We start from the raw sequence: 57,671 nt of genomic DNA on the forward strand, positions 1-57,671 counted from the left end.
GAGTCGATGCCGCTGATCGACCCTTCCGCAAGCGAAGAACGTCGGAATCCGCTCCTCAGGCAAGCGGTTTCTGCCACAGCCCATTCAAGCGGGGGGCAGGCCAGGAAGATCTTGCGCATGGAAACCAAATCCTTCGGGGACGTGCTGAAAAGCGATGTTAGGCGCGCCATCCGCGGCTGCGCTGCACGGCCCCAGTGAAACGCTCGCGCCATTCGCCGCCGCGGGCATCGATGGGTGAGAAGATCCGGCTGTGCTCGCCCACTGCCTTCGCAGGCTCCTGGTCCGCGCCAGAGGCGAGCATGGCGCAGCCGAGTGCGGTCAGTTCATGGAAGGCCGGTCGAGTGACGGGGCGCTGCAGCGCGTCGGCGAGGAACTGGGCGAAGTAGTCGCTCTGGGCGACCCCGCCATCGATGGAGATCCGGTCCTGAATGGCGACCCGGCTGCCGATGGCCTCGACCACCTCGGCCGTGCGCAGCGCGATCCCTTCCAGCACGGCCTGACAGAGATCGCGCGGCGTCGTTGCCGCCGTCATGCCGATCCAGGTCGCAGCGGCACTGCGGTCCCAATGCGGGCAGGCGAGGCCGGACAGGGCCGGAACGAACGCTATGCCGCGCGAGATCGCCGGCGCGGCATCGAATGCCTGCAATTCGTCGAAGGCTGTGAACAGGCCGAGATTGCGGATCCAGTCGATCGCCGAGCCGGCATCGTAGACTCCGCCATCGACGGCATAAGTCGCCCGACCGCCAAGGCGCCAGGCCACGGTCGGCAGCATGCCGCGATCAGGCGCGCGAACGATCTCGTCGCCCGTCACGGTCAGGACGAAGGCGCCCGTCCCGAAGGTGATTTTGGTGTCGCCAGGCTTGCGGCAGCCATGGCCGAACAGGCCTGCCTGCTGATCGACGATCGAGGCGTAGATCCGGGCGGAGCCGATGGCGCCAAAATCGCCGACCGTTTCGCGAATCTCCGGCAGTGTCTCGATGGGAACCCCGAACAGCTCGCACAAGACAGGATCCCATGCACCGGTTTCCAGGTTCATCAGGGAGGTCCGAGACGCCGTGGTCGCATCGGTGGCGAAAGTTCCCGTGAGCCTGTCGAGGAAGAAGGCGTCGGTCGTCCCCAGGCGCAGTCGCCCAGTGCGCCGCGCCGCCTTGACCGCCTGCGAATGCTCGAGCAGCCAGCCGAGCTTCGAAGCGGAGAAATAAGGGTCGAGCGGCAATCCGGCGCGGGCCAGGGTTTCGGCCTCGGCGCCGTCGGCGCGCAATTGCGCGATCCGGTCGACCGTGCGGCCATCCTGCCAGACGATTACCGGCGAGAGCGGCTCTCCGGTCCGCGCATCCCAGGCGAGGCAGCTCTCGCCCTGGTTGGCCAGGCCGATGCGGGGAACCGCTCCGGCCTCATTCAGGCAATGGCGGATGTTTGCGAGCAGCTCCAGCGGGTCGTGCTCGACCCAGCTCGGGTGAGGATAATGCTGGGCGTGCCGGCCGGCCTTGATCAGGCGCAGGCTGCCATCATCGTCGAGGACGAGCGCGCGTGTGCTGGTGGTGCCCTGGTCGATCCCGACGGCGCGTGAGGTCATGGCCGCATCTCCACCCTGATCTCGGTTGCGTCGTCGGGGAGCCCTAGCTCCTTCAGGTCAAGCAGGATGCGCCACTCGGGCAAGGCCGAGAGCGATTTGCGCAGAAGCGTCCGGCCATTAGCCGAGACCTCCAGATGACCCGTGCTCGCCTCCTGAACGCGTAACTCTATACTCCTGGCGCCGGCCAAGAGCCCCGGCAGGGCGATCTGCTGGGGAACCGCCAGCTTGATGTCTCGCCCTGGGATGACAGGGATCAGGCGCTCGGCCTTGGCGAGATTGCCCTGGAGGTCGTCTGCGATATAGCCCGCGATGCGCCGACCCTCGCGGAAGGACCAGCCGGCCGTCTCGACGGCGCGCAGCAGGTTACCCGCGGCAAAGTAAAGACTGTCGGAGCAGCGCCCGAATTGATCGATCCGCGGGCCGCTGGAATGCGTGTCGAGGGTCAGATGGCTGAGCCTGACGAGCGAGGCCTCGGGAACGAAGCCGCCGGTGAACAGCACGCCGTCGCAAGCGAGCGTGGTCCGTTCGCCATCCTGCTTCTGCAGGGTCACGCTGTCGACGCGGCCATTGCCTTCGATCGCCGCGATCTCGGTACGGTAATGCACGGGAATGCCGACGAGATGCGGCAGCAGCGCCAATGGCCAGCGTGCGGTCGGGCGAGAGCGGGCCTCGACCATCGCGACAGGGCGCATGCCATGGGTGAGGCAGGTGGCGATGGCCGAGAGGCTCACCAGCTCCGTGCCGACGATCACGGGGCGGCGAAACGGGATCATGCCCTGCAGATGGACATAGGCCTGCAAGGCGCCCGTATTGATCACGCCGACCGGGCGCGTGCCGGTCACGAGCCTGGCCGAGCGTGGCGTCTCGCGGATGCCGGTCGCCAGCAGGACGCGCTTGGCCCTCACTGCGATACGGCCATCAGGCGTCGCCAGTTCGAGGAGCCCTTCCGGATGCAGGGCGACCACCGCATGATTGAGCCTGATCTCGACGCCGGCCTGCAGCGCATGGCGGACGAGGCGTCGCGCATAGGCCGGGCCGGTGAGGATGCGGCCGAACTCCCGCAAGCCGAAGGGCGGGTGGCCGCAATGCCGCGGCACGCCGCCGGCCTCGGCGTCACGATCGAAGACGACGACCTGCCCGATGCCGCGGCGCTTCAATTCGATAGCGGCCGACAGGCCCGCCGGCCCGCCGCCGATCACGGCGACATCGACGCTCAGGACGTTTGCCGGCTCAGTCATGGCTCGCCTCAGTCATGGCCAGCTCGATCATGGCAATGTCCCACGGCCAGGGGCACGGGAAAACGCCCCTCGGTGAGGCTCGCCAGCCGCGCGCTGCAATTGAAGCCCTGGCAGCAGCCCATTCCGGCGCGGGTGCGGCGCTTCAGGCCACCGATGTCGCCGGCGGGCAGGGGCCCGTCGAGCGCCGCCTCGATCTCGCGCCGCGTGACCATCTCGCAATGGCAGATGATCTCGCCATAGCCCGGCCGTGTCCAATCGCGGTCCTCATGTTCCGCGAGCATGGGCACTGCCGGCCAGGCTGGATCGGCGATCGGGCTGTGCGTATGGCCGCTCGCCCAGAGCCGGCCGACATGGCGGGCAAGCCCCAGCGCTGCCGTCAGCCCGGTCGAGCGTATGCCTCCGATCGTGATCAGGTGCCGCTCAGTGTCGTGCCTGACGCGATATTCCTTGCGTTCCGTGGCTGGCCTCAACCCGGCATAGATCGCCGTCACCGGCATTCCGGCGAGTGCGGGGAGGATCGCCTCGGCCTTCTGCTTCAAGCTTTCGAGCGTCGCCATGTCGACCTCGGCCCGGTCGCGCTCGTCCTGCTCTTCCGCCGTCGGGCCGACCAGGAGGTTGCCGAAGATCGTCGGCGTGAGCACGATCCCCTTGGTGCGCTCGCTCGGGATGGGGAGGATGATGGTGCCGAGCAGGCGCGCCGCCGCCTTGTCGAAGACCACGAACTGCCCCTTTCGCGGCTTGATCGTGAAATGCGTCTGACCGGTCAGGCGCTCATCGACGATGTCACCGTAGAGCCCGGCGCAGTTGACCACCGTGGTCGCCGCCAGCTCGCCCGTCGAAGTGGACAGTCGCCAGCCCCGCCCGTCGAACTGGCCCGAGAGCAATTCGGTGCTGCGGCGGATCTCGGCGCCGTTCGCCAGGGCTTGGAGCAGATAGGCCAGCGGCGCGGACCAGGGATCGATCAGATGCTCGCGCGGCACGAGCAGGCTGCCGAGCGCATCTGCCGACAGATGCGGCTCGCGCGCCTGCAATGCGTTGCGATCCAGCCTGCGGACATCGCTGATGCCGTTATCGCGCGCGGTTTGCTCGATCTGGTCGAGGCGGCCGATCTCGTCATCGGTCCAGGCAACGACGACCGCTCCCGTCTCCAGGATGGGGAGACGCAAACGCGTGCGAATATCGATGTATTCCTGGTAGCCCTCCTGCATGCAGGCGAGCTCCAGGCTATCGGGCGGGGCGTCGAAGCCGGTGTGCAGGATAGCGCTGTTGCCCTTGCTGGCGCCGGACAGGATATCCGTCGCCTTTTCCAGCAGCACGACCTTCGCGCCCGCCAAGGTGAGATGGCGCGCCACGGCGCATCCGACGACGCCACCGCCGATAATCGCCACATCGAAAGGGCTGGGCTGAAGCATGGTCGCGGTCACGTCGGCCCCGGAGAAAGATAGATGGCCATGCTAAGTTGCCGCGCGGTATCGGTCAATCATATCCACATAAAATGACCGAACGGTCGAATATAGTTGTAAAATCATCGGAACGAGCGGCAAACTCTCGCTGAGGTCGGCTGATCAGGTTGATGCCGGAGTGCGTTACGCGTCACTGCACAGCGGCCTTGAGGGCATTCTGGTTCACTCTGGGTGTGGCCCGTGTGGGTTGTACGGATGACTAATCAGTCATTAATTGAGTCGTAATTTGACAGATCAGTCACTCTCGAAAACGCTCACATCTAGCTCACGCCGTTTTAGCTCACGCCGTCTGTAGGGCTCGCGGGCCCGCTGTTCCGGGCCATTGCCTTCACGTTGGAGGCGGCCATCAGGGCGTTGCGGATGTTGTTCAGGTGCCGGACCATGGCGGCGCTCGCCTTCCGCGGATTCCTTGCCCGGACGGCCTCGTAGATGTCCTCATGATCCTTGAGCCACATCGGGCGGTAATCCTCCATCCGCATGTAGGTGTGGATTTCCTGCCAGATCCGGGACTCGATCTGTCCGCGCCACAGGGAATCGCAGATCGAGACCAGGGCGCCGTTCCCGGTTGCTTCGGCCAGCAGGATATGGAAGCGGTGGTCGGAGGTGTCGGCCTCTTTCCCCTGGGCATGCTCCCAGCGCATCATCGCCAGGGATTCCGCTAGCTGCGCGAGGATCGTCTCCGAGGCGCGCTGGGCGGCGATCGTGACGATATGCGGTTCGATGAGCTGGCGAGCCTCCAGATTCTCGAACGGCCCGAACCCCTGCAGGGCCTGCACCTCCGGCGCCTCGTGCCGGCTGATGACATAGGCGCCGCTATTGCTGCGTACCTTCAGCATGCCGGCCATCGCCAGGGACAAAATGGCCTCGCGGATCGTCGGCCGGGAGACGCCGAACATCTTCGCCAGGTCGCGTTCGGCGGGCAGGCGCTGCCCGATCTTGTAGCTGGCTTGGACCATGGCGGCGATTTGCCGGGCCACGATCTCGAAGCTCCGCGGCGGGGAATGTGGGGGTTCAAGGAGCATGCCGGACTGAATCATCCGATTTTTTAGGTTTGACAAGCTGTCGCGGCAGAGACAGTTTGGTCATACCAATCTGGACTGACCAAAAAACCGCGACCGCGCCCTTCCCCGTGCTGGAATCGTGGTCCGGTTCAAGCGAAGCGAGGGGTGATCTCGTATGTCGAACCCGAAGCCGAATTCGGCGGAAGCGCGGGACGTGCTGTTTCATCTGCACTCGCAGACCAACCCCGGGCTCCATGCAGAAATTGGGCCGCTGATCATGGAGCGCGGCGAGGGCGTCTATGTCTTCGACAGTCACGGCAAGCGCTATCTCGAGGCCATGGCCGGGCTCTGGTGCACGTCGCTTGGTTTCTCGGAGGCGCGACTGAAAGCGGCCGCGGCCGCCGCCTATGACAAGTTCGGCTTCTACCACAGCTTCAACCACAAGACGCCGGACCTCGCGATCGACCTGGCCGAACAGCTGGTTGCGCTGTCTCCGATACCTGATGCGCAGGCCTATTTCGCGACATCGGGCTCCGAAGCGACCGAGACGATGGTCAAGCTGGCCTGGGTCTATCATGCCGCACGCGGCAGGCCGGCGAAGCGCAAGATCATCGCGCGCGACCGGGGTTTCCACGGTTCGACCATCGTCGCGGCTTCCATGTGCGGTTTGCCGCGGATGCATCGCGAATACGGGCTGCCGCTGCCCGGCTTCCTGCATACGCATTGTCCCGATGCCTATCGCGTCTCCCTGCCCGGGGAGACGGAGGAGGCCTTCACCGACCGCCTGGCTGCCGATCTGGAGGCGATGATCCTGGCTGAGGGTCCCGACACCGTCGCCGCCTTCATCGCCGAGCCGATCAATGCCGGCGGTGGCATCATCGTGCCGCCCAGGGGCTATTTCGCGAAGATCGAGGCGGTGCTGCGCCGCCATGACATCCTGATCCTGGCCGACGAGGTGGTCTGCGGCTTCGGGCGCACCGGCAATTGGTTCGGTTGTCAGACCGTGGGTATGCAGCCCGATATGATGGCGCTCGCCAAGGGGCTGTCCTCCTCATACTTCCCGATCTCCGCCGTATTGCTCGGGCGGCCGATCCGGGACGCGCTGGCGGAGATGAACAAGGCGGGTGAGCTGTTTGGCCATGGCTTCACCAATTCCGGCCATCCGGTCGGTGCCGCCGTGGCGCTGGAGACGCTGCGCATCTACCACGAGATGGATGTCGTCTCGCATGTCCGGGAGATGGGCGCGCGGCTGAAGGCCGGGCTGGAGGCGATCGCCGCCCGCTCCGATATCGTGGGGCAGGTGCGCGGCGAAGGCTTGATGATCGGTGTCGAGCTCGTGGCCGATCCGTTGACCCGAGCCGCCTTCGAGCCGGCGCTCAAGGTCGGCGCGATGTTCGATGCGCAGGCGCTGCAGAACGGGCTGATCATTCGCGCGATGGGCGACACGATCGGCTTCTGCCCGCCGCTGATCATCAATGCCGCCGAGATCGACGAGACCCTGGACCTCTTCGCGCGCACGCTGCGTACGGTGGAAGCGCAAGTCCAAACCCACCCCAGCCAAATCCGCCCTGGCCAAGCCGCGGAGTAGCCGCCCGTCCCCGATACTGTGAGGAGAGCTTCATGCGCCGTCGAGACCTGCTTCGTTCTACGCTTGGCGCTGGTTTCAGCGCTGCTCTCGGATACTCCCTCGCAACGCCCTCGATCGCGCGGGCGCAAGCCGCGCGGACGCTGCGGTTCGTGCCGCAAGCCGATGCGGCGATCCTGGACCCGATGATCACCACCGGGCTGGTCAACCGCAATCACGGCTTCCTGGTGTTCGACACGTTATATGGCGTGAACGAGCAGCTTCAGCCCCAGCCGCAGATGGTCGCGGGCCATGTCGTGGAGGACGACGGCAAGACCTGGGTGATGACCCTGCGCGAAGGCCTGAAGTTCCACGACAACGAACCGGTGCGCGCACGCGACGTGGTCGCCAGCCTGCGCCGCTGGGCGTCCCGCGACGCCTTTGGCAATTCGCTGTTCAATGTGGTGGACGAGATTTCGGCGCCGGACGACCGCACCGTGCGCTGGCGCCTGAAGAAGCCGTTCCCCATGCTGCCGGAAGCGCTGGGCAAGGTCGGTGCGATCGTGGCCTTCATCATGCCGGAGCGGTTGGCCCTGACGGACAGCGCGATGCCGGTGAAGGAACTGGTCGGGAGCGGTCCCTTCCGTTTTCAGGCGGACCAGCATGTACCGGGTGCGCGGCTGGTCTATTCGCGTTTCGAGAATTATGTGCCTCGGCCGGATGGCGCATCCAGCCTGCTGGCCGGGCCGAAGCTGGCGCATTTCGACCGGGTCGAATGGCAGGTCATTCCGGACGCCGCGACTGCTGCAGCCGCCCTGCAGCAGGGCGAGGTGGATTGGTGGGACCAGCCGATCGTCGATCTGCTCCCGACGCTGCGGAACAACAAGGCGCTCAAGGTCGAGTTGCTGGATCCGTTCGGCAATGTCGGAGTGTTGCGCTTCAATCATACCTTGCCGCCCTTCAACAACCCGGCGATCCGGCGCGCGGTGCTGTCTGCCCTCAGCCAGCGCGATTTCATGGCCGCCATCGCCGGGGACGACCAGAGTCTGTGGCGCGACAAGGTCGGCTTCTTCGCGCCGAGCTCGAACATGGCGAGCGAGGAGGGCATGCAGGCGCTCAACGGCCCGCGTGATCTCGCGGCCGCCCGCAAGGCGATCCAGGAGGCCGGCTACAAGGGCGAGAAAGTGCTGCTGATGGCGCCGGGCGACTTCCCCGTCATCGGCGCGATGAGCGAGGTCGCCGCCGATCTGTTCCGCAAGCTGGGCTTCGATGTCGACTATGTGGTGATGGACTGGGGTTCGATGCTGCGCCGCATGGGGAACCGCGAGACACCGGAGAAAGGCGGCTACAACGCCTTCTGCACCTATTCGGCGGGCGTCACGCATCTGAACCCCTCGGCCCATAATTTTCTGCGCGGCAGCGGTGACAAGGCGACCTTCGGCTGGGCGTCCAGCCCGAAGCTCGAGGAGCAGCGGGATGCCTGGTTCGGCGCGCCGGATGCGGCGGCACAGCAGAAGATCGGCGTGGAGATGCAGCGTCAGGCCTTCATCGACGTGCCTTATGTGCCGCTCGGCGTGTTCTATCAGCCCACGGCCTACAAGAAGGAGCTGACCGGAATCTTGAAAGGCCTGCCCCTGTTCTGGAATGTCAGCCGCTCCTGACGCGCGGCCCAATCTGTCTTCGAGGATACTGGATGCTTCCCATCACTGGTTATGTCGACCGCTGGAGCGTGCGCCCGAACGAGGAGCTGAGCTTCATGATCAGCGTGCGCGGCGGCGGGCGCTACTCCGCCCGGGTGGCGCGCGTGCTGTGCGGCGATCCCAATCCCAAGGGGCCTGGATATTGTGAAGTGCCAGTGCTCTGGTCTCTGGAGGGGGAGCATCAGGGGCAGGAGCAGCCGATCGCCAAGGGCTCCTGGATCGATGTTGCGAAGCTCGATCTCGACGCAGGCAAGCGCTTCATCGCCTTCGCCGCGACGGTGTGGCCGACCCGGCTGGAGGCTGGCGCGCAATCGGTCCTGAATTGGGCAGGTGAGGGCGCAGCGCTGACCTTGGGTATCGGCCAAGGCGGTGCGTTTTGCCGCCTGAGCACATCGGCGGGGCTGATCGCGCTAGAGACCGAGATGCCCCTGACCGAGCGCGCCTGGCATGACATTGCCTGCGTGTTCGATGCGCAGACCGGAGAGCTCACGCTCGGGCAGGCGCCCCGCAAGATCCGGCTGGACAGGGACGAGCGGCGGCAGCGCAGCGCGGCTGCCGTGGCCGGACCATTCGGCGGCGCGGGCTGTGCCGCTATCGCGGCCGAACGCGTTGGGGCGGGTGTCGGCGCGCATTTCAACGGCAAGATCGAGCGGCCGCGCATCCTTGACGGTGCGGCCGGGCTGCAAGCCGTGCTGGAAGCGCAAGCCTCCAGTCGCACCACACCACCGGACCAGATCATCGCCGAATGGGATTTCTCCCTCGGCATCCCGACCGATATTGCGACCGATATCGGTCGGGATAGGCGGCATGGCCGTTGCGTGAATCTGCCGACGCGCGCCATGACCGGTTCGCGCTGGACCGGCGCATTGCATCGCTGGACCGAAGCGCCGGCGGAGTGGGCCGCGATCCATTTCCACGACGACGATATCGGCGATGCCGGCTGGACGCCTTCGCTGCGCTTCGTCGTGCCCGAGACCTGGGTCAGCGGCGTCTATGCCTTGCATCTGGAGAAGGATGGGGTTCGCGACAACATCGTGTTCTATGTTCGCGCCGCGGTGCCTGGCTCGCAGGCCAAGGTCGCCTTCCTGGCGCCGACCTTCAGCTACACTGTCTACAGCCAGTATCAGAAGGCAGGCCGGCAGGCCTTGATCACCGAGCGCTCGCTCGCCTGGGGTGCGCTGGCTCAGGCGCCCGACGGCCATCCGGAATACGGTGTCTCGCCCTATAATTTCCACTCCGACGGCAGCGGCGTCGTGATGTCGACGATGCGCCGGCCGCTGATCGATAAGCGCGTCAACCAGATTCACCTCATGGATCCCAGCCCCGACAGCTCGGGCCTGTATTGGGTATCGGCCGACAGCTACATCACGGATCTTCTGTCTCGGCAGGAGATTCCGTTCGAGGTGATCACTGATCATGACGTGCATGCGGAAGGCGTCGATCTGCTGTCGAAATATCAGGTCGTCCTGACCGGGCAGCATCCGGAATATCACACGACCCAGACGCTCGATGCCCTGGCTGCCTATCTGGAAGGCGGCGGGCGCTTCGTCTATCTCGGCGGCAACGGCTTCTACTGGAAGGTCGTGCCGCATGCCGACGGCCCTTGGTCCTTCGAATTGCGCCGCGCCGAAGGAGGCATCCGCCTGTGGGAGACGCTGCCGGGCGAAAGCTATCATGCTTTCGACGGATCTTATGGCGGGCTCTGGCGCCGGCTGGGGCGAGCGCCGCAGGCCCTGGTCGGTGTCGGCTTCAGCACGCAGGGAGAATACAAGGGCTTTCCCTATACCTTCCTCGACGGGATCCTCGATCCGCGTGTCGCCTTCATGCGCGACGGCATGGAGCAGACGGCGGTGCCCGGGCAGGTCTTCGGTGAACGCGGCCTGATGGGCGGGGGCGCCGCCGGGCACGAACTCGACCGGGCCGACGAGATGCTGGGTACGCCCGCGCATGCGATCATTATCGGCCGGGCCGTGGTCGAGGACCCGACCTACCAGCCGGTGAACGAAGAACGGCGGGACCACACCTGGCCTGCCGCGCGCGAGGACATCATACGCTCGGATCTGACGTTCTTCGAAACGCGAAACGGCGGCGCGGTGTTCTCTGTCGGCTCGATGAATTTCATCGGGGCATTGCCGATCGACGGCTACGTCAACCCCGTGGCGAAGCTCGTCACCAATGTGGTGCGGCGCTTCGCTGATCCGGCGCCATTTCCTGCGCCCAAAGCGGCGGTGGATTGATTGGGTGAGCCCGCGGTAGAGCGTTTTCGAGCGAAGTGGGCACCGGTTCGCGTGAAGAAAACGCGTTAAAACGAAGTGCTGGAGCTGTTGAACGGTCCAATTGGATCGGAAACCGCTCTAGCGAGCCGTCCAAAAGAGCGGCGATCGGCACTGCCCCTGGGACATCTGCGCCTTGTCGCGCTCGTCTTTGACCTGAGGTTGCGGTCGATCGGAGGCGGTCGCTGCGCGCTCCTCATCGTCGATCCCAGCAGGGCGCACCTCCGGCATCAGGCACACAACCGAACCCAGCGTTTTCTCCGTATCGGAGAACGTGTGTGCCAACTCCTATGCTCGTTGAGTTGGCCGGGTTATTGCGGTCTACACAATAGTGCCCTTCGATGATGATCCCGCAGCCGAAAAGGGCGGCGTTCGTCCGGCGAAAACGAGAGGTTATCCTTGGCCCAGAACCCAGCCGACAGCATCCGACGCACTGTGCCGCAGAGGACGCTTGGGCAACAGGTTTATGGGCAATTGCAGGAAACCATCCTGAATGGGCACCTGCTGCCCGGCACGAAGCTCACCTTGCGTGGTCTGGCGACATCCCTGAACACCAGCATCCAGCCGGTTCGGGAAGCTGTCGTCCGACTCGCGGCGGACGGCGCGCTTCACGCGACCCCTAACCGCTCCATTCTGGTGCCGGTTTTGACCCGCGCCGAGCTCGACGATCTGCACTCCGCCCGGGTCCTGGTGGAAGGGGAGGCGGCAGCGCGCTTTGCCGAGCGCGCCTCCGAGGAGGACGTCGTGATCCTGTCGCGGATCAACGAGGATCTTCGCCTCGCCTATGACAGCTCGGATGTCGTGAAGATCGTGACATCCATCCAGTCCTGGGGCTTGCGGATCGCGCAGGGGTCATCGTCGGGCGTGCTGCAATCGGCGATCTTCACATTGCGGCTGCGCCTGGGGCCGCATCTCGCCGAGGCCATGTCCGTGCCGGCAGCGCTCGATCCCGACTTTCTGCATTTCACGGTCCATATCAACCATGAGATGGTCCTGGCCTTTCGGGACCGCGATCCAGTCAGGGCTCGCGACCTGCGGCGCGCGGACATCCTCACCTTCCAGCGCGACCTGTATCAGAGGCTCGGGCTCACCCATCGCGCGCTGGTCGCCGGCTAGTCCACGCACCGGAATGGCGCTGCAGACTTGCTTTGCGCTGCCGCTATCTGGCGGGCATGTCCTTCAGCACCTGATCCAGGGCCCGCGTCAGCCGCTCGAACAATTCGCCGATTTCTTCGATGGTGATGATCAGCGGCGGCGAGAGCACGAGGCAATTCGCCAGTGGCCGGACGATGATGCCGGCTTCGAGGCCGGCCTGATAGACCTGCGCCGGCAATCCGCCGATCCGCAGCGAGGCCGGGGCAGCCTCGCCGTCGCCGGGCAGCTTCAATTGCACCGCGCCCAGGAGTCCGAAACAGCGCGTCTCGGCGACGAGCGGATGATCCTTCAGCGCGGCAAGGCCGCGCGCCCAGGCCGGCATGATGGCGCGCACATGGGCGACAAGATTGCGCCGCTCATAGATCTCGATGGTCTTCAGGGCCACGGCGGCAGCGACCGGGTGGGCATGATAGGTGCCGCCATGGGCGAACCAGCCCTTCTCGGTGCTGCCACGCTCCAGCCGGTCATAGAAATCGCCCGACATCAGGATCGCCGAGATCGGCTGATAGGCGCTCGACAGCGCTTTTGACGAGGTCATGCAGTCGGGTTTGATGTCCAGCGTCTGGGTGCCCCAGAACTGCCCGGTCCGGCCGAACCCGGTCACCACCTCGTCGGCGACCAGCAAGATGCCGTAGGCGTCGAGCACCGCCTTCATCTTGGTGAAGTAGCCGGCGGGCGGAACATACATGCCGGCGGATACGGACACCGGCTCCGCGAAGAAGGCGGCGACCGTTTCCGGGCCGGCCTGCTCGATGACCGATCTGAGCTCGGCGGCAAGGCGATCGCCATAGGCCGCCTCGCTCTCGCCCGGCTCGGCGCCGCCTGGCCAATTGGGATGGCTGACATAAAGGCATTCATCCGTCGGCACCGCGAAGGAGCGATGCAGATCGGAGCCGCCGCCGAGCGCCGTCAACTGGATCGTGCTGCCGTGATAGCTCGACCAGCGGCTGATGATCTTGCGCCGCCTCGGCTCGCCGGAGAAGCCGTTCGCATACCAGATGAACTTGATCAGATGATCATTCGCCTCGGAACCGGTGGTGGCGAAGGTGACATGGGTTTGCGGCATCGGCGACAGGGCCGCGAGTTTCTCTGCCAGATCCATGACGGCAGGAACCGTGCGGTCGATCGCCGAGGGATAGATCGGCAAGGCGCGCATTTGCGCGATGGCGGCTTCGATCAGCTCCTCGTTGCTATAACCCAGCGCGACGCAGTAGAACGACGAAACCGCCTCGATGTAATCGCGTCCGCGCTCGTCGAAGACCCTGATGCCGCGCCCGCCCGTCAGGACCAGCGGCCGCTCCGAGCGCAGCCGCTTGAGGTCGCTGAAACCGAGCATCAAGGTGTCATTGCGGTAGTTCAGCTTGGTCGAGGCCATATCGCTCTCCTGCCGGCTTGCGCATAGTCTGCGATGGGTGAATTGATGCAGCTTGGACTCTCGCGGATAGTGTGATCACATCACGCTACCGCCCGGTTGTCGAGAGATTGGAGCGAAAAGCTCATGCGCTGCAGACTTGATCATATTGCTCAATTTTGCAGCTTAAAATGCCGAAAATGGCTGCGCCCGATAACGGCCCGATCTTGACGCTGGCGGCGATATCTCGCCTGATGTGATCACATATTCCGCCTTCGAGATGCCGATCGCGATACGGAGAGTGACGATGGAGACTGCGACCGCAGGGAACGTCGATTGGTCGAAGGGCGCTGCCTATCTCGACGGGGCCTATATGCCCGTCTCCGAGGCCAAGCTCTCGATCACCGATTGGGGCTATCGTCGCTCGGACGTGACCTATGACGTCGTCAGCGTCTGGGATGGGGCGTTCTTTCGGCTCGACGATCATCTCGCCCGCTTCCGCGCCTCGATTGGAGCCATGCGCTTCACCCCGAAGGAGAGCGACGAGGACATCCGCAAGATCCTGCACGAACTCGTGCGGCTGTCGGGCCTGCGCGAGGCCTATGTGGCTGTGGACTGCATGCGCGGGCGGCCGAGCCCCGAGCAGCGCTATCATCCGGTCAATGCGCGCAGCTATCTTGCGGCCTTCGCCATCCCCTATGTCTGGCAGATGAAGCCCGATGTCATCGCGCGCGGCGCGCATATGATCATCGCCTCGACACCGCGCATTCCCGATGTCTGCCTCGACGCCCGCATCAAGAATTTCCACTGGGCGGACATGACGGCGGCGATGTTCGAGGCCGAGGAGAAGGGCGCCGACAACCCGATCCTGCTCGATCTCGACGGCAACGTTACGGAAGGTCCGGGCTACAACATCTTCTGCATCACCGACGGCAAGGTCGCGACCGCCGACCGCAACGTGCTGCACGGGATCAGCCGGCTGAGCGCGATCGATCTTTGCGCCGAGCTGGGGCTGCCTTGCGAGGCGAGGGCGGTGCCGGTCGAGGAGTTTCGCCAAGCCGACGAGATTTTCGCCACGAGCACCGCGGGCGGCATCATTCCCGTGACCAGGCTCGACGGGCGCATTCTTGGCAATGATCGTCCGGGGCCGATCTCGGAGCGGCTGCGCGAGGCCTATTGGGCGAAACGGCATGAAGGCTGGCATGCCGAACCGGTCGATTACAGCGCCACCAGCTAGAGCGCTTTTTTGAGCGAAGTGGATACCGGTTCGCGCCAGGAAAGCGCGTTAAAACAAGGACCTAGAGCAATTGAGCGGTCCAACTGGATCGGACATTGCTCTCGTTTTGGGGTGAGAGCCCCGCGTCGCCTTCGATTTTGTCTCAGCAGGGAGTGATCGGGTCATGACGAGCTTGCGGAAACTGGCTTATGCGGCGGCGCTCGCCGTTTGCGGATTAGGTGCGGCGGGCCTCCCCGCCGAAGCCCAGGTCAAGAGTGCGACGCTGGACGCGGTCAAGAAACGCGGCGAGCTGAATTGCGGCGTGGATACCGGCATCCCGGGCTTCGCCTTCCAGGACTCGACCGGCAAATGGAAGGGGCTCGACGTCGCCTATTGCCGCGCCATCGCTGCAGCGGTGCTGGGCGATGCGGAGAAGGTCAAATATGTCGGGGTGACCACCAAGGTCCGCTTCACCGTGCTGCAATCGGGCGAGATCGATGTCCTGATCCGCGACAGCACGTTGACCTTCACGCGCGACACGCAACTCAACCTCTCGCCCATCGCGGTGAATTTCTACGCCGGCCAGGCTTTCATGGTGAAGAAGAGCCTCAAGGTCGCCTCCTCCAAGGAGTTGAACGGCGCGACCATCTGCATGCTCACAGGGGCCACGCTCGAGCTCAACATTGCCGATTATGGCGCCGCCAACGGCATCAAGATCAATTCCCTGCTGTTCGACAAGCCGGAGGAGGCCTTCGCCGCGGCGGAGGCGGGGCGCTGCGACGGCTATTCCGACGATTCCGGCAGCGTCGCCGCGGCGCGCTCGACCATGAAGACGCCCGACGACTGGATGATCCTGCCCGAGATCATCTCCAAGGAGCCGCTCGGCATCTTCGCCCGCGAAGGCGACGAGAAATGGGGCGATATCCTGAAATGGACGCATATGATCCTGCTGACGGCCGAGGAGATGGGCGTCACCAAGGCCAATGCCGATCAGATCAAGGCCAGCAAGCCGGTCGATCCCTTCATGCAGCGCCTGCTCGGCCTCGACGAGGACTTCAGCAAGCAGCTGGGCCTCGATGGCGCCTGGTCCTACCGCATCATCAAGGCGGTTGGGAACTATGGCGAGATCTATGACGAGTATTTCGGCCCCAAAGCGCTCGGCCTGCCGCGTGGAACCAATAATCTCTGGACCAAGGGCGGGCTTCAATATGCCCTGCCGCTGCGCTGATGGCCTTGGCTGACACCGCGGTCCTGATCGCGCGACAGCCAGCCCCGAGACAGCAAAGGCGCGGTTCTTTCCGCGCTTTTGCCTGGCAAGGCCTCTTCCTGTGCGCGCTCGCCCTCTTCGCATGGTTCATCATCGCCAACGCGTCGGATAATCTGGCGGCGCGGAACATGAATTTCGGCTTCGCTTTTCTCTCCCAGCGGACCGGTTTCGATATCCCCTTCCACGTCGTGCCCTGGTCGACGGCCGATAGCTATGGCCGGGCCTTGTGGGTCTGCTTGCTCAACACCCTGCTCGCCGCGGCGATCGGCATCGTCCTGGGCTCGCTGCTGGGTTTCCTGCTCGGCGTCATGCGCCTCTCGGCAAACTGGCTGGCGCGCAGCCTGTCGCTGGCGATCATCGAGATCGTGCGCAACACCCCGCAATTGCTGCAGATCATCTTCTGGTATGTGGTGATGATCCAGGCGTTGCCGCCGCCACGCAACGGCCTGGCTTTGCCGGGCGGCATGATCCTCAGCGTCCGCGGCCTGAACATGCCCAGCATCGAGATGGGCACTGCCGGCCTGTGGCCGTTCTTGCTGCTGGTGGCTTCGCTGTGCCTCGTCCCTGTGTTCAGGGGACTGCGTCGCCGGCGCCGGGTTTTCGGCTGGGCCGCGCCGCTCCTGCCCGCCATCGCACTTGTGGTCGTCCTGCTGTCGGTCGACCATCTCGATTACCCGACGCTGCGCGGCTTCAACTATGTCGGGGGCGTCGTGGTGCCGCCCGAATTGATTGCGCTGGTCGCCGGGCTGTCGCTCTACATGTCGGCCTTCGTCGCCGAGATCGTGCGCGCCTCGCTCCAGGGCATCGCCAAGGGCCAGCGGGAAGCTGCATCCTCGCTTGGCCTGTCAGGGGCGCAGGCGCTGTTCCTGGTCATCCTGCCGCAGGCATTGCGGGTGATGATCCCGCAACTGACGAACCAGTATCTCAACCTGACCAAGAGCACCTCGCTCGGCGCGGCGATCGCCTATCCGGAACTCGTCCAGATCTATGCCGGCACGGTGCTCAACCAGACCGGGCGGGCGCTGGAAACGATGTTCCTGGTGATGATCATCTTCCTCGGCATCAACCTCGCCATCTCCGGTTTCATGGCCTGGTACAACGCCCGTGTCGCGATCGTGGAGCGCTGATCGCAATGGCGCCGACGCATGTCTGGGTCAAACGGAACCTGTTTCCATCGCTGTCCAGCGGCTTACTGACGCTGGTCCTGGCTGGTGTGATCATTGTCTTGGTCAAGGCGATCTTCAACTGGGCGGTGACGGATGCGACGATCTCCGGCACCACGCGGGCCGCCTGCGATGCCGGCGGCGCCTGCTGGACCTTCATCAAGGTCAGGTTCGATCTGTTCTTCTATGGCCGCTATCCCTCGCCCGAGCGTTGGCGGGTCGATCTCGCCTTGGCTCTGGTCGTCGGCACCACGGCGGCGACGCTTATCGCGCCGCCGCGCTGGCAGGGCTGGCTCGCGCTGATCCTGCTCGGCTTCGTGCCCGCGGTGGCCGGCATCCTTCTGGTCGGCGGGCTGTTCGGACTTGCCTACATCGCCACCAATCTCTGGGGTGGCTTGATGCTGAACGTCCTGCTCACCGCGGTGGCTGGCGGTGGCGGCTTCATTCTCGGCGTCTTCCTGGCGCTCGGCCGCCGCTCGAAATATCCGGTCATCCGCCTGTTCTCGATGCTGTTCATCGAGTTGTGGCGCGGCGTGCCGTTGCTGACCGTGCTCTTTATGGCGATGCTGCTGGTGCCGCTGTTCATGCCCAATGGCGCGACGATCGACAATCTGCTGCGCGCGATGCTGGCGCTGACGCTGTTCACGGCCGCCTATATGGCGGAAATCGTGCGCGGTGGCCTGCAGGCGATCCCGCGCGGCCAGGCCGAGGCCGCGACCGCGCTTGGCCTGCGGCCATGGGCGATCCAGTGCTTCATCGTCCTGCCGCAGGCGCTCAGGCTGGTCATTCCCGGCCTCGTCAACACGGTGATCGACCTGTTCAAGGACACCACGCTCGTCAGCATCGTCGGCCTGTTCGACCTTCTCGCCGTGATCACTCAGGCCCAGAAGGACCAGGTCTGGCTCGGCATGGCGCGGGAGGGTTATGCCTTCGCAGTGGTGGTGTTCTTCCTGTGCTGCTTCGGGATGTCGCTATTCAGTCGCCGCCTCGAGCACCGCCTGAACCGCCATCTGCGCTATTGAATGTCCCGCTGCCGCGGCACGATCTCCATCCTCCCAGCGATCCCTCTCAGGGGCGAGCCAGCACTTCGGCGACCAGCGAGCCGAATTTTTTCGTGCCGACCTTGCCGTCGAGGTCCGGCGTGCGGGAGGCCGGATCCGTCAGGACTGTGTCGATCGCGGCGTCGATGGCGCGGAAGGCTGCCTCGAACTGCGGCAGGCCGCGCGTCTCGCCGAGCCATTGCAGCAGCATGCCGCAGGACAGCATCATCGAGACCGGATTGGCCTTGTCCTGGTTCTGGATGTCGGGCGCCGAGCCGTGCTGGGCCTGGGCGCAGCAATGGCTGTCGCTCGCCATCATCGAGCCGGCGAGGCCGAGACTGCCCGACAATTCGCTCGCCAGATCCGAGATGATGTCGCCGTAGAAATTCGTCGCGCAGATCACGTCGAAGCGCTCGGGATTGCGCACCAGATGCGCCGTCGAAGCGTCGATCAGCAAGTCGTCCAGGGCGACTTCGGGGAAGTCCGCCGCCACCTTCCTGACCTCGCGCAGGAAAAGCCCATCGGTCTGGTGGAAGCTGTTGACCTTGTGGACGGCGGTGACCTTCTTCCGGCGCGTCATCGCCAGTTCGAAGGCGCGGCGCGCGATGCGGTTCGAGCAATGGGCGGTGATCTTGCGCAGCGAGATCGCCATGTCGGGCGAGGGCATCAGCTCGGCCCAGCCCAGATGCATGTTGCGGTCGGGATAGAAGCCCTCCGTCGCCTCGCGCATGATGACGAGGTCCATCGTCTTGCCCGGCTTCATATTGGATGGAATGAATGACCGGGTGCGCGCCGGGCGGACATTGGCGTAGAGATCGAGGCCGATCCGGAAACCGGCGGAGACGTTGCGTCCACCCTTTTCCGGCGCAGGGTAGTCGGCATGCGATTGGGTTCCGAGGATCACGCCATCATAATCGTGCCGAGCCTTCTCCAGGATGCTGTCACGCAGCGTGGTGCCGTGCTTCTCCAGGCTGGTGAAGCCGACCTCGTCATAGTCGAAGGCGAGGTCGAGGCCGAACCGCGTGCTGGCGGCTTCCAGCACCTGCATGGAGGCGGAGATGATTTCGGGACCGATGCCATCGCAGGGCAGGACGAGCAGCTTCATGAGGGTTCTCCGGCACGCCGTGTGCTATCGCGACGACACAGGGCGGGTTTGTAGATTTGGTTATTGCATCTAGTAAATCCAAATTAGCGTCAAGGGTGACCGCCCTGAAATCATTGCTGCCGGTCGGGTGCGCTCGCGCGGCAAGTCATTTCGCCACTCGTCGTTTTGCCGTTCCATGAGATCAAGTCATGTCCAACAGTCCCCTCGCGCTCCGCATCGCTGGCGACATCGTTGCCCGCATCAATTCGGGCGACCTCTCCGCGGGGTCGCATCTGGCGACCGAGGCGCTTGCCAGGCAGTATCAGGTCTCCCGCTCGCCGGTCCGCGAGGCGCTGAGCGTGCTGGCCGGCGACGGGGTCATCGAGAACCGGCCAAATCGCGGCTTCTATGTTCGCTCCGATATCGATCTGGCGGACATGGCCAAGCCGGGGCTCACGGCCAGGGCGGCCGATGCCGATCCCTATTTCACCTTCGCCGAGGACTGGCTGAACGATCGGATCGAAGGCGAGCTCACCGAGCAGGCCGTGAGGGACAGGTACAGGCTCACGCGCTCCCAGGCTCAGGATCTCTTCGTGCGCGCGGTCCAGGAGGGCTGGGCCGAGCCCAAGCCGGGATATGGCTGGCGATTGCGGCCGGTCGCCAAGACATCAGAGGCCTTCGAGCAGATCTATCGCTTTCGGGCGGTGATCGAGCCGGCGGCGATCATGGAGCCGACTTTCCGCTTCGACAGGGCTGCCGCCGCCCCTCTGCGGAGAGTCCAGGAGAAGCTGGCGCGGGGGCAGCTCGGCGGGCTGACCCCCGAGGCGATGCGGAGCGCCGGTGCGGGCTTTCATGAGGAGCTGATCAGGATGGCGGGGAATCCGATGTTCCTGTTCGCGCTGGAGCGCGCCAACCAGTTCCGGCGCCTCATTGAGTACCGGTTGAAGGTCGACCCCCAGCGGATCGTCGCGCAGAGCATCGAGCATGTTCAGATCCTGGATCTGCTTGAGCGTGGCGACAATCTGGAGGCGGCGCATGTGATGCGCCGTCATCTGAACGGCGCCCTGGCCGTCAAATCGCCGGTCGTTCAAGCCGAGTTCGCGTCTGCGCCAAGGGATTAGGGGCGGGCGGTCAAGCGGATATACGCATGTTTGGTTTTATAGATTGATAAAACCAATATCCTGAGTTAGCATCCTCTCAAGAAAAAGATCTTGGGAGGACGCTATGATCACACGCAGACATGTCGTCGCGGGCGCTGGTGCGCTCACCGCTGCAGCCATGGCCGGCAATCGTCCTGCCCTCGCGCAAGGCATTCCGGCGGGCTATTCGGCCGACTACAAGGATCTGGTCGACAAGGCGGTGAAGGAGGGTGCGGTCTCCATCTACACATCGACGGATGATGTGCAGGGCCGGCCACTGATCGAAGCCTTCCGGGCCGCGTTCCCCGGCATCCGGGTCGACTATAACGACCTTGGAACGAACGGCGCCTATAACCGCGTCATCTCGGAAGCCGCCGCCAAGCAGGTCGGCTCGGACATCGTCTGGACCTCGGCGATGGACCTGCAGATGGTGCTGGTCTCGAAGGGGCAGGCGGAAACCTACAAATCGCCCGAGGCCGCCCAGCTGCCGGCCTGGGCCAATTTCAACGACCAGCTCTACGCGACCTCGGTCGAGCCGGTCGCGATCATGTACAACAAAAGCATGCTAGGCGCGCTCAAGCCGCCCCAGACGCGCGCCGAGCTCATCGCCTTCCTGCAAACCAACAAGGAAGCGCTGAAGGGCAAGGTCGCCTCGTTCGATCCGGAGAAGAGCGGCTCCGGCTTCCTGTTCTTCAACAACGACGCCCGCACCACCTCCGACACCTGGGAGCTCGTGAAGGCGTTCGGCGGAACGGACCCCAAGGTCTATGGCAGCTCGGGCGCGATGCGCGAGAAGATCGCCTCGGGCGAGCACTGGATCGCCTTCAACCTGATCGGCTCCTACGCGATCGAATGGGCCAAGAAGAACAACAATCTCGGCGTCGTCCTGCCGCCTGACCATGCGGCGGCGTTCTCGCGGGTCGCCAATATCTCGAAGGGCGCACCTCATCCCGCCGCGGCGCGCGTCTTCCTCGACTTCCTGTTGTCCCAGCGCGGACAGACGGCGATGGCCGGCAGCGGCGCGCCGTCGATCCGCACCGATGTCAGCGAAGGCCTCAACATCGCCAAGCTCAATGAGATGGCAGGCGGCAAGCTGAAGCCAATCCCCGTTTCGGCCGCGCTGCTGGAAGCATCCGATCCAAAAACACGCGCCGAGTTCTTCCAGAAATGGAAGCAGGCGCTGCGCGGTTGACGCGTCCGACTGAGAGCATCGTCATGTCGCTTGCCAACGACGCACCGCGTTTCAGGGCGGGAGTCATTCTTGCCCTGTTCGTGATGGTGGCAGCGCCCGCGCTGCTCGTGATCTATCAGAGCGTCCTCGACGCACCCTTCTTCGACGACAATGTTCGCTTCAGCCTCGATGCCTTCCGTTTCGTCCTGACCGATCCCGAGTTCTATCGGGCGCTGTGGACGACGACGCTCTATGCCTTCGGCATGGTGGTGGTCGCGGTTCCGCTTGGCGGGCTGCTCGCCTTCCTGATCACGCGGACGGACCTGAAGGGGCGGACATGGCTCGAGCCGCTCGTGCTCGTGCCGATGTTCCTGTCCTCGATCGTCCTGGCCTTCGGCTACACCGTCTCGGTCGGGCCTTCGGGCTTCGTCACCATCGCCTTCAAGAGCCTCTTCGGCGCGGCGCCCTGGAGCATCTACACGCTGCCGGGCATCATCCTGATCGGCGGCCTGAGCCATGTGCCGACGGTCTATCTCTATGTGGCCTCGGCGATGCGCCGCTTGCCGTCCGATCTGGAGGAGGCGGCACGCACCGCTGGGGCCGGAATCTGGCGGGTCTCGCTCGACGTCACCTTGCCGATGGTCCTGCCGGCATTGGTCTTCAGCGCCGCGCTCAACCTGCTCCTTGGTTTCGAGACCTTCGGCATTCCGCTGGTGCTGGGCGATCCCAACGGCATCCTCGTGCTGACCACGTATATCTACAAGGTCAACACCATCTTCGGCGCGCCGACCTATCAGGTCATGGCGGCGGTCACGGTCTTCCTGATCCTGATCACGCTGCCGCTCGTCTTCATCCAGCGCCGCTTGCTGCGCCATGCCCGGCGCTTCGCGGCCGTCGGTGGCAAGGGGGCGAGAACCAACCTGCTCCGGCTGGGCGCCACCGGCCAGGCGGTCGCGCTGGGGCTGATCGGGCTATGGCTCCTGGTCTCGGTTTTCTTTCCGGTTGGCGGCATCGTGTTGCGTGCCTTCGTCGAGAACTGGGGTGAGGGCGTCAGGCTGACGGAGCAATTGACGCTCGCCAATTTCAAGGCGGTCTTCGAGATTCCGAGCCTGTCGCGCGGCATCCTCAACACGGTCCTGCTCGCCGGGGTCGGCGGCGCCATCGCGGTCGCCTTCTACCTGCTGGTCGGGCTCGCGGGGCACCGCAACCGCGGCAGAAGCGGAACCCTGCTGGATTATTCCGTGCTGATCCCGCGCGCGCTGCCCGGCCTGATCGTCGGCCTGACCTTCTTCTGGCTTTTCCTGTTCGTGCCCTTCCTGATCCCGCTCAGGGCGACGCTGATCAGCCTCCTGATCGCCTACATCATCGTCGGTCTGTCCTATGGCCTGCGGATCATCCAGTCGACGCTGCTGCAGGTCGCGCCGGAACTCGAGGAATCAGCGCGCATCACCGGCGCATCGGTCTACCGGAGCTGGCGCGACGTGGTCATCCCGCTGGTCAAGCCCGGCCTCGCCGGGGCCTGGGCGATGATCATGATCGTGTTCCTGCGGGAATACGCCACCGGCGTCTATCTGATGTCGTCAGGCACCGAGGTCATCGGCTCGCTGATGGTGTCGCTGCTGACCTCGGGCGCCATGGACCAGATCGCCGCCCTTTCCTTCATCTCCATCGCATTGACGGCTGTGGGCCTGACACTCGCCCTGCGGCTGGGAGCGAAACTCCATGACTGAAACGATCACATGACTGAGACGATCACATGACTGAGCTCGTCGTCGAAAACGTCGAAAAATGGCTGGGTGGCCTCAAGATCCTGTCCGGCGCCTGCTTCACCGCCGAGAAGGGCCGGATCGTCGCCTTGCTCGGTGCCTCCGGTAGCGGCAAGACCACCCTGCTGCGCTGCATCGCCGGGCTCGAACAGCCCGAAATCGGCAGGATCGTCATCGGCGGCAAGACCGTGCTCGATGGCAAGGCCGGCATCGCGCTGCCGCCCGAGGCCCGCGAGATCGGCCTCGTCTTCCAGTCCTACGCGCTGTGGCCGCACCGGACGGTGTTCGAGAACGTCGCCTATGGTTTGCGGCTCCGCAAGCGGCCGGCGGCCGAGATCAAGACGCGGGTCGAGACCATCCTCGACAAGCTCGGCCTGGCCCATCTGGCGGCGCGCTATCCCGACCAGCTTTCGGGCGGCCAGCAGCAGCGCGTCGCGATCTGCCGCGCGCTCGTCTACGAGCCCAAAGTCCTGCTGCTGGACGAGCCGCTCTCGAATCTCGACGCCAAGCTGCGCGAGGAGGCGCGCTTCTGGATCCGCAAGCTGATCCTCGAACTGGGGATCTGCGCGATCATGGTCACGCATGACCAAGGCGAGGCGCTGGCGATCGCCGACCATGTCCTGCTGCTCAAGGGCGGCAGCATCGTCCAGGACGGTACGCCAATCCAGATCTACGGCCAGCCGACAAGCTTCTACGCGGCCGATTTCATGGGGACCAACAACGTGCTGTCGGGCGCCTATGAAGCGCAAGCGGATGGCGGTGCGGTCATTCGCTGCGAGGGCTGGAGCCTGCCCGGAATCTGGCGCGACGCCGAGCCGCCGCACGATGCCTCCGACATCCGCGCCGTGGTCCGGGTCGAAACCATCATGGTCTCATCCGAGCCGACCGCGACGAGCCAGCCTCTGGATGTAGAGGGCTGCATCTATCTCGGCGACAAATGGGAGTACCGGCTGAGGCGCGGCAGCGTTCGGCTGCGCGCGCAGGGCGGGTCGGAGCTGTCGTCGCTTGTGGCGCATTGCACCGTGCAGCCGGCTTCGACCTGGCTGTTCAACCCATGACCGGAGCGCATTGAGATGAGCACCGGTCCCCGCATCGCCTTGATCCATGCGACGCCAGTCGCGATCGAGCCCATCCTCCAAGCCTTCAAGGAGCTCTGGCCGGAGGCCGAGCCGGTCAGCGTCCTCGACGATTCCCTCTCCGTCGACCGGGCCAAGGCGAGCGACATCACGCCCGCCATCAACCAGCGCATCATCGCCCTGGCCGAGTACGGCTATTCGCTCGGCGCCAAGGCGATCCTGTTCACCTGCTCGGCCTTCGGTCCCGCGATCGAGGCGGCGGGGCGCGCGGTTCCGGTTCCGGTCCTCAAGCCGAACGAGGCGATGTTCGAGGAGGCGCTCGGGCATGGCGAAAGGCTCGGCATGGTCGCCACTTTCGGCCCCTCCATTGCGACGATGGAGGCCGAGTTCGCCGAGGAGGCAAGGCGTCTCAGGCCCGCAGCCAGGCTTTCCACGCGGCTGGCGACCGAGGCGATGGCGGCGCTGCGCGCAGGCGATGCCGAGACCCACAACAGATTGGTGGCGCGGGAGGCCAGGGCCCTCGGGCAGGTCGATGCGCTGATGCTGGCGCATTTCTCGACATCGCGCGCGCTCAGGGCCTGCCGTGAGGCGGCGTCCGTGCCGGTGCTGTCCTCGCCGGAGGCGGCCATCCGCAAGGTCCGAAAAATGGTCGGGGCGTGAGCGCCGAACCAAGGCCAAAAAGGGAGGAACACAGATGACGGTATTCGGGAGGAGTTGCCTCGGCCTGACCGCGATGCTCGGCGTCGCGGTGTTGCTGTCGACGGGCGCGTGCGCCCAGATGTTCCCGGAGCGGCCGATCACCATGATCGTCCCCTTCGCCGCGGGTGGCGCGGCCGACACGACGGGGCGTATTCTCGCCGAGGCCCTGGGGCGCGTGCTGGGCAAGAGCGTGGTGGTCGAGAATATCGGTGGGGCAGGCGGAGCGATCGGCGGCTCCCGGGTCAAGAGCGCGGCGCCGGACGGTTACACCATCGGTCTTGGCCATACCGGCACGCTTGCCGCTGCGGTGACCGTCAACCCGAAGCTGCCCTATGATCCGAAATCCGACTTCGCCTATCTCGGCCTCGTCGCCTCGACGCCGAACATCGTCTTCTTCCGCAACGATTTGCCCGCGGCGAATCTGAAGGAGTTCATCGCCCTGGCAAAGCAGAAGCAGGGCGCCTTGATGATGGGGCATTCCGGCAATGGCGCGGCCTCCCACATCACCTGCCTGATGTTCTTCGGGCTCATCGATGTGAAGCCGACCTATGTGCCCTATCGCGGCTTCGGCCAGACGATCAACGACATCATCGGCGGCAAGATCGACGGCTCCTGCGATCTCGTCGCCTCCGTCAGCGGCCAGGTCCAGTCCCAATCGGTGAAGGCCTTCGCGGTTGCGGCCAGGACGCGGGCCGAGACCCTGCCGGATGTGCCGACCTCCGAGGAGGCCGGTTTGCCGGAGTTCCAGGCCGAGACCTGGACGGGGCTGTTCGTGCCGAAGGCGACGCCGAAGCCAGTGCTCGATATCCTGCAGGGCGCGGTCGCGAAGGCCCTGGACGATCCGGAGGTCGCAAAGCGGCTCGGCACGATCGGGGCGCGGGCGCCGCGACCTGACGAACGCGGCGGCCCCGCCATGCAGGCGCTGGTAGCGAGCGAGGTCGATCGCTGGTCCGCGATCCTCCACAAGGCGGGCTTCAAGCCGGACTGAGATGATGCAACTCGATCAATCCACCCCGAGAACCGTCCGGCGTCGCCGCTTCGAAGTCGATGGGCGCTCCTACGCCTGCATCGATCTTCGGCATGCTCTGGGGGCCGATCTCCTGCGCCTGCCGCATGTGCTGCGCATCCTGCTTGAGAATGCACTGAGGAACTCAGCCGGCGAGGCGCAGCGCATCATCCCTGCCTTCAAGGCCTGGTTGTCGGCGCGCACCAGCGTCGCCGAGATCCCGTTCCTGCCAAACCGATTGATGATGCATGACACGACCTGCGGGCCGGCGCTGGTCGACATCGCCGCGATGCGGGATGTGCTGGCCGAGCATGGCCGCGATCCCGACCTGCTGATGCCGCGCATCGGGGTGGACGTCTCGACCGACCACTCCTCCGGCGTCGATTTCCACGCCCGTCCCGACGCGCTCCAGCTCAATCTGGAGAAGGAGTTCGAGCGCAACGCCGAGCGCTATCGCCTGATGAAATGGGCCTCAGCGGCAATGCCCGGGATCCATGTACACCCCCCGGGTTCCGGCATCATGCACACGATCAACCTCGAACGGCTTTCCAGGCTGGTCGTGACGACGCAGGAGGCGGACGGGCTCTTGGCCTATCCCGATACGCTGCTCGGTACCGACAGCCACACGCCCATGGTCAATGGGCTGGGCGTCTTGGGCTGGGGCGTCGGCGGGCTGGAGGCCGAGGGCGCACTCTTCGGCGTTCCGGTGATCCTGAGGATCCCCGAGGTGGTGGGCGTTCGCTTGACCGGGCGATTGCGCGAGGGCGTGACGGCGACCGATCTCGCTTTGACGGTGACGGAACGCCTGCGCAAGCTCGGGGTCTCCGGCTCTTTCGTCGAGTTCTTTGGTCCGGGCGTCTCGACCTTGGCCGTCGGCGAACGGGCTGCCGTCGCCAATATGGCCCCGGAATATGGCGCCTCGACCGGCTATTTCCCGATCGACGAGGCAAGCTGCGATTATCTTCGCGGCGTCGGCAGGGACGAGGCCGAGCTGAACCTCATTCGCGGCTTCGCGAGGGAGGCGGATCTCTGGTTCGACCCTGATGCGGAGCCCGATTTCACGCGTGGTCTCGATATCGCGCTCGACCGGATCGAACCCAGCGTCGCGGGACCGCGACGCCCGCAGGACCGCCTTCCTGCGGGCGAGACCGCGGCTGCGTTCACGCCTGCGCTTGAGCCTGCCTCTGCGGCGCAGCTTCCTGATGGGGCCGTGGTGATCGCCGCGATCACGAGCTGCACCAACACCTCCGATCCGCGCCTGATCGTCGCTGCGGGGCTGCTCGCGCGTAAGGCGAGGGCTCTGGGGCTGAAGCCGCCGGCTTGGGTCAAGACCTCGCTGGCGCCGGGTTCGCCGACCGCCGAGAGGATGTTGCGACGCGCCGGTCTCATGGCCGATCTCGAGGCCATGGGCTTCGGCATCGTCGGCTATGGCTGCACGACCTGTATCGGCAATTCCGGCGCATTGCTTCCCCAGGTCCAGCAGGCCTTGAGCGCCAAGGATTTCCGCCCGGTCGCGGTCCTGTCCGGCAATCGCAACTTCCCCGGCCGCGTGCATCCCGATCTGGAATACGGCTTCCTGGCCTCGCCCCCGCTCGTCGTCGCCTTCGCGCTGGCGGGCACGGTCAATATCGACATCATGCAAGACCCTGTCGGCGTGACGTCGGAGGGAGCGGAGATTCGCCTGTCCGCGCTCTGGCCGAGCGGCGCGGAAATCGACGCTGCGCTCGCCTTAGGCGCTGACCGGCGCGACTACGACGCCGCCTATGGCGAGGCAGCGGTCCGGCCGCTCTGGCTCGACCTACAGGCGCCGACGGGGCCGCGCTTCCCATGGGACGAGCGTTCGACCTATCTGCGCCGCCCACCCTTCGTGCGCGCTTCCGGGGCATTACCGCCCCGGGGCCCAGCGCGGCCGCTGCTCGTCTTGGGCGACGACATCACGACCGATCATATTTCGCCGGCAAACCAGATTGGCAGTGACAGCCCAGCCGGCCGCTACATCGTCGCGGCAGGCGGGGATCCGGGGAACCTGAATGTCTTCGCCTCGCGGCGGGGTAATTTCGAGGTCATGCTGCGCGGCGCCTTCAGCAACCGTCTGGCCGTGAACCAGCTCCTGCCGGCAGCGCCGGCCGGTCTGACGCGTCACATGCCGTCAGGCGAGATCGTCAGCCTGACTGATGCGGCCGAGCGCTATCGGCAGGAGGGCGTGCCGCTCGTCGTCGTCGCGGGCGAGCGCTATGGCATGGGCTCCTCGCGCGACTGGGCGGCCAAGGCCGCCGCCTTGCTCGGGGTCCGTGCGATCATCGCTGCGAGCATCGAGCGGATCCATCGCTCCAACCTGATCGGCATGGGCATCCTGCCGCTGCTGCTGCCTGCCGACCTTCACCCGTCCGCGCTTGGCATCGTCACTGGCGATCGCTTCCAGCTCGACTGGGATTTCGACAGGCTTTCGCCCCGCTGCGGGGTCGCGGTCTCGATCCTGCGGGAGGAGGGCGGCATCGAGACGCTTGCGCTCACGGCCGCCATCGAGACGTCGCTCGAAGTCGAGTTGCTCAAGGCCGGCGGCATCATCCCGCATGTGCTGAGCGGCTTGCTCGCCCAAGGCCTGCTCGCCCAAACAGACGACCCACGCAAAGGCGCCGCATGACAATGTTGCTCGAGCCATTGCCGCAAGGCAGCTGCGACTGCCATGTCCATCTCTTCGGCCCGGCCGGGCGATACCCGTTCGCTCCGGACCGCGTCTATACGCCGGGCGATGCCGATGAGGGCGAACTCCGCGCGCTGCATGCGCGGCTCGGCATCTCCCGCGTGGTTCTGGTGCAGCCAAGCCCCTATGGAACCGACAACCGGCGGATGCTCGCCGGGCTCGAACGTCTCGGCAGCACAGCGAGAGGCGTGGCGGTCATCGGCCTCGGCACGGCGCCCGACGAGCTCGATCGTCTCCATGCGCAAGGTGTCCGGGGCGTGCGCGTCAACATCGCGACCCATGGAATGGATGATCCCGAGGAAGCCTGGCGCCTGATCCACGGGCAGGCGCAACAGGTCGCCCGGCTTGGCTGGCATGTCCAGATCCTGGCCCGCCTCGACGTCCTCGATGCCCTGGCGGCGCGCCTGATAGAGCTCGAGGCGCGCGTGGTGATCGACCATTTCGGGCTGCCCGATCTGGCGCTCGGTCCGGAGCAGCCGGGATTCTCAGGCGTCCTGCGTCTGGCGGGGTCGGGCAAGGTGACCATCAAGATCTCGGCGATGCAGCGGCTTGCGGGGCAGGGGCATCTTGCTCGCGCCATCCCCTTCATCAAGGCCTTGTCGGCCGAGAACCTGGAGGCGCTGGTCTGGGGTTCCGACTGGCCGCATACGGGTGGCGGGCGCGGCGTCGGTCGGGCCGCGACCGATATCGAGCCATTCGAGGCGATGGACGATGCCGATGCCTTGTCGTGCCTGACGGAAGCCATTTCGGATCCGGCCCTGCGTCATGCCATCCTCGTCGACAATCCCGCGGCGCTTTACGGCTTCTGACAGGAGCGATGGCATGACGATGTTCGAGACTCCTCCGGAGCTGACTGATGGGCCATTGCGCATCCTGGTCTGCGGCTATCCCGGCAAATCGGTCTGCCATGGCGGCTTGGGCTGGAGCTCGGTCGTGCTTCTCAGGGCCGCCGGGCGCGTCGCATTGGTGGATGCGGGCAATTTCGGCATGCGCAAATTGCTGATCGAGCAGCTTGGCCGGCAGGGCCTGAAGCCGTCCGATGTCACCGACCTGCTGCTGACGCATTCGCACTACGACCATTCCGTGAACTGGACGCTGTTCCGGGGTGCCCGCATCGTGGTCGGGGCGGTCGAACTGGCCTGGGCGCTGGGCGAGCCCTGGGGCGAGACGCCGGTGCCTGAGCTCTATGTGCGGACGCTCTCGGACTGGCCGACATGCGAGACAGTTCAGGACGGGGCAGAGGTCTTCCCCGCCATGACGGCCCATATCGCGCCCGGCCATACGCCGGGATGCCTGATCTACCATCTGCGCACCCCGGAGAGGGATGTGATCTTCACCGGCGACGCCGCCAAGAACCGCGCCGAATTGATCTCGCGCGACACCGACATGACCTATGATCCGGCTGTGAGCAAAGCGACGATCGAGATGATCTGGTCGCGCTGGTGTGAGCGGCCCGGCACCGTGGTCGTGCCCGGCCACGACCTGCCGATGATCCTCGACGACGACAAGCCGCGCTATCTCGGCAAGCGCACGGCCTCGATCCGGGCATGGTTCGGCAAGGACATGGCGAGCCAGTCGGAGATCGACCTCACCGAGATCGAGCCGGGGGCGTAGGGCCGGCTGTGCCATTCCCGTCATGCTCGGGCTTGTCCCGAGCATCCACGTCGTGAACACAAGCCTTCAACCGGCAAAGACGTGGATGGTCGCCACAGGGGCGACCATGACGAGAATGGGGCCTTGCGCCACCCAACCGGCGCTTCAGCCCGTCACCACGAGTTCGCAGCCCGCGCGCCGGATCATCGCTGAAATCTGCTCATTCGGCTTGCGGTCGGTGATCAGGGTGCTGACCTCGCTGAGATGGGCGAGGCGGGAGGTGGCGACGCGCCCGAACTTGGTGTGGTCGGCCAGCAGCACCTTGCGCCGCGCATTGCGGAACATGGCCCGCGCCACCACCACCTCTTCGTCCCGGTATTCCAGCAGGTTGCCCTCCATGTCGATGGCGCCGATGCTGGTGAGGTGGAGATCGCAGCGATAGTTCTCGACGAACTCGACCGCCGGCGTCCCGCCCAGCGCCCGGTTGTGGCGCATCCAGATGCCGCCGGTGACCTGGATCGAAATCCCGGGGCATTGCTCCAGGATCGCGGCGGCGGCGATGCTGTTGGTGACGACACGCAAACCGCTCGGCGCCAGCTCCACGATCGCCTTGGCGAGCGCGTCCACGGTCGTCCCCGGCGTCAGGAACAATGAGCTTCCCGGTGTCACCAGCTTGGCCGCGACGCGGCCGATCGCGGCCTTGCCATCGGCTGTCTCGACATGGCGCAAACCGTAATCGGCATTGGCGGTGCTGACATTGGCGCTGGCGCCGCCGTGATGGCGCCTGAGCAGGCCGCGGTCGGCGAGGTCCTGGAGATCGCGGCGCAAGGTCTGCGGCGTCACGTTGAAGGCAGCAACCAGCTCCTCGATCGCGAGATAGCCGCGCCGACCGAGCGTATCGAGGATTTCGCTGTGGCGCTTGCTGAGCTGGTCCATTCCAGGGGTAGCCATATAGCCGGCCCCTCGATTGACGCAATGCGCGTTTTCGAAAATTGCCGTTGCGAAAGAGAAATGTTGGTGCATGATTGTTGTCCGCAAAGGCAAATGCCGGAGCGACACGACAAGGCAGCCCGGCCGGAAGGCTGAGAGCCGCCAACAAGAAACGCCACGGGAAGAAACATGCCTGAAGATCGGTGCAAGCTGGCCGCTCCGGCGCCGGCCCGTATTGGCATACAGCACAACAGCCGGCCGCCGCGCGTGGCGGCAATTGGCCCGCAAAATTTCGCGGTTCGCTGCCGGCCGAGCCTGCCATGAAGCGCAGGATCGTCTGCGTCGGTAATCTCGTTCATGACGAGGTCTTCCAGGTCGATGCCTTGCCTTCCTCGGGCATCAAGACCGGCGTCCTGGACTACCAATCGCGCTTCGGCGGCCCGGCTGCGACCGCTGCTGTCGCGATCTGCAGTCTTGGCGGCGTCGCCTCCTATTGGGGGCGGGTTGGCGCCGATGCGGCGGGCGAGGCGGCGATCCGCATCATGAGTGGGCACGGCGTCGATTGCGCCGGTGTGGCGATGATCCGGGACTGCCGCACCTTGCGCGCCATCGTTCTCGTCGATGGCCGGGGCGAGCGCAGCATCGTCTCGGATCGGCGCGGCCTGCCGCCCGATCCGGCCGTATTGCCGACCGATCCGCTCGATGATGTCGCCGTGGTGCTGGTCGACAGCCGATGGCCGGCGGGTGCAGAGATCGCGCTCGACCGCGCGCGAGCGGCGGGCATCTCGACGGTCCTTGACGCTGATGGCGGTACGCCGGCGGATAATGAGCGCCTCGTCGCCAAGGCCGACCATGTCGTGTTCTCGAGCGAAGGTTTGCGGGATTTCGCCGGCGAAGGCGCGCCCGATGAGTTGCTGCGCCGTTGCGCGGGAGGACCCGGCAAGGTCTTTGCCGTGACGCGTGGTGCTGCCGGCAGCCTGTGGCTGCTGGGCGGCGAGATCGTCTGCGTGCCGTCCTTCCAAGTCGTGATGGCTGATACGACAGGATGCGGCGATGTCTTCCATGGCGCCTATGCGCTTGGGCTCGGCGAGGGCATGCCGCCTCTCGAAGCTGCCCGCTTCGCGACGGCCGCGGCGGCGCTCAAGGGTGAGCGCGCGCAGGGCTGGAACGGCATGGCGGATCGGACCGCGGTCGCTTCCCTCATGGCGGCTGAGGCGGTCGCGTGATCATCGAAAACGAAAACAGTAGTTGCGGTATCGAAATTGAAATGCATCATGGAGGCGCGAAAGCAAAAGGAGCGTGATGCCGGAAGGTGACCAGCTCTATGTCGGCGGCGAAGGGTGAATCGCGCACTGAAGGCATGGCGGCGCTGAAAAGGAAGGCATTCGCCATTCCGGACGTCGGTCAAGCTGAGCGAGAGGGCATCTGCTCCTGTTCGGCCAGGCGTCACCGCAACGGGGTCTCGCACTAGTATTTTCGATTTCGAAGATAATCCGAGAAGGTGTCACTCATGGGCTGCTCTTCGCTCACCGAACTCGCCGACGATCTCAGGACCCTCAAGGTCGATCTGTCCGGCGCCTCGCCCGATTTCTCGAAAGCGCAGCGGCCGCCTGCGGAGATGATCGATCGCTGGGCGGAGACGGCGGCGCTGGCCGAGCCCGAGGCGCGCGCCTTCGCGGTCTGGGCGATACGGCAGGCGGCGCTGGCGGCAGGCATCGTGCCGGCCTCGGTGCAGGAGCTCTACCTCGCGCGCGCCGCAGGCAAATGGCAGGGCAGGACCGTCCCGGCCATGAACCTTCGCGGCTGGACCTATCATACCTGCCGCGCCGTGTTTCGCGCCGCCCGGGAGATGGACGCCAAGCTGTTCATCTTCGAGCAGGCGGTCGGAGAAGCGATCTACGCCGCCCAGCCGCCGGCCGAATATACCGCGGGCGTGCTGGCCGCTGCCCTGCGCGAGGGGCATCAGGGCCCGGTCTTCCTCCAGGCCGACCATGACCAGGTCAATGCCGGCGCCTATCTCAAGGATAGCGCGGCGGAAATTCGCAGGCTGGAAGGGGTCATGCGCGAGCAGGTCGCCGCCGGCTTCTACAGCATCGACATCGACGCTTCGACCGTCGTCGATCTCTCACTGCCGACGGTGCGGGAGCAGCAGCGCCTGAACGCGGAGCTGACCGCGCATTTCACGCAATTCGTGCGCGGCATCGAGCCTGAGGGCGTCACCATCTCGCTTGGCGCCGAGATCGGCGAAGTCGGCCACGAGAACACCACGCCCGAAGAACTGCACGAGTTCATGGCGGTCTATCGCGAGGAGATTGCAGCGCGGGGCAAGGCGCTGGCGCCGGTCAGCAAGATCAGCATCAACTCCGGCACTTATCACGGCGGCAAGATGCAGCCGGACGGCAAGCTCGCCGATGTCAGCGTCGATTACGCGCTGCTGAAGACGATCTCGGATATCTGCCGCGCGGAATTCGGCATGGGCGGCGCCGTGCAGCACGGCGCCTCGACGCTGCCCGGTCATCAACTCGCGAAATTCCCGGGCACCGGTGCCATCGAGATCCATCTCGCGCTGGGGTTCACCAACCTGATCTTCGACCATCCGAAGCTGCCGAAGGCGATTGCCGGCGAGATCCGGGATTACACTTTCGCCCATCACGCCAATGAACGGCAGCATGGTGAGAACAACCTGCAATTCCTCTACAACACGCGCAAGAAGGCCTGGAAGGTGATGAAGGCCCGGTTCTGGGCCTTGCCCGAGCCCGTCGGCGAGGCGGTCATGGCGTCGCTGCAAGGCATGTTCCGCGACATGTTCACCTGGATGAATGTCGGCGACACCTCGCAACTCGTCCGCGACAACACCAGCCTGACCAAGATCGCGCCACCCTTGCCCGACACGCTCGACAGGATTGCCGCAGAGTAAAAGGCGGCGCGATAGCGACGACGACAAGAGCGGCCGCAAAAAGCGAAGCCGCCAGCTTCAAAGAAAACACCGAGGAAACGACCAACGAAAAACGAGGAGGACGCTTATGCACCTGCACCGTAGGTCATCATTGCTGGCACTCGCGGCAATGACACTCGCTTCCCTGCTCACCTTGCCGACCTCGTCCCAGGCCCAGCAGAAGGAGGTTCGCTGGGGGCAGTGGAAGGGCACCGAGGTCGGCGAGACGTTCATGTCCGAACTCAAGGCCGCCTTCGAGAAGGATAATCCCGGCATCAAGCTCGTGCCGGTCGATGCGCCCTTCACCGGCTTCCACGACCGCGCCATCGTCCAGCATCAGGCCAAGAAGCTGCCCGACGTGCTGATGGTCCAGGTCGATTGGGTGGCGGAGTTCGCCGATCTCGGCATGATCGATGCGCTCGACGAGCGGATCGCCAGGGAGCCCAAGGAATTCTGGGAGAACATCCCGAAGACCTTCCACCAGGCCTGGCGCGGCAAGCAGTTCTATCTGCCCGTCGAGAGCGGCGCCGTCGCGCTGTTCTGGAACACCGATCTGTTCAAGGCGGCCGGTCTTTCCGGCCCTCCCAAGAGCTGGGAGGAGTTCGCGGAGATGTCGCGCAAGCTCACCAATCCCGACAAGCGCCAATTCGCCATCACCGGCACGCTGCAGGGCGAGCCGCCGACGAACATGACCTATGAGATCTATCCGCTCATGCTCCAGGCGGGCGCGAAGCTCATCAACTCGACCACGAACAAGGCCGTCTTCAACAGCCCCGAGGGCGTGGCAGCGATCGAGTGGTATGTCGAGCGCATCAACAAGGACAAGATCTCCGTCCCCGGCGTGCTCAGCAATGGCGAGAAGGAGAAGCGCGCCAATTTCGCCTCGGGCAATGTCGCGATGATGCTCGAGGGGCCCTGGGGCATCGCGATCCAGAAGCAGCTCAATCCCAAGCTGAATTATGAGATCGCACCGCTGCCGGAGGGCAAGGCGGCCGGCACCATGGTGCGCGGCTCGCTCAACACCTTGTCGAGCCAGGCGCAGGACAAGGAGGCGGCCTGGGCCTTTATCCACTGGATGTCCGGCCCCAGAGGCATCGAGATGTGGGCCAAGGGCACCGGCGCTTTCCCGGCCCGGACCGATGTCGCCAACCAGGACTGGTTCAAGGAGCGCAAGGAGTTCCAGGCCTTCGTCACCCAGATGGGCCGCTCCAATGCCGAGTCGCCTTTCCTCGTCATGCCCAACGCTGTCCAAATGAACAAGATCATGACGACGGAGGTGCAGAACGTCGTGCAGGGCAAGAAGTCCGCCAAGCAGGCGCTCGACGACGCGGCGGCCGAGTGGACCAAGATCTTGGCCTCGGCCAAGTAGGTGCGAGGTGACAGTCCTGCACACGGGCGCGCCGCCGTCGCGCCTGGTCACAGCTCACAAATCGGCCGGCCTGTCCCGGACAGGCGGCCGATCCCGCATCGGTCGGTGGACGGTGCTCTCGCTCAGGCGGCGCTATCGCGAGGAGATCCTGGCCTATTCGTTCCTGTGGCCGGCCCTGCTCATCCTGGTCGCGCTGCTGATCTACCCGCTCGTCGACGTCATCCGATTGAGCTTCCACGACAGCAACCTGCAGCGCGAGACCTGGGTCGGTTTCGGGAACTATGCCGCCTTGCTGCAAGACCCGCTGTTCTGGAGGTCTTTCGGCCAGACCGTGATCTTCACGGGGTTCAGCGTGGTGTTCCATCTCGCCATTGGCCTGGCGCTGGCGCTCCTGCTCAACATGCAGATCAACGACAGCTTCCGCGCAATCGCGCGCGGATTGCTGATCGTGCCCTGGCTCTTGGCGCCAACGGTCGCCGGCATGATCTGGGTCTTGATGTTGGCGCCTTTCGGCGTCTTCAACGGGCTTCTCGTCTCGGTCGGCGTGATCGATGCCAACGCCTCGGTCTCCTGGCTCGGCGATCCCTCGACCGCGCTGGGCTCGGTCACGGCGATGAATGTCTGGCGAGCCTTTCCCTTCTTCATGGTGATGCTGCTGGCTGGCCTGCAAGCCGTGCCGAAACAGCTCTATGAGGCCGCCGAGATCGACGGTGCGTCATTGCCGCGCCAGTTCTGGCACATCACGCTGCCGCAACTGCGCGGGGTGATCACCACGATCGTCCTGCTCGACTCGATCTGGAGTTTCCGCGCCTTCGATCCGGTCTTCGTGATGACCGGCGGCGGCCCGGCGCATGCGTCGGAAGTGCTCGCCAGCGCGATCTATTTCGACGGCTTCCAGAAGCTGCGCTTCGGTTACGCCTCGGCGGAGGCCGTGGTGATGTTCGTCGTCCTTTTCACCGTCAGCGCCATCTATGTGCGCCGGACCATGAGCAATGTGAGCTGACATGCGCACACGCACGGCAACACTGCCACAAGCGGTCTCGCCCTATCATCTCGGCCAGCGGAATCGCGAGCGGCTGCTCAACGCGCTCGCCTATGGGCTGCTGATCCTCGCCATCATCGTGATCTTCTTCCCGCTGGCCTGGATGGTCACGGTGTCGGTGCGCCCGAACATCGAGGTGATGAAGATGCCGCCGGACTGGATCCCGCAGGTCTTCACCCTGGAGGGCTATGCGAAGATCTTCTCCAACAAGAAGTTCCTCGTCGTCTTCTTCAACACCATGGTGGTCTCGCTGATGGTGACGGGGCTGTCGCTCGTGCTCGGCGCCATGGCGGCCTATGCGCTCGCCCGCTTCAAGTTCATCGGCCAGCGCGCCGTGCTGATGTTCCTGATCACGACGCAGATGTTTCCGCTCGTGCTGCTCTGCATCCCTTATTTCCGGATCTTCATCACGCTGGGGCTCTACGACACGCGTATCTCATTGGTGATCGTCTATCTCACCTTCACGCTGCCCTTCTGCATCCTGATGCTGCGCAGCTATTTCCTCAACATTCCCCGCGACATCGAGGAGGCTGCCATGGTCGATGGCTGCTCGCGGCTGGGGGCGATCTTCCGCACGCTGATCCCGATGTCCTATCCGGCCTTCATCGGGGCTGGCCTCTACACCTTCCTGCTCGCCTGGAACGAGTTCCTCTTCGCGGTCGTGCTGATCGAATCCTGGGAAAACCGGGTGCTGACCATGGCGATCTACAGCCTGATGGCCGAGTTCGTCACGGAGTGGAACACGATGATGGCGTTCTCGGTCCTGGCGAGCCTGCCGCTCGTCATCGCCTTCATCTTCCTGCAGCGTTTCATGGTGCAGGGCATGACCGCGGGCGCGCTGACCTCGTGATGCTTGCGGTCCGCGCTACCCGCCATTTCCACCGATCGAGGAGCACAGCATGATCTCCGACCTGAAAGGCAAGGTCGTTCTCGTCACGGGCGCGAGCACGGGCATCGGCGCGGCGGTCGCCAAAGGGTTTGCCCGGCACGGCGCCAAGGTCGTCGTGCACTACAATGCCAGCCGCGACGCGGCGATGGCCGTGCTCGACGAGATCAAGCGCGAGGGTGGTGACGGCCTGGCCGTGTCCGGCGATGTGACGAAGCAGGAGGACGTCAAGGCGCTGGCCGCAGGGACGATGGCGCATTTCGGTCGCGTCGACGTTCTCGTCAACAATGCCGGCGGCATGCTCGGCCGGGTCGTGACGACCGAAATGGACGATGAGCATTACGACAAGGTGATGTGCCTCAATTGCTGGTCGGTCTTCTCAATGACCCGCGAGGTCGCGCCATTGATGCCCAGCGATGGCGGCAGCTCGATCATCAACGTGACCTCGATCGCCGCCCGCAATGGCGGCGGGGGCGGCGCCATCCTGTACGGCGCCTCGAAGGGCTTCGTCAGCGCTTTCACCAAGGGCATGGCGCGCGAGCTCGTGCCGTCCAGGATCCGTGTCAACGCCGTGGCGCCGGGCGTGATCGATACGCCCTTCCATGAGCGCTATTCGAATGCCGAGCAGATCGAGGCGATGCGCCGAACGGTGCCGATGGGCCGTGTCGGCACCTCGGATGACTGTGTCGGAGCCTTCCTCTTCCTGGCCTCGGGCGAGCTCAGCGGCTACGTCACCGGCCAGGTGCTGGAGGTGAATGGCGGCCAGTTGATGCCGTAGCCTGCCTGCGCCGGCTCAACTGGCAGGCGCTTCGCCAGCCTCGAGCGCGAGCAGGGCAAAGGTCGCGAGCCAATGCTCGCCCATATAGTCGCCGGCGATATGCGGCAGCCCGGCTGCGAGATGGCGTTGCGCCGCCTCCAGCGCCACCGGGCGACGTGGATCGTCGGCAGGCAAGCTGGCCGCCAGCGAGCGCCAGCACCAGGCCCGGCTGAGATTGAGGCCGTCGAGATGGGCGATCTTGCCGTCGCTGCGGTCGCTGACGGAGGCAGGCTCGAACAAGGTCCGTGGCTGGTGGTTCTCGATGCGCGGCAGGAAACGCGCGAGCCAGGGCAGGAACGCCTCCGGCGCCAGCAGGCGGCGCATGCATTCGGCCTCGATCAGGGCCGAGGACTGGAAATCATCGCCGCTCGGCTCGCCCCAGGCTGGGCAGTCGGCGTCCTCGCCATACCAGCGCAGGCCGGTCTCGCGCAGCAGCGTGGAGAGCGCGACATCCTGCGTCGCCTGCGCATAATCGGCCGCCATCCTGAGGCCGAAGGCGGTGTTGAAATGCGTGCCGACTCGGACCGGATAGGTTGCCAGCGGCAGGAAGTCGCGGAAGCGCTGGGCGAATGCCTCGGCAAGCGGGGCGAGCCTGACGGACCAGTCCTGGTGCGGCAAATCCTGGCGCGGCAAGCCGGAGAGTTCGGCTGCGAGCTTCAGCAGCCAGGCCCAGCCATAGGGGCGCTTGAAGCCGCGCGCCGTCGGCTGGGCGAGATAGTCGCATTCGGCGGCGATCTTCTCCGCGGTGAACTGCGCGTCAAAGAGCGCCGTGATCTCGATGGCCGCAGGCGTGTCCGGAAAGCGCCGCAGCACCCGGGCGAGCAGCCAGTAGCTGTGGACGCAGGAGTGCCAGTCAAAGCTGCCGTAGAAGACGGGGTGCAGCTCGCGCGGCGTGCGCGCATCCTGCGGCCCGGCAAGGACATGGTCGGGCTTGTTGGGATATTCGCGCCCGACATGGCCAAGCGCGATCCGGGCGAAGCGTTCGGCGATTTCGGCGGTCAGCTCACGGGGTTCTGTCGGCATGCTGTGTCTCCTTGGCGAGGCTGGAGCAGTTTCCGTTTCCATTGGATCGTTCAACAGCTTCAGCGCTTTGTTTCAACGCGTTTTCTCCGCGCAAACGCTTCGCGTTTGTCGCCGGGGAACCTGTGCCCACTTTGCGCGAAAACGCTCTAGCGCTGCGGATACGGACGATCCATTCGATCAGCAACGGCAGCAGATAAATCGGCAATTGAGTTGCGGCAAAGAAGAGAGAGATCGATGGGGGCGCTCCAGTGCCCAGCGCCGACCAGACCAGGCCGACATTGCGGTTGCCGAGTGTGAGCCCCACGGTCAATCGCTGACGGAGCGAACCCGCCAGGAGAAGTGCGCCTGCGAGCTGCATGCCGAGATTGGCAGCGAAGGCGAGGCCAAGGCAGAGCAGCGCCAGTTCGGGCTCGGCCCGGATCTGCGCGGAGACACCCGCCATCGTTGCGAGCGCGAAAACGAGCAACGACAGGACGACGCCGCCATCGAGCCATCCACTGCTGCGATCGAGCAGCCCCGATGCATACCGTCGAGCCAGCACTGCGATCACGGCGGCGGCTCCGAGCTGCAGGCCAAGACGCACTGCTAGAGCGAAGGGGTCGAGCGCGACCTCCCCGATGGCGAAGGCGATCAAGGGCACGCTCAGCGGGGCGAGCATCATCGAGATCAGCGTGACGACGAGCGGCCCGGCATCGTCGAGGCCCAGCATGCGGGCGATCGCGGCGGTTCCTCCGGATGGAGGCGCGGCGCAGGCGAGCACGAGGGCAAGCGCAAGCTCCGGGCGCAATCCGGACAAGCGCGCACCGAGCGCGACGAGAAGTGGGCATGCCAGCATGACGATGGCCGGCAGCAACACTGTCCAGGCCGGGCGGCGCAGCGTCGCCGCCAGGGCCTCGCCATCGACGCGCAGCAGCGTGCCGAGCACGATCACGAAGATCGCCGCCGGCATCAGCGGGCGTGCCGCTTCCGCAAGTGCGGGAAGGGCAAGGCCGAGGAAAACGCCGAGCGCCAGGAGAAGCGGGCCGCGCGGTCGCGGCAGCGTGATGGTCCAAGACATGGTCGCGTCCCGTGAGGCGTTAGCCAGGCCCTATGCTGCGCCTTTCATCATTGTGGAAATCGATTGTTGGTATGGCTATCATCGCTCAGATGAATTTAGCTGCGATCGATCTCAACCTGCTGGTGGCCTTCGAGGCGTTGCTCGAGGAGCGGCATGTCACGCGTGCCGGTCAGCGCATCGGGCTCGCCCAGCCCTCGATGAGTAGCGCTCTTTCGCGTTTGCGGCTGCTGTTCAAAGACGACATCCTGGTCCGGACGGCGGGCGGCATGCGGCCCACAGCGAAGGCGCTCGCTCTGGCGCCGGCGATCAGCGAAGCGCTGACATTGCTGCGCACCACGCTCGGCCCGCAGAAAGGTTTCGATGCCGCCACATCGCGCCATCGCTTCACCCTTGCCGTCACCGATTATGGTGACCTCGTCGTCGTCCCGGCGCTGGTGGCGGCGCTGCGCCGCGAGGCGCCCGGGGTGGACCTGACGGTGCGGCCCATCATCGATGCCGCGGATGCTCTGGCCAGCCTCGAGCGCGGCGAGATCGATGCGATGATCGGCGGTCATTTGCCGTCCTCGCCACGTTGCCTGCGCTCGCGATTGTTCGAGGAGCATTTCGTCTGCGTGCGGGACGGCGGTGCCTCGCCTGGTCCGATTGATGCGGCGGGCTATCTCGCGCGGCCGCATGTCCTGTTCTCGGCGGTTGGCGGCGATGGCTCGGCCGGCGCGGTCGACCAGGTCCTGGCCGCGCGCGGGTTGCGGCGGCGCGTCGCCGTCACATTGCCGCATGTCGTCGCCGTTCCGTTCGCCGTTGCCGGCTCCGACCTCATCGCGACGATGGCGGCGCGGATCGCGGGGCGCTTTGCGGCGAGCGCGGGCGTGGCGATCGAACCGGTGCCTTATCCGGTAGCGTCCTTCGATATCGATCTCGTCCTGCGGCGCGATGGCGAGAGCGAGCCGGCCACGGCCTGGCTCAGCCGCATGATCCGGCGCGTGACGGCGGCGGGCTGATCGCTGGGCTTGCCACCTTGCTCCGGCATGGATCGGCCCGCGACGAGGCCGAGCAGATCTTTGAGTCGACGCCGGTCGACTGCGCCCCGGAAGCACTTGCCTGCGGCGCCGGAGATTAATTCTCCTATTGCTTGGACAAGTGCTTAAATCTTCTCCATTTTCAGGAAAGAGCGTCCTTGATCGTCTACCTATACTATCGATTATAATCCGTTTTTCGCGTGATAGTGGAGACGGGTGATGAAGGGCTTCCAGGGCTTTGCCGCGGGGCGTGGTGTCGTGTTCGCAGCGGCAGGTGCGTTGACGCTGGCTGCCGTGTTCCCTGCCGGCGCGCAGGACAAACCCGTCCAGGGCGGGACGCTGGTCTATCTCGAACAGCAGGCCCACACCACTCTCTACCCGCCCGCCGGCGGCTTCTATCCCAATGGCGGCGTGCTCAATCAGATCACCGACAAGCTCACCTACCAGAATCCGCAGACGCTCGAGATCGAGCCCTGGATCGCCAAATCATGGACGATCAATCCCGACGCGACCGAATATATCTTCGAATTGCGCGAGGGCGTGACCTTCTCCGACGGCACGCCGCTCGATGCGGCTGCGGTCGCGAAGAATTACGACATCTTTGGGCTCGGCAACCGCGAGCTGAAATATCCGGTCTCCGAGGTCATCAACAATTACAGCCGCAGCGAAGTGCTGGGTCCGCTCACCGTCAAATTCACCTTCTCCAAGCCATCGCCGGGCTTCCTGCAGGGAACCTCCGTGATCGGCTCCGGCCTGGTCTCGTTGAAAACGCTGGAACTGGCCTTCGACCAGCTTGGCGACGCGACCAAGATCATCGGCTCGGGGCCCTTCGTGGTTGCGAGCGAGGTGCTCGGGCGCGAGCTCGTCCTGGCCGCTCGTAAGGACTATAAATGGGGCCCGGCCAAGCTCGCCCATCAGGGCCGCGCACTGCTCGACGGCATCAAATATGTCGTGACGCCGGAAGACAGCGTGCGCATCGGCGCCCTGGTCGCAGGCCAGGGGCATGTCATCCGCCAGATCCAGGCCTATGACGAAAAGCAGGTCAAGGGCGATGGCTTCCAGATCTACGCGCCGTCGACGCGCGGCATCAACAACAGCATCGTCTTCCGCCCCGACAACCCGCTCGTGGCCGATCTGCGCGTCCGCAAGGCGCTGCTGCATGCGACCAACAGCAAGGAGATCGTCGAGACGCTGTTCTCGGAGAATTATCCGCGCGCGACCTCGATCATCGCCGCGACGGCGGCCGGCTATATCGACCTCTCCGACAAGCTTGGCTTCGACCGTGGGAAGGCCGAAGCGCTGCTCGACGAGGCCGGCTGGAAGCTCGGTTCGCGAGGCCTGCGCCAGAAGGATGGACGCGACCTTATCCTGACGGCCTTCGAGTCGTTGCCGCAACCGCAGAACAAGGAGACGCTCCAGCTCGTTGCCCAGCAATGGCAGCAGATCGGCGTCAAGCTCAACGTGCTCGCCGGCGACGCCGGCACCCGCGTCATCGACAATCTCGACCCACAGAAGACGCCGGTCTCGCCCGGCATGGTCGGGCGCGCCGACCCCGACGTGATCAAGAGCCAGTTCTATCCGACGAACCGGAACGTCCTGCTCCAGAAGGGCGGCACGTCCACCAAGGTGAAGGAGTTCGTCGATCCGAAGCTGAACGATCTGCTCGATGCCATCTCCGCCGAGCCCGATGCGAAGAGGCGGCTCGCGCTCACCGGCGAGGTGCAGCTTTATGTGCTGGACCAGGCCTATGTGATTCCGATCTTCGAGGAGCCGCAGGCCTTCGCCGCCGCGCCGAACATCAAGGGGATCGCCTTCGAGGCGGTCGGGCGGCCGAGCTTCTACGCGACCTGGATCGCGAAGAAATAACCTCACCGCGCAGTTGGTCCTCCGCTCATGTCCTCCGTTTCAAGCTATGCCCTTCGTCGCACCGGCCAGGCCCTGCTCGTGCTGGCTGCGGCGTTCACGGCCTCCTTCCTGCTGCTGCAGGCGCTGCCGGCCGACGCCATCCTGATCAAGTTCATGGACCCTGAAATGGGGCTCAGCCCCACGCAGATCGCTGAGATCCATGCCTCCTACGGCGCCGACCAGCCGATCCTGCAGCAATATCTGCATACGCTCGGGAATTTCCTAACCGGGCAATTCGGCTACTCGATCCAGGCCGGCGTACCGGTTTCCGACAGCCTCGCCGCCAACCTGCCGCCGACTCTGAAGCTCGCTTCGCTCAGCTTCCTCGCGGCGGCGCTGCTTGCGGTCCTGCTCGCCTTCCTGTCGAACCTTGCGGGCTTCGCCTGGCTGCGGGCGCTGATCCAGTCGGTGCCGGCGCTGTTCATCTCGATCCCGACCTTCTGGCTCGGAATCATGCTGATCCAGCTCTTCTCGTTCCAGCTCAAGCTCGTGCCTGTCATCAGCCCGGGGCCGTGGGAGCGATTGATCCTGCCGGTGGCGACGCTCGCCGTGCCGATCTCGGCGCCGCTGGCGCAGATCCTGATGCGCAATATCGACGAGGTGCTGACCCAGCCCTTCATCGCGGTCGCGCGCGCCAAGGGCGCCTCGCATCTTTATATTCTCTGGCACCATGTCGCGCGCAACGCCGTGCTGCCGACGCTGACCATCGCCGGCGTCCTGTTCGGCGAGCTGCTGGCGGGCGCAGTCGTCACGGAAGCCGTGTTCGGGCTCGGCGGCCTCGGCAACCTGACCTATCAGGCGGTCAGCACGCAGGACACGGCGGTTCTCCAGGCGATCGTGGTGATCTCGGCGGCGGCCTTCGTCGCGATCAACCTCATCGTCGACCTGCTCTATCCCGTGCTGGACCCGCGGCTGGGACGCGGCCTGGGAGCGTCCGCATGAGCGCGACCGAAGGCTTCATCGCGGGGGGAGGGCAGGAGCGGCCCGGCGGCACCCGACGCCTCGGCTGGCTGCGCTGGCCCGGTTTGGGGCTCGTGCTCGCCTGGCTGGTGATCGGGCTCGTGGTCCTCTTCGCTATCCTGCCCGGCCTGTTCACCTCGCAGGACCCACTCGTCGGCGTGGCTGGAAGACAGTTCCGGCCGCCGAGCGCCGCGCATCTGCTCGGGACCGATGCCTTGGGCCGCGACGTCTTCGCGCGCATCGTCCACGGCTCGATCCATTCGCTTTCGGGCGCCTTTATCGCCGTCACGGTGGGGCTCTTCGGCGGCACATTGCTCGGGATCGTCGCCGGCTCGCGCGGCGGCCTCGTCGAGGACGTCATCATGCGCATCGTCGACACGCTCTTGTCCGTGCCGGCGCTGCTTTTGTCCCTCAGCGTCATCATCATCCTCGGCTTCGGCACGCTGAACGCCGCGCTTGCGGTCGGCGTCACCTCGATTGCGAGCTTCGCGCGGCTGTCGCGCTCGGAAGTGGTGCGGGTGCGCCGGAGCGACTATGTCGAGGCCGCCTTTGGCAGCGGCGGGCGCTTCGCGCAGGTGCTCTGGCGCCATGTGCTGCCGAATTCGCTGGTCTCGGTGATGGCCTTTGCCGCGCTTCAGTTCGGCAGCGCCATCCTCTCGATCTCGACGCTCGGCTTCCTCGGCTATGGCGCGCCGCCGCCGACGCCGGAATGGGGGCTGCTGATCGCGGAGGGGCGCAACTACCTGTCGCGCGCCTGGTGGCTGACGACCGCACCCGGCCTCGTCGTCGTCGCAGTGGTGCTGGCCGCGAACCGGATCAGCCGCTCGATCGGTGGAGGTCGCCGATGAACATCGCCGTGCTGAATAAACTCGACCTGCCCTCGGCCGCGCGGTCACTGCTTTCGATCGAGAACCTCTCGGTTTCCTATGATGGGCGGCGCGTCGTCCATGGGCTGTCGCTGAGCGTCGCTCCGGGCGAGGTCGTCGCGCTCGTCGGCGAATCCGGCTCCGGCAAGACCACGACCGCGCAGGCGGTGATCGGCCTGCTGCCGCAGGGCGGACGGATCGAGGAGGGAACGATCCGCCTCGGCGAGGCCGAGATCTCGCGCTGGTCGCAGGCGCGCCTCGCCAGCATCCGGGGCTCTCGCATCAGCCTCGTTCCGCAGGACCCCGGCAGTTCGCTCAACCCGGTGAAGACGATTGGCGCGCAGTTGACGGAGATCTTCCGCATCCATCGCCGGGGTGATCGGCGTGAGATCGAGGCGCGTGCGCTCGATCTGTTGCGTCGCGTCGGTCTCTCGCAGCCGGAGCTGAGGCTGCGTCAATATCCGCATGAATTATCCGGCGGCATGAAGCAGCGCGTGCTGATCGCGATCGCCGTCGCGCTGCAACCCGCTTTGATCATCGCCGACGAGCCGACGAGCGCGCTCGACGTCACCGTGCAGAAGCGCATCCTCGACCTGATCGATGATCTGCGCCGCGAATACGGCACCGCGGTGCTTCTGGTCACGCATGATTTGGGCGTCGCCGCCGATCGAGCTGATCGCCTCGTCGTGCTCCAGAACGGGCGGATCCAGGAACAGGGCCGGACGGGTGGCGTCATCGCGGCTCCTCGCAGCGACTATACCCGCAAGCTGCTCTCGGATGCGCCGTCCCTGGCGAAGCCGCGCCTGAGGCCGGTCCGGGCATCCTCGCCCGATGACGCCATCATTCGCGTCGAGCATCTGGTGCAGGATTTTGCCGTCGCGGGCCGTCGCGAGCCGTTCCGGGCGGTGGATGATCTGTCCTTCACCGTGCCGCGCGGCACGACGCATGCGCTGGTCGGCGAGTCCGGCTCCGGCAAGACGACGACGGCGCGCGCCGTGGTCGGCTTTCAGAGGCCCTCCGCCGGGCGCATCCTGATCGACGGCGTCGATATCGCGACGCTGAAGGGCGAGGCGCTGCGCCAGCTGCGGCGCACGATCCAGCTCGTCTATCAGAACCCGTTCTCCTCGCTCGATCCGCGCCAGAGCATTTTTGGGATCGTCGAGGAGCCGTTGCTCAATTTCGAGCCGGTGGCGCCTGGCGAGCGGGCCCGGCGCGTCGAGGCGATCCTCGAGCGTGTCGGCCTGCCGGCGAGCGTGCTGCAACGTCGGCCGGCGGAGCTGTCCGGCGGCCAGCGCCAGCGCGTGGCGATCGCGCGTGCGCTCATCCTCGAGCCGAAGATCCTCGTGCTCGACGAGGCGGTCTCCGCGCTGGACGTCACGGTCCAGGCACAGATCCTCGCATTGCTGGACGGGCTGCAGGCGGCGCTGGGCCTGACCTATCTCTTCGTCTCGCATGACCTCGCCGTGGTCAGGCAGATCTCCGATACGGTGAGCGTCCTCAGCGGCGGCAAGGTGATGGAAAGCGGGCCGATTGAGGCGGTGTTCGAGAGGCCGCGCAGCGATTACACGCGCGCGCTGATCGAGGCCATTCCGGGGCGGCGCCTGTCGTCGGCGGAGCTGGAGACGGAGACTATATGATGAGCGCGACGCCGGCACGCCGTCTCGGCTTCTTCAGCCGCCTGCTGGACGCAGGCCCTCCCGCCGAGCGCTATCGCCTGGCTACCGAGCAGATCGCTCATGCCGAGCGTTTCGGCTTCGATTCGGCCTGGGTCGCTCAGCATCATTTCCATGAAGGGGAGGGCGGCTTGCCCGCGCCCTTCGTGCTGCTCGCCCATGTCGCGGCGAAAACCTCGCGCATCCGGCTCGGCACCGGCATCGTGACGCTGCCGCTGGAGCTCGCGATCCGGGTGGCGGAGGATGCGGCGGTGTTCGACCTGATCTCCGGCGGCAGGCTGGAGCTCGGTGTCGGGACTGGCGGCAATCCGAGCGCCTTCGCGGCTTTCGGCCTCGATGCGGAGAAGCGCAACGAGATCTTTGCGCGCAACCTTGCTGAATTGCGCGAGGCGCTTGCTGGCCACGTGCTGAGCGGTGGCGACAGGCTCTACCCGGCGCATCCGCCGCTGCTCGCGCGCATCTGGCAGGCGACCTTCTCGGTGGCCGGCGGCCGCCGGGCCGGGCTCGCCGGAGACGGGCTTTTGCTCTCGCGGACACAGCCGCGGCCGAAGGAGACGCCGCATGCCCGCTTGTCCGAGCTGCAGAACCCGATCCTCGACGCCTATTTCGAGGCCCTGCCGCCGGGCGAAGCGCCACGCATCCTCGGCTCGCGCAGCGTCTTTGTCACTGAGGATCGCAAGGAGGCGCTGCGCCTGGCCGAGATCGGCCTGGGCCGCGTCGTGTCGCGCTTCGTCGCAGCGGGGCACGCCGTTCCCGGCAATACGCTTGCCGAGCTGATCGCCGCCTTCGACGTCCATGTCGGCACGCCCGACAACGTCATCGCCTCGCTGAAGGCCGACAGCACGCTTGAACGCGTCACCGACCTCGCCTTCCAGGTGCATTCGGTCGACCCGCCCCATGAGGCGATCCTGCGCTCGATCGAGCTCGTTGCGCAGGAGGTCGCGCCGGCCCTGGGCTGGCGGCCGAGGGGCGAGGATGTGACCCATCAACCGGTCTTTGCAGGGCAACCGATCTTGGCAGGGCAACCGATCTTAGCAGGGAAGGAACCAGCATGAGCGCGCCCGACGACCTGATCGGCCATCTCTCCGGCATCGAGCCTGGCTCGCCGCTCGACCTCATCCGCAACCAGAGGCCGGCGGCGCGCGAGAACGCGCAGAAGAGCTTCCTGGCTCTGTTCGGGTCGGCCGATCTGGCTGGTTTTTCCCTTGGCGAGCGCTTTGCCGTCGCCGCTTTCGTCGCCGGCCTGCATGAGCAGCCTGCAGTCTTCACCTTCTATTCCGGCGAGCTCGTGAGGGCGGGCGCGCCGGAGGATATCCGCGCCGCCCTGGTCTCGGAGACGCAGCGCGGGGCGGCGCACGGCCCCTATGGGCGCTACCCGGCCGGCCCGCTCAGCGTCGAGGACAAGCTCGGGCCTGTCTATCAGCTCGGCGAAGACAATCGCGCTCTGCTCGGCGACCGGCTGTCGGCGGCGCTGGAGCATGCGCATCTCTTGGTCTTCCATCCGCGCGACGCCAGGCCCGAGGCCTTCGAGCCGCTGCTGGCGGCGGGCTGGACGACGGACGCCATCGTCACCTTGTCCCAGCTCGTCGCCTTCCTGGCTTTTCAGATCCGCACCGTCGCCGGCCTGCGCGCTCTTGCGGCCGCCGGGCTCGCAGCCTGACAGGAGCCGTTTTCATGACCGATACCGTGATCCGTCATCCCGACAATGATGAGCCCGTCCGCTTCACCCAGGACGATCTCGGCTGGCTGCCCTGGCTCGAACCTGTGGCCGAGGAGGCGCTGACGGAGCGCCAAAGAGCCGGCCTCATCGACGCCGCCCGGGCGAAATCAGCCTATTTCAGGCTGCTCGCGCGCGATCCGGCCATCCTCCAGGCGCGGACGCTGACCGATAAGGATATCTTCTACAACACGGCTGACGGCTTGCCGCGCGCCGAGCGCGAGCTCGCCGCGACCGCAGCCTCGCGCCATAATGGCTGCATCTACTGCGCCTCGGTCCATGCTCGCTTCGCCACAGTTCATTCCAAGCGCAAGGACGATGTCGACCGGCTTTTGGACGAGGGCGTCGGAACCGATCTCGGCGAACGCTGGAACGCGGTCGTCGCGGCCTCGGTCGCGCTCACCGAAACGCCGATCGCCTTCGGTCCGGACGAGATCGCGCGCCTGCGCTCGGCTGGGTTGGATGATGCCGAGATCGTCGATGTGATCAACGGCGCGGCCTTCTTCAACTGGGCGAACCGGCTGATGCTGTCCCTCGGCGAGCCCCAGCGCCGTTAAAGTGTTTTCGAGCGAACCGGACACGGGTTCGCATGAAGAAAGCGCGCTAAAGTAAAAGGGCTAGAGCAAATGAACGATCCAATCGGATCGGAAATTGCTCTAAAGCCCGCAGCGATCAGGCGGCGATAGATCTGCGTCACTCCGGCCAGCCGGGCACCAACATCTCGGCGCGCGCCCTACGGCTGGGCAATGTAGGCCCGCCCACTCATCCCCGCCATCAGCTCGGAGGCATCGCCATTGACGATGCCGAAGACCTTGATGGTTTGGCTGACCGGGTCGACCCGGCCGCCGACCCGCGTGATCTGGGCGCCATAAGCCTTGTCGACCTCCTCGATATGAAGCTTGAAGGCATAGCCCGGCTTCAGCCAGGCCAGCCAGCGTGACGGGGCGATCAGCTCGACCTCTAGGGTCTTGTCATCGAGTATCTCAAGCAGAGGCTGGCCCGGTGTCGCATATTGGAACTGCTGGGCTTTCTGCTCCACGGTGATGCCGGAAAACGGCGCGGCGATCGTACATTTCGAGGCCGCCGCGTCAGCGATCACGAGATCGGCGCGAGCCTTTTCGACCTCGGCTCTGGAGATATCCAGTTCGAGCTGCCCGATCGATTTCAGGGCGGCGAGACGCTGGTTGATCGCCGCGGTTTTCTCCGCCTGCGTCGCCACCGCGCGCGCGCGGACGACCTGCGCGCGCTGCGCCACGCAATCGAAGGCGATCAAGACATCGCCCTGCTTGAAATGCTCTCCGACGCGTGTCGCGATCCGGTCGATCCGGGCGGCGACTTCGCTCGACAATATGGTGAAGTTGCGCGGCACCAGTTGCGCGCGAATTTCCGCGGCAGATCCCGACGGTGCGAGCTCGGCCGCGGTCTGCGCCTTGGCGCTCGTCCCCAGCGAACCCGCCAGTACAATTGCTGTCGCCAGAGCGAAAGCGGTCGATGATCGTCCGGATTTCAACGGAGAGGCGTCGATAGTCGGCACGCTATCTCCTCCCGGCTTCGCCGAACCGCTACTGGAGCACCGGTTCGGCGACGGCCTTCGCTCCCGGCCCCCGGCGCGGGCTGTGGCTTGCGACAGCGGCCACCGGCGCCGCGCCTGCGGGTTCGGCTGCGACGGCATCCGCCAGTCTTCCGTTTTTCCAGTCGCTTGATGTCTTGCGGATCGCGGCGCTCAGGCTCGCAATGTCGAGCGCGGGCACTTTCTCGGGAACCGGGTCGATGCCGACGACGTCATAGAGCCGCCCGAGCGCCGCCTGCGCTTCGGCATAGCTGCGATAGCGGCGCAAATCCGAGTTGACCGCGCTGACCCGTGCCGAGACCCGCTCCAGCTCCGACTGCGCGTCTGTCTCGGTGCGATTGGATATCTGCTGGTAAAGCCGCCGATCGATCGACGCGAGCTGATCGGCCCAGTAATATTCCTTAGTCGCCGAAAGATACTGCTGATAGGCGATGTGCAGCTTCGCCAGCACGGCCATGCTCAAGGCTTGGCGACGCGTGACCGCGGTCTGCTCCATCAGCTCTCCCCGGCGCATTTGCTCGGGGATGGACAGGATGCTGACCAGGTTGCCGCTCAAGCGCACCGCGCCAGCCGTCCAGCTGTTGTTCACCACGAAACTGTTGCTGTCGAAACTCGGGCCGTAGCTGAAATTGAGGCCCGGCAGGTTGCGCGCCAGCATCTTGCGCGTTTCATCGGCGCTGATGCGCACCTGATAGCTCGCCTCGCGAACATCCGGATTTCGCAGCAGCGCGACTTCCTCCATCTGCTTCACGGGGACACCCAGACGCGCGACCCGCAAAGTATTGGGTACGACGACCGAATAATTCGTGCCCGGCGGCAGGTTGAGCAGCGCGGCCAGCTCGATCTTCGAGACATCGAGCTGGCGCTGCACGGATTCGAGGTCCCGCAATGCGTCGAGCAGCGACTTCTGGTAGCGCAGCGCGTCGATCGGCGAGCGCAGCGCCTCATTCTCGACCTTGCGCGAAGATGTCAGCGCCCGTTGCGCAACCCGAATGCTGTCGCGGATGTCATCGCCCAGGCGCTGCGCGCTGGCCGCGCGCCAGAAGGCGCGGCGCACATCCTGGAACAGGCCCTGCAACACCCGCCGGCGCTGTTCCTCGGCGACCAGGACGCGATCGGCCTGTTGGCGCGCGTTGAAATAGCTGACCCAGAAATCGAGAATATTCCAGGAGCCCGTCAGATCGGCGAAGCGCAGATCGCGATCGGTCGAGGTCGATGGCTCCAGGGACTGCCTGTTCGTCAGGATCGAGGTGCTCGAACTCGCCAGGATGTTGTCGCGGTTGGAATAGCCGGCATTCACGCCGACCTTGGGCAGCAGGTCCAGCTTGCTGAACTCGAAATCGCGCTGTGCCACCATTTTCTCGAGAACTTTGACGCGCTCGTCGAGATTATAGGCGACCGCCCGGGCAAAGGCTTCCTCGAGCGTCAGCGGACGTTTGAGCGGCTCCTGGGCTGCAAGCACAGAAGTGACATCCTGCCTCGCTTCCGCGAGCCTTTCCTCGTCGGTGAAGGGATTCGGCTGGAAGGCGCAGCCGCCAAGGCAGGCTGTCGCGGCAACCGCGCACACCCACCGACGCAGGACCTGCCGACGCAGGACCCACCGACGCAGGACCTGCCGACGCAGGACCCACCGACGCATGACGGCCCCGGTTCTGTTTGATTTCATGACAGCGCCGACCCCAACGCCCAGCCTAGGCGGCCGAGTCTTATTAACGATTGAGTGTTTCATTCCCCTTGGTTAGTGGGCAAGAGCAAGATGCGTAAGCCAAGCGTTTCGAGCGCGAATATTGCTGGAGCGTTGCTATTTTAGCACCTTTTCGCAGCCGGAAATCTACTTCCGTTCCGTCAGGAACACGCTAGGCACCGCTCTCGCGGATCGCGATCGCCAGAAACGACCTCCAGATGCGGGCGGCGATGCTGAGCGCCTCGCCGCGCAGGATCACATCGCCACGCAGCACCCGGGTGACCGGCGGCTCCTGGCCGACAATGGCGAGCTTCACCCGGTAGATCGTCCGATCGGGGACCAATTCATTCTGCTTTTGAGCTCTGACCGGAATGGGGCCGCCCATGGTGGAGGCGAGATACGGATCCGGCAGCATCCGGGTGCTGGCCCGCGCGATCTCGACGATGCGCAATCTGTATTCCAGCCGCGTATCGGCTTCGGCGAAGAACGTCGCGCTGTCTCCGATCGCGATGCGGTCGAGATCGGCTTCATCGACATAGGCGTCGACGCTGACGCCGGTTGGATCGACGATCGACATCAGGCGCGATTTCGCCGCGATCCAGGTGTCGGGCTCCAGCGCCTCGGCCACGTCGACGATCCTGCCCGAGGCCGGCGCCGGCACCTGAAGGCGTGATTTCTGGTCGATCAGCGCGGCATATTCGGCGCGCGCCGCCTCGTATTCGCGCTCGGTGACCTGGCTGCGCGCCAGCATCTCGGGCGTTGCGCCCCTGGCGCCGAGCTGCCAGCCGAGGACGTCGATTTCGGTCCGCGCCCGCCCGAGGCGGTAGTCGATGTCGGGCGAGGTCAATTGCGCCAGCAGCATGCCCTTAGTGACGGTATCGCCATGCTTGACGGCGATCGTGCCGATGCGGGCGCCGAATTCGGGCGCGAAGATGTCGACATGCTGCTGGCTCTTCATCAGCGCCGGCGCCTCGATCGCCGAACGCCAGGGCGCCAGCAGCAAGGCGAGAGCCAGGAGCGCAGCAATGCCGGTCGCGAATATCCTGGGGCCGGGACGGATATCGCCACGCCGGCTCCACCAGACCCTTGCTTCCCTGACGACCGGCCAGAGAACGAAATAGCCGATCTCGACGATCATCATCGCGACGCCCAGGATCTTGATGGCGAAATGATAGACGATCACCGCGATGCCCATGAACAGGGCGAAGCGATAGGCCCAGGTCAGGAAGGCGAAAACGACGAGCAAGCGCCGCCGCCGCAGCGGCATCTCCTCGGGAACGGGATCGCCGAGGCCCAGCAGCGTTTCCCGCATCGACCATTGCGCCAGTGCGAAGGCGCGGGCGTGGAGATTGGGAATCTCCAGCCAGTCGGAGAGGACATAATAGCCGTCATAGCGCATGAACGGGCTTGCGTTGAGAAGGATGGTGGTCAGCCATGTCGATGTGGCGACAAGGAAAGCGACGCTTCGTGCCGGCCCATTCGGCAGGAGACCCCAAGCGCATAGCGCCACTGCGGCGCAAGCCAGCTCGGCCATGACCCCGGCCAGGCCGATGGCGAGGCGCTGCTTGCGCTTGGCCAGCTTCCAGGCCTCGTTCACATCGGTATAGAGCACGGGAACCATGACCAGCAGCGCCAGCCCCATGGTCGGGATGCGGCAGCCGAAGCGCTTGGCCGTATAGGCATGGGCCAGTTCGTGCACGATCTTCAGGCAGGCCAGGGTCAGCCCGAACCCGACCGCGCCCTGGACCGAGAACAGATCGACGAAGGTTCCCAGGAAGACGTCCCATTGACGCGAGGCGGAGATGATTCCGATGATCCCGAGGGCCATGACGACCAGCGCCAGAAGCGGCGTGAACAGCCAGCGCAGATAGGGATAGGTCGCTGTCAGGAAGCGATCCGGCCGCAGCAGGGGAATGCGCACGAACAGGTAGTTATGCAGCAGCCACTGGCCCCAGCTGCCGCGTTGCCGCTGTGCCTTCCCGAGCAGGCCGATCGTCGCCTGCGGGCTCGTTGCGCGCAGCAGATCGAACCCGAACAGGAAGCGCACCAGATCGTCCACGTCCTCCTGCTCGATGCGAAGCGTGGTCTCGGCCTCAACCCGCGCCATCAGCGCAGGGATCGTGCCGCTGTCCCAGCGCGAGAGCAATTCGAACTCGAGCCAGCCCAGCCGGTAGAAGCGGTTGCAGGAGGGATCATGCAAGGTCCAGGTCGGAGAGCCGTCCAGCGCGGTCGGACCGGGGAAAACCGCGATTTCCTCGCGTAATGGCAACAGATCGGCGGTGGGAGCTGCCTGGGCGGCCATCGCCGTCAAAAGCCCACCAGTTGACGCGCTGCGGCAAGCGGGCGGCGCAGCAGGTAGTAGAACAGCGTGACGCGCTCGCCATAGAGTTTCGCGGTTCCCTTGAGGCCGATGCGCGGCGGCTGGGTTCCGGCGGCGAGCTTCGCCTTCAGGCGGTAGCCGAGCAACCCGCTGGGCGACTGGGTGGCCTCGTAGCTCGCCTGGCGCAAGCTCGCATGCACGGGAGAGCCGGGCGAGACGTTCAGGAAGAAATCGACATCCGCATCGGGCTTCAGGGTGATCGCATCCGACACCGGCAGCCAGATTTCGAGTTCGGCCTGGTCGGGATCGGCGATCTCCAGCAGTTTCTCGCCGATCGCGACCGGCCGGCCGGTCCAGGTATTGGGATCGTCGAACAGGGCAAGGCCGCTCCGGCTCGCGGTGATCCGGACGCGGTCGAGCAGCGATTTGGTATAGCTGACATCGGCTTGCCGCTGCTCCATGCGGCCCTTGAGCACGGCGAGCAGGGAGCGGCTCTTGTCGTCGAACACGGCCTGCTGCGCCGCTTGGCGGTACTCTGCCTCCGCCACCGCCAGAGCCTTGGCGGCGACCTCGAGCTTGTTCTCGATGGCGCGCCGATCCAGCACGAGAAGGGCTTGTCCCTCCCGAACCTGTTCGTTGGGCTGGACCTCGAAATGATCCACCACGCCTTCGAGCGGCGCGCGCACGATGGTGGGTTGGAACGGCACGACCTCCGCCGGAGCCAGGGCCGATAATGTCACCGGCAGCCACATCAAGCCGAAGACGGCGGCTGCAAGCGCCAGCTTGAGCAGCCCGCTGCGGCGGCGCAGCGCGGCGAAGAAGCGCTGCTGCCGGCCGCGTTGAAAATTCGCCCAGGCATAGGAATAGCCATCGGCCAGTTCCTGCATCAGATGACGGTCGCCCTCGCTCCAGGGGTTTTCCCGCGCGAACAGCAAGGTGCCGAGCGCCGATTGGCCTTCGGTTCGCAGTGGCACCATGAGACCGTGAGCCGGGAGCCATTCCGCCCAGGCCTTGCCCAGCTCACCCTCGAGATCCCCGCCATCGACGGCCCTGATGCTGTCGCGCCCCTCGTCCTGCTCCAGGACTGAGAGCGCCCGGCCGAGCCACAGCATGAAGGGGGCATTGCGCTCGGCGACGGCAACGCCGGAAACCGTCACGACCTTGCCGACCCCGCGCGCATCGCGCCGCCACAATGCAGCCTGGCGGTAGGGCAGCAAAATATGGGTTTCATTGACCATGACGAAGGCGAGCTCCTCGGCGGAGGCAGCGCGCCGCGCCCGCTTGAGAAGCTGGATCAGCGTGCCCAGTCCGAAAAGCTGGGCGTCCAGGGAACTCGGCGCGACGTTCAGCATGGAGCTCGATCTTAAGGTGTCATCCGCCATCTGGAACGCTTGACCCTGCGTCTGGCCCGCTCCTGTTCTAGTCCCATTCCCTTAAAAAAGCGCGCTCAGCGGCTTTGCTGAAAACTCGCCAGCAAAGCCTGGCGCTGCATCTCCAGCGAACGCCATCCGACTGAGGCGAATTGTTCGCTCAACCCGGCGCGACCGCTGGCGGGGCGCTCGTTCATATCGACATGCCGTAACGTATCCCCGCTGACATCTCGCGCGGCCGCCGCGATGGCGGCGCGCTCGGGCGAGGCGCCATGCAGGCCGGCCTGGAGGTGAAGCCCGTAGCCGCGATCCATCAAATCCAGGTTCCAGCCCTGTTTGTCCGGGCGGGGGCTCAGATCGATCGTAAAGTTCGTGACTGCGATATTTCCCTTCGAATCCCGAACCAGAATCTGCACGGTGATGGTTTTCGAGGGAGCTGGAATGGTCTTGCTCGTGCCGGTGTTCCGGTCCGCGGTCGGCGGCAGGGCGCCGGTGTGGAGCTCGTAGTCCAGCGACGGGTCGGGTGCGAGGCTGGCCACCGCTCCATCGGGAGGCAAGCCCCTGAAGGTTCCCGTCGTGGCATCGAATCTCAGCCAGTCGGGGAGCGGATCGCCATTCGCCTGCCGGACGACCAAGGCCGCGATATCGCCCCCGAGCGGGGCCTCGAGGGCTTCGATCGCGAGCTTGATCTGGATCGACGCGTCCGCCGTCGTCAGCAACTGCGGATCGGTATCGATGACGTAGAAATGGGATCCGCTGCGGCTGCTGATGACGCTGTCGCCGTCCGTCGCGCCGAGGAACGATATCACCGGCTGACTGCTGGTCGTCGAACCCAGGAAGATCGCGGAATGATCCGGTGTGGCGCGGCCGGTATCGCCGAACATATGCGGCGGAATGATCAGGCCGTCGACAGTGAGCGTGGTCGTCGCGACCGTGCTCCGGTTGTTGACGGCGGCGCCATCATCGACGCTCCAGACAATGACACGGCTTCCGTTCGCCTGCGTGGTGGAAAGGAACGTCACGCTCGCCAGGGCCGCCTGGTAATCGGCGACCGATGCCGTGCCGCTCAGGGTCAGCACGCCGGTTGCGCTGTCGTAATGGCCGGTGATGCCGCCGCGATCGACGAAGCCAAGCCGGTCATCGGCTGAGGCGAAGCCGCCTGCGATCGCGACCTGCGCGCCCGATAGCGTCAGGCTGTCCACGTCGCGGATCGCAATAGTCGGATCGATGGCGAGCGGCTGGCCGGTATTGGCGTCGAAGCCCGACGCGGCCGCCGCGGTCACGACCGGGGCATCGTTCACGGCGGTGATGCCGAGCGTCGTCGTTTTGGAGGCGCTGAGATTCGAGGACGAGGCGCCGTCGTTCAAAGTCCAGGTCACGATCCGCGTCGGCTGCGTCGCGAATTGATCGGGATTGTCGCTGGTGGAGTTGAACGTCACCGAGCGCAGGACCTGCTGGTAATGCGCCAGCGTGTCGACGCCGCTCAGCGTCAGGGTTTCCGTCGCGACGTCGTAGTTCGCCGTGATCGCAGTTCCCGCCACCGTGGCGGCCAGTACATCGCCGTCACCTGCAAAGCCGCCGGTGATCGCAACCGAGGCCGTAGCCAGGGTCTGGCTGTCGACATCGGACAGGACGAGACCCGGCGAGAGCGCGACCGGCCCGCTCTTCTCCGTGAAGGAGGCCGTGGTCGCGGGCGCGATAGTCGGCGCGTCGTTGACCGCGGTGATGGCGATGATGCCGGTCGCTGCGGTGCTCAGATTGGTATGGGCCGTGCTGGTTTGGTCGAGATCGGTCACCGATACCGTCACGGTGCGGGAGAGATTGGCGCCGAAATTGGTCGGGTTGTCGCTGGCGGTGACGTAGGCGACCGAGCGCAGCACCTGCTGATAATCAGCCAGCGTGTCGATGCCCGCAAGCGTCAGCACGCCGGTCGCCGCATCGTAGTTCGCGATGATCGCGGTGCCGGCGGTGTCGGCGCTCAGCACATCCCCGCTGCCCGGGAAGGCACCGCCCGTGATCGCGACGGTCGCGCCGGTAAGAAGCGTGCTGTCGACATCCGACAGGGCCAGCCCCGGCGAGAGCGTCACCGGCAATCCATTCTCCGTGAAGGGAATATTGGCGGCGACCGAGGAGAGCACCGGCGCATCGTTGACCGCGTTGACCGTGATCGACACCGTCGTTGCGGCGCTCGGCAAGGTGCCGTCGCTGGCATGATAGACAAAGGAGTCGGGGCCGAAATAGTCGGCGTTCGGCGTGTACTGGTATGAGCCGTCCGGATTGAGCACG

At 65.4% G+C, this 57,671-nt stretch carries 45 protein-coding genes (1 of these 45 cut by a window edge); 31 read left to right on the forward strand and 14 right to left on the reverse strand.

Annotated elements, in window-relative coordinates:
* Positions 1 to 157: 157 nt before the first annotated feature.
* The 4 genes from RMR04_RS04285 to RMR04_RS04300 form a co-directional block, all read right to left on the reverse strand.
* Positions 158 to 1,576, reverse strand: a complete 1,419-nt coding sequence (locus RMR04_RS04285) for an FGGY family carbohydrate kinase (protein ID WP_311913150.1) — start codon at positions 1,574 to 1,576, stop codon at positions 158 to 160.
* A complete protein-coding gene (locus RMR04_RS04290; protein ID WP_311913151.1) occupies positions 1,573 to 2,814 on the reverse strand; it encodes an NAD(P)/FAD-dependent oxidoreductase in 1,242 nt (413 codons plus the stop codon). The genes RMR04_RS04285 and RMR04_RS04290 overlap by 4 nt, the downstream gene beginning before the upstream one ends.
* Before the next feature lie 8 nt (positions 2,815 to 2,822).
* Positions 2,823 to 4,226, reverse strand: coding sequence for an NAD(P)/FAD-dependent oxidoreductase (locus RMR04_RS04295; protein ID WP_311913152.1), 1,404 nt, complete (start codon positions 4,224 to 4,226; stop codon positions 2,823 to 2,825).
* Between the two features lie 326 nt (positions 4,227 to 4,552).
* The gene (locus RMR04_RS04300) at positions 4,553 to 5,314 is read right to left on the reverse strand and encodes a FadR/GntR family transcriptional regulator (protein ID WP_311913153.1); all 762 of its coding nucleotides are present in this window, start codon (positions 5,312 to 5,314) and stop codon (positions 4,553 to 4,555) included.
* A 139-nt stretch (positions 5,315 to 5,453) separates the two neighbouring features.
* Here RMR04_RS04300 and RMR04_RS04305 point away from each other — a divergent pair, with 139 nt between their 5' ends.
* The 4 genes from RMR04_RS04305 to RMR04_RS04320 all read left to right on the forward strand — a co-directional run bounded on the left by RMR04_RS04305 (position 5,454) and on the right by RMR04_RS04320 (position 11,931).
* The gene (locus tag RMR04_RS04305) at positions 5,454 to 6,866 is read left to right on the forward strand and encodes an aspartate aminotransferase family protein (protein ID WP_311913154.1); all 1,413 of its coding nucleotides are present in this window, start codon (positions 5,454 to 5,456) and stop codon (positions 6,864 to 6,866) included.
* Positions 6,867 to 6,898: 32 nt separating this feature from the next.
* The gene (locus RMR04_RS04310; RefSeq protein WP_311913155.1) at positions 6,899 to 8,503 is read left to right on the forward strand and encodes an ABC transporter substrate-binding protein; all 1,605 of its coding nucleotides are present in this window, start codon (positions 6,899 to 6,901) and stop codon (positions 8,501 to 8,503) included.
* Positions 8,504 to 8,535: 32 nt separating this feature from the next.
* Positions 8,536 to 10,779 carry a N,N-dimethylformamidase beta subunit family domain-containing protein gene (locus RMR04_RS04315; RefSeq protein ID WP_311913156.1) on the forward strand — a complete coding sequence of 748 codons (2,244 nt, stop codon included), beginning with the start codon at positions 8,536 to 8,538 and terminating at the stop codon, positions 10,777 to 10,779.
* Positions 10,780 to 11,214: 435 nt separating this feature from the next.
* Positions 11,215 to 11,931 (forward strand): GntR family transcriptional regulator, encoded by a 717-nt coding sequence (locus RMR04_RS04320; protein ID WP_311913158.1) that lies wholly within the window; start codon positions 11,215 to 11,217, stop codon positions 11,929 to 11,931.
* A gap of 43 nt (positions 11,932 to 11,974) precedes the next feature.
* On the opposite strand, the gene RMR04_RS04325 is transcribed toward RMR04_RS04320, so the two are convergent.
* Complete coding sequence (locus RMR04_RS04325; RefSeq protein WP_311913159.1) at positions 11,975 to 13,345, reverse strand: aminotransferase family protein; 1,371 nt, start codon at positions 13,343 to 13,345, stop codon at positions 11,975 to 11,977.
* 283 nt (positions 13,346 to 13,628) lie between these two features.
* On the opposite strand from RMR04_RS04325, the gene RMR04_RS04330 reads away from it, so the two are divergent.
* From RMR04_RS04330 to RMR04_RS04345, 4 genes are all read left to right on the forward strand, one after another.
* On the forward strand, positions 13,629 to 14,558 hold the full coding sequence (locus RMR04_RS04330) for an aminotransferase class IV (protein WP_311913161.1): 930 nt from the start codon (positions 13,629 to 13,631) through the stop codon (positions 14,556 to 14,558).
* Positions 14,559 to 14,721: 163 nt separating this feature from the next.
* Positions 14,722 to 15,765 carry an amino acid ABC transporter substrate-binding protein gene (locus RMR04_RS04335; protein ID WP_311913162.1) on the forward strand — a complete coding sequence of 348 codons (1,044 nt, stop codon included), beginning with the start codon at positions 14,722 to 14,724 and terminating at the stop codon, positions 15,763 to 15,765.
* Between the two features lie 167 nt (positions 15,766 to 15,932).
* Positions 15,933 to 16,931: an amino acid ABC transporter permease gene (locus RMR04_RS04340; protein WP_311913163.1), complete on the forward strand. Its 999-nt coding sequence runs from the start codon at positions 15,933 to 15,935 to the stop codon at positions 16,929 to 16,931.
* A 5-nt stretch (positions 16,932 to 16,936) separates the two neighbouring features.
* Positions 16,937 to 17,989, forward strand: a complete 1,053-nt coding sequence (locus tag RMR04_RS04345; RefSeq protein ID WP_311913165.1) for an amino acid ABC transporter permease — start codon at positions 16,937 to 16,939, stop codon at positions 17,987 to 17,989.
* Positions 17,990 to 18,035: 46 nt separating this feature from the next.
* Here RMR04_RS04345 and RMR04_RS04350 read toward each other — a convergent pair whose 3' ends face one another.
* The gene (locus RMR04_RS04350) at positions 18,036 to 19,112 is read right to left on the reverse strand and encodes an isocitrate/isopropylmalate dehydrogenase family protein (RefSeq protein WP_311913166.1); all 1,077 of its coding nucleotides are present in this window, start codon (positions 19,110 to 19,112) and stop codon (positions 18,036 to 18,038) included.
* Positions 19,113 to 19,300: 188 nt separating this feature from the next.
* Here RMR04_RS04350 and RMR04_RS04355 point away from each other — a divergent pair, with 188 nt between their 5' ends.
* From RMR04_RS04355 to RMR04_RS04395, 9 genes are all read left to right on the forward strand, one after another.
* Positions 19,301 to 20,212: a GntR family transcriptional regulator gene (locus RMR04_RS04355; protein WP_311913167.1), complete on the forward strand. Its 912-nt coding sequence runs from the start codon at positions 19,301 to 19,303 to the stop codon at positions 20,210 to 20,212.
* Between the two features lie 103 nt (positions 20,213 to 20,315).
* Positions 20,316 to 21,422, forward strand: a complete 1,107-nt coding sequence (locus RMR04_RS04360) for an ABC transporter substrate-binding protein (RefSeq protein ID WP_311913169.1) — start codon at positions 20,316 to 20,318, stop codon at positions 21,420 to 21,422.
* 23 nt (positions 21,423 to 21,445) lie between these two features.
* Positions 21,446 to 23,131, forward strand: coding sequence for an ABC transporter permease (locus RMR04_RS04365; RefSeq protein WP_311913170.1), 1,686 nt, complete (start codon positions 21,446 to 21,448; stop codon positions 23,129 to 23,131).
* 26 nt (positions 23,132 to 23,157) lie between these two features.
* Positions 23,158 to 24,225: an ABC transporter ATP-binding protein gene (locus RMR04_RS04370; RefSeq protein WP_311913172.1), complete on the forward strand. Its 1,068-nt coding sequence runs from the start codon at positions 23,158 to 23,160 to the stop codon at positions 24,223 to 24,225.
* A 15-nt stretch (positions 24,226 to 24,240) separates the two neighbouring features.
* Positions 24,241 to 24,903 carry an aspartate/glutamate racemase family protein gene (locus tag RMR04_RS04375; RefSeq protein ID WP_311913173.1) on the forward strand — a complete coding sequence of 221 codons (663 nt, stop codon included), beginning with the start codon at positions 24,241 to 24,243 and terminating at the stop codon, positions 24,901 to 24,903.
* A 34-nt stretch (positions 24,904 to 24,937) separates the two neighbouring features.
* Entirely contained in the window at positions 24,938 to 25,930 is a 993-nt protein-coding gene (locus RMR04_RS04380; RefSeq protein ID WP_311913175.1) for a Bug family tripartite tricarboxylate transporter substrate binding protein, read from the forward strand.
* A 4-nt stretch (positions 25,931 to 25,934) separates the two neighbouring features.
* Positions 25,935 to 28,592: an aconitate hydratase AcnA gene (gene acnA, locus RMR04_RS04385; protein ID WP_311913176.1), complete on the forward strand. Its 2,658-nt coding sequence runs from the start codon at positions 25,935 to 25,937 to the stop codon at positions 28,590 to 28,592.
* Positions 28,589 to 29,461: an amidohydrolase family protein gene (locus RMR04_RS04390; protein ID WP_311913177.1), complete on the forward strand. Its 873-nt coding sequence runs from the start codon at positions 28,589 to 28,591 to the stop codon at positions 29,459 to 29,461. The genes acnA and RMR04_RS04390 overlap by 4 nt, the downstream gene beginning before the upstream one ends.
* Before the next feature lie 13 nt (positions 29,462 to 29,474).
* Entirely contained in the window at positions 29,475 to 30,266 is a 792-nt protein-coding gene (locus RMR04_RS04395; RefSeq protein WP_311913178.1) for an MBL fold metallo-hydrolase, read from the forward strand.
* A 144-nt stretch (positions 30,267 to 30,410) separates the two neighbouring features.
* On the opposite strand, the gene RMR04_RS04400 is transcribed toward RMR04_RS04395, so the two are convergent.
* Positions 30,411 to 31,196: a DeoR/GlpR family DNA-binding transcription regulator gene (locus RMR04_RS04400; protein ID WP_311913179.1), complete on the reverse strand. Its 786-nt coding sequence runs from the start codon at positions 31,194 to 31,196 to the stop codon at positions 30,411 to 30,413.
* A gap of 299 nt (positions 31,197 to 31,495) precedes the next feature.
* On the opposite strand from RMR04_RS04400, the gene RMR04_RS04405 reads away from it, so the two are divergent.
* The 6 genes from RMR04_RS04405 (at position 31,496) to RMR04_RS04430 (ending at position 38,185) form a co-directional block, all read left to right on the forward strand.
* The gene (locus RMR04_RS04405; protein WP_311913180.1) at positions 31,496 to 32,401 is read left to right on the forward strand and encodes a PfkB family carbohydrate kinase; all 906 of its coding nucleotides are present in this window, start codon (positions 31,496 to 31,498) and stop codon (positions 32,399 to 32,401) included.
* A gap of 284 nt (positions 32,402 to 32,685) precedes the next feature.
* Positions 32,686 to 34,092, forward strand: coding sequence for a class II fructose-bisphosphate aldolase (locus RMR04_RS04410; protein ID WP_311913181.1), 1,407 nt, complete (start codon positions 32,686 to 32,688; stop codon positions 34,090 to 34,092).
* Between the two features lie 148 nt (positions 34,093 to 34,240).
* A complete protein-coding gene (locus RMR04_RS04415; RefSeq protein WP_311913182.1) occupies positions 34,241 to 35,479 on the forward strand; it encodes an ABC transporter substrate-binding protein in 1,239 nt (412 codons plus the stop codon).
* Positions 35,480 to 35,486: 7 nt separating this feature from the next.
* On the forward strand, positions 35,487 to 36,482 hold the full coding sequence (locus RMR04_RS04420) for a carbohydrate ABC transporter permease (RefSeq protein WP_311913183.1): 996 nt from the start codon (positions 35,487 to 35,489) through the stop codon (positions 36,480 to 36,482).
* A 1-nt stretch (position 36,483) separates the two neighbouring features.
* Positions 36,484 to 37,371, forward strand: coding sequence for a carbohydrate ABC transporter permease (locus RMR04_RS04425; RefSeq protein WP_311913184.1), 888 nt, complete (start codon positions 36,484 to 36,486; stop codon positions 37,369 to 37,371).
* A 49-nt stretch (positions 37,372 to 37,420) separates the two neighbouring features.
* On the forward strand, positions 37,421 to 38,185 hold the full coding sequence (locus RMR04_RS04430; protein WP_311913186.1) for an SDR family NAD(P)-dependent oxidoreductase: 765 nt from the start codon (positions 37,421 to 37,423) through the stop codon (positions 38,183 to 38,185).
* A 15-nt stretch (positions 38,186 to 38,200) separates the two neighbouring features.
* Here RMR04_RS04430 and RMR04_RS04435 read toward each other — a convergent pair whose 3' ends face one another.
* Complete coding sequence (locus RMR04_RS04435; RefSeq protein ID WP_311913187.1) at positions 38,201 to 39,247, reverse strand: DUF2891 domain-containing protein; 1,047 nt, start codon at positions 39,245 to 39,247, stop codon at positions 38,201 to 38,203.
* Positions 39,228 to 40,304 carry a hypothetical protein gene (locus RMR04_RS04440; RefSeq protein ID WP_311913188.1) on the reverse strand — a complete coding sequence of 359 codons (1,077 nt, stop codon included), beginning with the start codon at positions 40,302 to 40,304 and terminating at the stop codon, positions 39,228 to 39,230. The genes RMR04_RS04435 and RMR04_RS04440 overlap by 20 nt, the downstream gene beginning before the upstream one ends.
* A 71-nt stretch (positions 40,305 to 40,375) precedes the next feature.
* Between RMR04_RS04440 and RMR04_RS04445 the strand changes: the two genes are divergently transcribed.
* The 8 genes from RMR04_RS04445 to RMR04_RS04480 all read left to right on the forward strand — a co-directional run bounded on the left by RMR04_RS04445 (position 40,376) and on the right by RMR04_RS04480 (position 48,998).
* Positions 40,376 to 41,302: a LysR family transcriptional regulator gene (locus RMR04_RS04445; RefSeq protein WP_311913189.1), complete on the forward strand. Its 927-nt coding sequence runs from the start codon at positions 40,376 to 40,378 to the stop codon at positions 41,300 to 41,302.
* A 237-nt stretch (positions 41,303 to 41,539) separates the two neighbouring features.
* Positions 41,540 to 43,186, forward strand: a complete 1,647-nt coding sequence (locus RMR04_RS04450; protein WP_311913190.1) for a TIGR04028 family ABC transporter substrate-binding protein — start codon at positions 41,540 to 41,542, stop codon at positions 43,184 to 43,186.
* 27 nt (positions 43,187 to 43,213) lie between these two features.
* A complete protein-coding gene (locus RMR04_RS04455; protein ID WP_311913191.1) occupies positions 43,214 to 44,167 on the forward strand; it encodes an ABC transporter permease in 954 nt (317 codons plus the stop codon).
* The gene (locus tag RMR04_RS04460; RefSeq protein WP_311913192.1) at positions 44,164 to 45,033 is read left to right on the forward strand and encodes an ABC transporter permease; all 870 of its coding nucleotides are present in this window, start codon (positions 44,164 to 44,166) and stop codon (positions 45,031 to 45,033) included. Before RMR04_RS04455 ends, RMR04_RS04460 begins: the two co-directional genes overlap by 4 nt.
* Positions 45,030 to 46,688: a dipeptide ABC transporter ATP-binding protein gene (locus tag RMR04_RS04465; RefSeq protein WP_311913193.1), complete on the forward strand. Its 1,659-nt coding sequence runs from the start codon at positions 45,030 to 45,032 to the stop codon at positions 46,686 to 46,688. The genes RMR04_RS04460 and RMR04_RS04465 overlap by 4 nt, the downstream gene beginning before the upstream one ends.
* On the forward strand, positions 46,688 to 47,779 hold the full coding sequence (locus RMR04_RS04470) for a putative FMN-dependent luciferase-like monooxygenase (RefSeq protein ID WP_311913194.1): 1,092 nt from the start codon (positions 46,688 to 46,690) through the stop codon (positions 47,777 to 47,779). Before RMR04_RS04465 ends, RMR04_RS04470 begins: the two co-directional genes overlap by 1 nt.
* Positions 47,776 to 48,384: a CMD domain protein gene (locus RMR04_RS04475; RefSeq protein ID WP_311913195.1), complete on the forward strand. Its 609-nt coding sequence runs from the start codon at positions 47,776 to 47,778 to the stop codon at positions 48,382 to 48,384. Before RMR04_RS04470 ends, RMR04_RS04475 begins: the two co-directional genes overlap by 4 nt.
* Before the next feature lie 14 nt (positions 48,385 to 48,398).
* Positions 48,399 to 48,998, forward strand: coding sequence for an alkylhydroperoxidase domain protein (locus RMR04_RS04480; protein WP_311913196.1), 600 nt, complete (start codon positions 48,399 to 48,401; stop codon positions 48,996 to 48,998).
* Positions 48,999 to 49,174: 176 nt separating this feature from the next.
* Here the strand turns inward: RMR04_RS04480 and RMR04_RS04485 are convergent, their stop codons facing one another.
* The 5 genes from RMR04_RS04485 to RMR04_RS04505 form a co-directional block, all read right to left on the reverse strand.
* Positions 49,175 to 50,113, reverse strand: coding sequence for an efflux RND transporter periplasmic adaptor subunit (locus RMR04_RS04485; protein ID WP_311913197.1), 939 nt, complete (start codon positions 50,111 to 50,113; stop codon positions 49,175 to 49,177).
* The gene (locus RMR04_RS04490) at positions 50,004 to 51,473 is read right to left on the reverse strand and encodes a TolC family protein (protein ID WP_311913199.1); all 1,470 of its coding nucleotides are present in this window, start codon (positions 51,471 to 51,473) and stop codon (positions 50,004 to 50,006) included. The genes RMR04_RS04485 and RMR04_RS04490 overlap by 110 nt, the downstream gene beginning before the upstream one ends.
* Positions 51,474 to 51,867: 394 nt before the next feature.
* Complete coding sequence (locus RMR04_RS04495; RefSeq protein WP_311913200.1) at positions 51,868 to 53,997, reverse strand: site-2 protease family protein; 2,130 nt, start codon at positions 53,995 to 53,997, stop codon at positions 51,868 to 51,870.
* Between the two features lie 5 nt (positions 53,998 to 54,002).
* Positions 54,003 to 55,367: an efflux RND transporter periplasmic adaptor subunit gene (locus tag RMR04_RS04500; RefSeq protein WP_311913201.1), complete on the reverse strand. Its 1,365-nt coding sequence runs from the start codon at positions 55,365 to 55,367 to the stop codon at positions 54,003 to 54,005.
* A 95-nt stretch (positions 55,368 to 55,462) separates the two neighbouring features.
* Positions 55,463 to 57,671: the end of a tandem-95 repeat protein gene (locus RMR04_RS04505; protein WP_311913202.1), read on the reverse strand. 12,692 nt of this gene lie beyond the right edge of the window; 2,209 of the gene's 14,901 nt are visible here — the last part of the coding sequence; the start codon falls outside the window, past its right edge — the gene reads right to left on this strand; its stop codon occupies positions 55,463 to 55,465.

It is taken from the genome of Bosea sp. 685, from assembly GCF_031884435.1.
Taxonomy (GTDB): Bacteria; Pseudomonadota; Alphaproteobacteria; order Rhizobiales; family Beijerinckiaceae; genus Allobosea.

Excerpts from the sequence above, each read along its gene's own strand:
- RMR04_RS04415 (WP_311913182.1), top strand. The coding sequence starts at position 34,241 with ATGACACTCGCTTCCCTGCTCACCTTGCCGACCTCGTCCCAGGCCCAG.
- RMR04_RS04465 (WP_311913193.1), top strand. The coding sequence starts at position 45,030 with ATGAACATCGCCGTGCTGAATAAACTCGACCTGCCCTCGGCCGCGCGG.
- RMR04_RS04375 (WP_311913173.1), top strand. The coding sequence starts at position 24,241 with ATGAGCACCGGTCCCCGCATCGCCTTGATCCATGCGACGCCAGTCGCG.
- RMR04_RS04355 (WP_311913167.1), top strand. The coding sequence starts at position 19,301 with ATGTCCAACAGTCCCCTCGCGCTCCGCATCGCTGGCGACATCGTTGCC.
- RMR04_RS04450 (WP_311913190.1), top strand. The coding sequence starts at position 41,540 with ATGAAGGGCTTCCAGGGCTTTGCCGCGGGGCGTGGTGTCGTGTTCGCA.
- RMR04_RS04300 (WP_311913153.1), bottom strand. The coding sequence starts at position 5,314 with ATGATTCAGTCCGGCATGCTCCTTGAACCCCCACATTCCCCGCCGCGG.
- RMR04_RS04495 (WP_311913200.1), bottom strand. The coding sequence starts at position 53,997 with ATGGCCGCCCAGGCAGCTCCCACCGCCGATCTGTTGCCATTACGCGAG.
- RMR04_RS04335 (WP_311913162.1), top strand. The coding sequence starts at position 14,722 with ATGACGAGCTTGCGGAAACTGGCTTATGCGGCGGCGCTCGCCGTTTGC.
- RMR04_RS04405 (WP_311913180.1), top strand. The coding sequence starts at position 31,496 with ATGAAGCGCAGGATCGTCTGCGTCGGTAATCTCGTTCATGACGAGGTC.
- RMR04_RS04365 (WP_311913170.1), top strand. The coding sequence starts at position 21,446 with ATGTCGCTTGCCAACGACGCACCGCGTTTCAGGGCGGGAGTCATTCTT.
- RMR04_RS04285 (WP_311913150.1), bottom strand. The coding sequence starts at position 1,576 with ATGACCTCACGCGCCGTCGGGATCGACCAGGGCACCACCAGCACACGC.
- RMR04_RS04370 (WP_311913172.1), top strand. The coding sequence starts at position 23,158 with ATGACTGAGCTCGTCGTCGAAAACGTCGAAAAATGGCTGGGTGGCCTC.
- RMR04_RS04470 (WP_311913194.1), top strand. The coding sequence starts at position 46,688 with ATGAGCGCGACGCCGGCACGCCGTCTCGGCTTCTTCAGCCGCCTGCTG.
- RMR04_RS04310 (WP_311913155.1), top strand. The coding sequence starts at position 6,899 with ATGCGCCGTCGAGACCTGCTTCGTTCTACGCTTGGCGCTGGTTTCAGC.
- RMR04_RS04290 (WP_311913151.1), bottom strand. The coding sequence starts at position 2,814 with ATGACTGAGCCGGCAAACGTCCTGAGCGTCGATGTCGCCGTGATCGGC.
- RMR04_RS04435 (WP_311913187.1), bottom strand. The coding sequence starts at position 39,247 with ATGCCGACAGAACCCCGTGAGCTGACCGCCGAAATCGCCGAACGCTTC.
- RMR04_RS04475 (WP_311913195.1), top strand. The coding sequence starts at position 47,776 with ATGAGCGCGCCCGACGACCTGATCGGCCATCTCTCCGGCATCGAGCCT.
- RMR04_RS04390 (WP_311913177.1), top strand. The coding sequence starts at position 28,589 with ATGACAATGTTGCTCGAGCCATTGCCGCAAGGCAGCTGCGACTGCCAT.
- RMR04_RS04350 (WP_311913166.1), bottom strand. The coding sequence starts at position 19,112 with ATGAAGCTGCTCGTCCTGCCCTGCGATGGCATCGGTCCCGAAATCATC.
- RMR04_RS04305 (WP_311913154.1), top strand. The coding sequence starts at position 5,454 with ATGTCGAACCCGAAGCCGAATTCGGCGGAAGCGCGGGACGTGCTGTTT.
- RMR04_RS04440 (WP_311913188.1), bottom strand. The coding sequence starts at position 40,304 with ATGTCTTGGACCATCACGCTGCCGCGACCGCGCGGCCCGCTTCTCCTG.
- RMR04_RS04395 (WP_311913178.1), top strand. The coding sequence starts at position 29,475 with ATGACGATGTTCGAGACTCCTCCGGAGCTGACTGATGGGCCATTGCGC.
- RMR04_RS04345 (WP_311913165.1), top strand. The coding sequence starts at position 16,937 with ATGGCGCCGACGCATGTCTGGGTCAAACGGAACCTGTTTCCATCGCTG.
- RMR04_RS04400 (WP_311913179.1), bottom strand. The coding sequence starts at position 31,196 with ATGGCTACCCCTGGAATGGACCAGCTCAGCAAGCGCCACAGCGAAATC.
- RMR04_RS04445 (WP_311913189.1), top strand. The coding sequence starts at position 40,376 with ATGGCTATCATCGCTCAGATGAATTTAGCTGCGATCGATCTCAACCTG.
- RMR04_RS04325 (WP_311913159.1), bottom strand. The coding sequence starts at position 13,345 with ATGGCCTCGACCAAGCTGAACTACCGCAATGACACCTTGATGCTCGGT.
- RMR04_RS04430 (WP_311913186.1), top strand. The coding sequence starts at position 37,421 with ATGATCTCCGACCTGAAAGGCAAGGTCGTTCTCGTCACGGGCGCGAGC.
- RMR04_RS04460 (WP_311913192.1), top strand. The coding sequence starts at position 44,164 with ATGAGCGCGACCGAAGGCTTCATCGCGGGGGGAGGGCAGGAGCGGCCC.
- RMR04_RS04410 (WP_311913181.1), top strand. The coding sequence starts at position 32,686 with ATGGGCTGCTCTTCGCTCACCGAACTCGCCGACGATCTCAGGACCCTC.
- RMR04_RS04480 (WP_311913196.1), top strand. The coding sequence starts at position 48,399 with ATGACCGATACCGTGATCCGTCATCCCGACAATGATGAGCCCGTCCGC.
- RMR04_RS04485 (WP_311913197.1), bottom strand. The coding sequence starts at position 50,113 with ATGCCGTCGCAGCCGAACCCGCAGGCGCGGCGCCGGTGGCCGCTGTCG.
- RMR04_RS04380 (WP_311913175.1), top strand. The coding sequence starts at position 24,938 with ATGACGGTATTCGGGAGGAGTTGCCTCGGCCTGACCGCGATGCTCGGC.
- acnA (WP_311913176.1), top strand. The coding sequence starts at position 25,935 with ATGCAACTCGATCAATCCACCCCGAGAACCGTCCGGCGTCGCCGCTTC.
- RMR04_RS04340 (WP_311913163.1), top strand. The coding sequence starts at position 15,933 with ATGAATTTCGGCTTCGCTTTTCTCTCCCAGCGGACCGGTTTCGATATC.
- RMR04_RS04455 (WP_311913191.1), top strand. The coding sequence starts at position 43,214 with ATGTCCTCCGTTTCAAGCTATGCCCTTCGTCGCACCGGCCAGGCCCTG.
- RMR04_RS04330 (WP_311913161.1), top strand. The coding sequence starts at position 13,629 with ATGGAGACTGCGACCGCAGGGAACGTCGATTGGTCGAAGGGCGCTGCC.
- RMR04_RS04360 (WP_311913169.1), top strand. The coding sequence starts at position 20,316 with ATGATCACACGCAGACATGTCGTCGCGGGCGCTGGTGCGCTCACCGCT.
- RMR04_RS04425 (WP_311913184.1), top strand. The coding sequence starts at position 36,484 with ATGCGCACACGCACGGCAACACTGCCACAAGCGGTCTCGCCCTATCAT.
- RMR04_RS04295 (WP_311913152.1), bottom strand. The coding sequence starts at position 4,226 with ATGCTTCAGCCCAGCCCTTTCGATGTGGCGATTATCGGCGGTGGCGTC.
- RMR04_RS04315 (WP_311913156.1), top strand. The coding sequence starts at position 8,536 with ATGCTTCCCATCACTGGTTATGTCGACCGCTGGAGCGTGCGCCCGAAC.
- RMR04_RS04500 (WP_311913201.1), bottom strand. The coding sequence starts at position 55,367 with ATGCTGAACGTCGCGCCGAGTTCCCTGGACGCCCAGCTTTTCGGACTG.